This is a genomic window from Burkholderia sp. Bp9031 (genome assembly GCF_003857965.1).
GTDB classification, from domain to species: domain Bacteria; phylum Pseudomonadota; class Gammaproteobacteria; order Burkholderiales; family Burkholderiaceae; genus Burkholderia; species Burkholderia ambifaria_A.
On the sequence record NZ_QTPW01000012.1, the window covers coordinates 1 to 55,591 of the forward strand.

The 55,591-nt window shown below is 66.6% G+C and carries 55 protein-coding genes, 4 pseudogenes and 1 riboswitch (1 of these 60 cut by a window edge); of the genes and pseudogenes, 26 read left to right on the forward strand and 33 right to left on the reverse strand.

Translation table 11 applies throughout. From position 1 onward, the window contains the following. From glyA to DIE15_RS17400, 3 genes and pseudogenes are all read right to left on the reverse strand, one after another. Window positions 1-308, reverse strand: a pseudogene (gene glyA / locus DIE15_RS17390) (serine hydroxymethyltransferase); the annotation flags it as partial. Window positions 309-628: 320 nt separating this feature from the next. Further along, window positions 629-1,408: an SDR family NAD(P)-dependent oxidoreductase gene (locus DIE15_RS17395; protein ID WP_124833911.1), complete on the reverse strand. Its 780-nt coding sequence runs from the start codon at window positions 1,406-1,408 to the stop codon at window positions 629-631. 33 nt (window positions 1,409-1,441) lie between these two features. After that, window positions 1,442-2,689 carry a D-arabinono-1,4-lactone oxidase gene (locus DIE15_RS17400; RefSeq protein ID WP_124833912.1) on the reverse strand — a complete coding sequence of 416 codons (1,248 nt, stop codon included), beginning with the start codon at window positions 2,687-2,689 and terminating at the stop codon, window positions 1,442-1,444. A gap of 293 nt (window positions 2,690-2,982) precedes the next feature. Here DIE15_RS17400 and DIE15_RS17405 point away from each other — a divergent pair, with 293 nt between their 5' ends. Beyond that, a complete protein-coding gene (locus tag DIE15_RS17405) occupies window positions 2,983-3,945 on the forward strand; it encodes a helix-turn-helix domain-containing protein (RefSeq protein WP_260428278.1) in 963 nt (320 codons plus the stop codon). 186 nt (window positions 3,946-4,131) lie between these two features. Here DIE15_RS17405 and DIE15_RS17410 read toward each other — a convergent pair whose 3' ends face one another. From DIE15_RS17410 to DIE15_RS17455, 10 genes are all read right to left on the reverse strand, one after another. After that, window positions 4,132-4,560: a 2-oxoglutarate dehydrogenase gene (locus DIE15_RS17410; RefSeq protein ID WP_124833913.1), complete on the reverse strand. Its 429-nt coding sequence runs from the start codon at window positions 4,558-4,560 to the stop codon at window positions 4,132-4,134. A gap of 44 nt (window positions 4,561-4,604) precedes the next feature. Then, entirely contained in the window at window positions 4,605-6,455 is a 1,851-nt protein-coding gene (locus DIE15_RS17415; protein WP_124833914.1) for a S10 family serine carboxypeptidase-like protein, read from the reverse strand. Between the two features lie 817 nt (window positions 6,456-7,272). Continuing rightward, complete coding sequence (locus DIE15_RS17420) at window positions 7,273-9,078, reverse strand: ExeM/NucH family extracellular endonuclease (RefSeq protein ID WP_124833915.1); 1,806 nt, start codon at window positions 9,076-9,078, stop codon at window positions 7,273-7,275. 210 nt (window positions 9,079-9,288) lie between these two features. Next, window positions 9,289-10,230 (reverse strand): copper resistance D family protein, encoded by a 942-nt coding sequence (locus DIE15_RS17425; RefSeq protein WP_124833916.1) that lies wholly within the window; start codon window positions 10,228-10,230, stop codon window positions 9,289-9,291. Further along, window positions 10,227-10,607 (reverse strand): copper homeostasis periplasmic binding protein CopC, encoded by a 381-nt coding sequence (gene copC / locus DIE15_RS17430; RefSeq protein WP_175825914.1) that lies wholly within the window; start codon window positions 10,605-10,607, stop codon window positions 10,227-10,229. Before copC ends, DIE15_RS17425 begins: the two co-directional genes overlap by 4 nt. Before the next feature lie 20 nt (window positions 10,608-10,627). After that, window positions 10,628-10,975: a copper-binding protein gene (locus tag DIE15_RS17435; protein WP_124833918.1), complete on the reverse strand. Its 348-nt coding sequence runs from the start codon at window positions 10,973-10,975 to the stop codon at window positions 10,628-10,630. 90 nt (window positions 10,976-11,065) lie between these two features. Beyond that, the gene (locus DIE15_RS17440; RefSeq protein WP_124833919.1) at window positions 11,066-12,361 is read right to left on the reverse strand and encodes a multicopper oxidase family protein; all 1,296 of its coding nucleotides are present in this window, start codon (window positions 12,359-12,361) and stop codon (window positions 11,066-11,068) included. A gap of 1 nt (window position 12,362) precedes the next feature. Next, on the reverse strand, window positions 12,363-13,949 hold the full coding sequence (locus DIE15_RS17445; protein ID WP_124833920.1) for a TolC family protein: 1,587 nt from the start codon (window positions 13,947-13,949) through the stop codon (window positions 12,363-12,365). Further along, on the reverse strand, window positions 13,946-14,239 hold the full coding sequence (locus tag DIE15_RS17450) for a hypothetical protein (protein WP_124833921.1): 294 nt from the start codon (window positions 14,237-14,239) through the stop codon (window positions 13,946-13,948). The genes DIE15_RS17445 and DIE15_RS17450 overlap by 4 nt, the downstream gene beginning before the upstream one ends. A gap of 382 nt (window positions 14,240-14,621) precedes the next feature. After that, window positions 14,622-15,008 carry a hypothetical protein gene (locus tag DIE15_RS17455; protein WP_124833922.1) on the reverse strand — a complete coding sequence of 129 codons (387 nt, stop codon included), beginning with the start codon at window positions 15,006-15,008 and terminating at the stop codon, window positions 14,622-14,624. A 278-nt stretch (window positions 15,009-15,286) separates the two neighbouring features. Between DIE15_RS17455 and DIE15_RS17460 the strand changes: the two genes are divergently transcribed. The 3 genes from DIE15_RS17460 (at window position 15,287) to DIE15_RS17470 (ending at window position 18,772) form a co-directional block, all read left to right on the forward strand. Continuing rightward, entirely contained in the window at window positions 15,287-15,958 is a 672-nt protein-coding gene (locus DIE15_RS17460) for a heavy metal response regulator transcription factor (RefSeq protein WP_124833923.1), read from the forward strand. Then, complete coding sequence (locus DIE15_RS17465) at window positions 15,955-17,370, forward strand: heavy metal sensor histidine kinase (protein ID WP_124833924.1); 1,416 nt, start codon at window positions 15,955-15,957, stop codon at window positions 17,368-17,370. The genes DIE15_RS17460 and DIE15_RS17465 overlap by 4 nt, the downstream gene beginning before the upstream one ends. Before the next feature lie 133 nt (window positions 17,371-17,503). After that, window positions 17,504-17,679: riboswitch (yybP-ykoY riboswitch) on the forward strand. A gap of 82 nt (window positions 17,680-17,761) precedes the next feature. Continuing rightward, complete coding sequence (locus DIE15_RS17470) at window positions 17,762-18,772, forward strand: sodium:calcium antiporter (RefSeq protein WP_124833925.1); 1,011 nt, start codon at window positions 17,762-17,764, stop codon at window positions 18,770-18,772. Window positions 18,773-18,808: 36 nt separating this feature from the next. Here DIE15_RS17470 and DIE15_RS17475 read toward each other — a convergent pair whose 3' ends face one another. Continuing rightward, window positions 18,809-19,447, reverse strand: a complete 639-nt coding sequence (locus DIE15_RS17475) for a glutathione S-transferase C-terminal domain-containing protein (protein ID WP_124833926.1) — start codon at window positions 19,445-19,447, stop codon at window positions 18,809-18,811. 137 nt (window positions 19,448-19,584) lie between these two features. Here DIE15_RS17475 and DIE15_RS17480 point away from each other — a divergent pair, with 137 nt between their 5' ends. The 4 genes from DIE15_RS17480 to DIE15_RS17495 all read left to right on the forward strand — a co-directional run bounded on the left by DIE15_RS17480 (window position 19,585) and on the right by DIE15_RS17495 (window position 22,851). Beyond that, window positions 19,585-19,962: a helix-turn-helix domain-containing protein gene (locus tag DIE15_RS17480; RefSeq protein WP_057926376.1), complete on the forward strand. Its 378-nt coding sequence runs from the start codon at window positions 19,585-19,587 to the stop codon at window positions 19,960-19,962. Window positions 19,963-19,985: 23 nt separating this feature from the next. Further along, window positions 19,986-20,354 (forward strand): hypothetical protein, encoded by a 369-nt coding sequence (locus DIE15_RS17485; protein WP_057926375.1) that lies wholly within the window; start codon window positions 19,986-19,988, stop codon window positions 20,352-20,354. 44 nt (window positions 20,355-20,398) lie between these two features. Continuing rightward, complete coding sequence (locus tag DIE15_RS17490) at window positions 20,399-21,259, forward strand: XAC2610-related protein (protein ID WP_124833927.1); 861 nt, start codon at window positions 20,399-20,401, stop codon at window positions 21,257-21,259. Window positions 21,260-21,453: 194 nt separating this feature from the next. Further along, window positions 21,454-22,851: an MFS transporter gene (locus DIE15_RS17495; RefSeq protein ID WP_124833928.1), complete on the forward strand. Its 1,398-nt coding sequence runs from the start codon at window positions 21,454-21,456 to the stop codon at window positions 22,849-22,851. Between the two features lie 12 nt (window positions 22,852-22,863). Here the strand turns inward: DIE15_RS17495 and DIE15_RS17500 are convergent, their stop codons facing one another. The 3 genes from DIE15_RS17500 to DIE15_RS17510 form a co-directional block, all read right to left on the reverse strand. Further along, entirely contained in the window at window positions 22,864-23,784 is a 921-nt protein-coding gene (locus DIE15_RS17500) for a LysR family transcriptional regulator (protein ID WP_057926372.1), read from the reverse strand. 137 nt (window positions 23,785-23,921) lie between these two features. Further along, complete coding sequence (locus tag DIE15_RS17505; RefSeq protein ID WP_124833929.1) at window positions 23,922-25,376, reverse strand: FAD-binding oxidoreductase; 1,455 nt, start codon at window positions 25,374-25,376, stop codon at window positions 23,922-23,924. Window positions 25,377-25,614: 238 nt separating this feature from the next. Then, window positions 25,615-25,959, reverse strand: a complete 345-nt coding sequence (locus DIE15_RS17510) for a cupin domain-containing protein (RefSeq protein WP_057926370.1) — start codon at window positions 25,957-25,959, stop codon at window positions 25,615-25,617. A 198-nt stretch (window positions 25,960-26,157) separates the two neighbouring features. Here DIE15_RS17510 and DIE15_RS17515 point away from each other — a divergent pair, with 198 nt between their 5' ends. The 4 genes from DIE15_RS17515 to DIE15_RS17530 all read left to right on the forward strand — a co-directional run bounded on the left by DIE15_RS17515 (window position 26,158) and on the right by DIE15_RS17530 (window position 30,718). Further along, window positions 26,158-27,012, forward strand: a complete 855-nt coding sequence (locus DIE15_RS17515) for a helix-turn-helix transcriptional regulator (protein WP_124833930.1) — start codon at window positions 26,158-26,160, stop codon at window positions 27,010-27,012. 188 nt (window positions 27,013-27,200) lie between these two features. Further along, on the forward strand, window positions 27,201-28,151 hold the full coding sequence (gene speB, locus DIE15_RS17520) for an agmatinase (protein ID WP_124833931.1): 951 nt from the start codon (window positions 27,201-27,203) through the stop codon (window positions 28,149-28,151). A 38-nt stretch (window positions 28,152-28,189) separates the two neighbouring features. Then, complete coding sequence (locus tag DIE15_RS17525; protein ID WP_124833932.1) at window positions 28,190-29,671, forward strand: aldehyde dehydrogenase family protein; 1,482 nt, start codon at window positions 28,190-28,192, stop codon at window positions 29,669-29,671. Window positions 29,672-29,674: 3 nt separating this feature from the next. Then, window positions 29,675-30,718: a GNAT family N-acetyltransferase gene (locus DIE15_RS17530; RefSeq protein WP_260428280.1), complete on the forward strand. Its 1,044-nt coding sequence runs from the start codon at window positions 29,675-29,677 to the stop codon at window positions 30,716-30,718. A gap of 20 nt (window positions 30,719-30,738) precedes the next feature. Here the strand turns inward: DIE15_RS17530 and DIE15_RS17535 are convergent, their stop codons facing one another. Beyond that, entirely contained in the window at window positions 30,739-31,143 is a 405-nt protein-coding gene (locus tag DIE15_RS17535) for a nuclear transport factor 2 family protein (RefSeq protein ID WP_057926454.1), read from the reverse strand. Between the two features lie 148 nt (window positions 31,144-31,291). Continuing rightward, window positions 31,292-32,104, reverse strand: a complete 813-nt coding sequence (locus DIE15_RS17540; protein WP_124833933.1) for a class I SAM-dependent methyltransferase — start codon at window positions 32,102-32,104, stop codon at window positions 31,292-31,294. Between the two features lie 331 nt (window positions 32,105-32,435). Here DIE15_RS17540 and DIE15_RS17545 point away from each other — a divergent pair, with 331 nt between their 5' ends. Both DIE15_RS17545 and DIE15_RS17550 read left to right on the forward strand, forming a co-directional pair. Further along, on the forward strand, window positions 32,436-32,927 hold the full coding sequence (locus DIE15_RS17545) for a hypothetical protein (RefSeq protein ID WP_124833934.1): 492 nt from the start codon (window positions 32,436-32,438) through the stop codon (window positions 32,925-32,927). A gap of 22 nt (window positions 32,928-32,949) precedes the next feature. After that, window positions 32,950-33,321: pseudogene (locus tag DIE15_RS17550) on the forward strand (DUF2325 domain-containing protein); the annotation flags it as partial. A 34-nt stretch (window positions 33,322-33,355) separates the two neighbouring features. On the opposite strand, the gene DIE15_RS17555 reads toward DIE15_RS17550, so the two are convergent. The 4 genes from DIE15_RS17555 to DIE15_RS17570 form a co-directional block, all read right to left on the reverse strand. Beyond that, window positions 33,356-33,679 (reverse strand): winged helix-turn-helix domain-containing protein, encoded by a 324-nt coding sequence (locus DIE15_RS17555; protein WP_057926362.1) that lies wholly within the window; start codon window positions 33,677-33,679, stop codon window positions 33,356-33,358. Window positions 33,680-33,799: 120 nt separating this feature from the next. Next, entirely contained in the window at window positions 33,800-34,294 is a 495-nt protein-coding gene (locus DIE15_RS17560; RefSeq protein WP_057926361.1) for a molybdopterin-dependent oxidoreductase, read from the reverse strand. A gap of 115 nt (window positions 34,295-34,409) precedes the next feature. Further along, a complete protein-coding gene (locus DIE15_RS17565; protein ID WP_057926360.1) occupies window positions 34,410-35,177 on the reverse strand; it encodes a DeoR/GlpR family DNA-binding transcription regulator in 768 nt (255 codons plus the stop codon). Between the two features lie 43 nt (window positions 35,178-35,220). After that, window positions 35,221-35,901, reverse strand: a complete 681-nt coding sequence (locus tag DIE15_RS17570; RefSeq protein WP_057926359.1) for an MgtC/SapB family protein — start codon at window positions 35,899-35,901, stop codon at window positions 35,221-35,223. 267 nt (window positions 35,902-36,168) lie between these two features. On the opposite strand from DIE15_RS17570, the gene DIE15_RS17575 reads away from it, so the two are divergent. The 4 genes from DIE15_RS17575 to DIE15_RS17595 all read left to right on the forward strand — a co-directional run bounded on the left by DIE15_RS17575 (window position 36,169) and on the right by DIE15_RS17595 (window position 39,361). Further along, window positions 36,169-37,110, forward strand: coding sequence for a choline ABC transporter substrate-binding protein (locus DIE15_RS17575; RefSeq protein WP_409364303.1), 942 nt, complete (start codon window positions 36,169-36,171; stop codon window positions 37,108-37,110). Between the two features lie 31 nt (window positions 37,111-37,141). Further along, window positions 37,142-37,822 (forward strand): HAD family phosphatase, encoded by a 681-nt coding sequence (locus DIE15_RS17580; protein WP_124833935.1) that lies wholly within the window; start codon window positions 37,142-37,144, stop codon window positions 37,820-37,822. A 166-nt stretch (window positions 37,823-37,988) separates the two neighbouring features. Then, the gene (locus tag DIE15_RS37730; RefSeq protein ID WP_260428281.1) at window positions 37,989-38,132 is read left to right on the forward strand and encodes a hypothetical protein; all 144 of its coding nucleotides are present in this window, start codon (window positions 37,989-37,991) and stop codon (window positions 38,130-38,132) included. Between the two features lie 638 nt (window positions 38,133-38,770). Then, window positions 38,771-39,361: a GNAT family N-acetyltransferase gene (locus DIE15_RS17595; RefSeq protein WP_057926357.1), complete on the forward strand. Its 591-nt coding sequence runs from the start codon at window positions 38,771-38,773 to the stop codon at window positions 39,359-39,361. Window positions 39,362-39,403: 42 nt separating this feature from the next. On the opposite strand, the pseudogene tam reads toward DIE15_RS17595, so the two are convergent. The 3 genes and pseudogenes from tam to DIE15_RS17610 all read right to left on the reverse strand — a co-directional run bounded on the left by tam (window position 39,404) and on the right by DIE15_RS17610 (window position 41,961). After that, window positions 39,404-40,189 (reverse strand): annotated as a pseudogene (gene tam, locus DIE15_RS17600) (trans-aconitate 2-methyltransferase). Window positions 40,190-40,401: 212 nt separating this feature from the next. After that, entirely contained in the window at window positions 40,402-40,602 is a 201-nt protein-coding gene (locus tag DIE15_RS17605) for a hypothetical protein (protein WP_124833937.1), read from the reverse strand. Between the two features lie 30 nt (window positions 40,603-40,632). After that, a complete protein-coding gene (locus DIE15_RS17610; RefSeq protein ID WP_124833938.1) occupies window positions 40,633-41,961 on the reverse strand; it encodes a DUF3422 family protein in 1,329 nt (442 codons plus the stop codon). Window positions 41,962-42,122: 161 nt separating this feature from the next. On the opposite strand from DIE15_RS17610, the gene DIE15_RS17615 reads away from it, so the two are divergent. Next, complete coding sequence (locus DIE15_RS17615) at window positions 42,123-42,998, forward strand: LysR family transcriptional regulator (protein WP_044848057.1); 876 nt, start codon at window positions 42,123-42,125, stop codon at window positions 42,996-42,998. Between the two features lie 30 nt (window positions 42,999-43,028). Here DIE15_RS17615 and DIE15_RS17620 read toward each other — a convergent pair whose 3' ends face one another. Together DIE15_RS17620 and DIE15_RS17625 are read right to left on the reverse strand one after the other, a co-directional pair. Next, window positions 43,029-43,595, reverse strand: a complete 567-nt coding sequence (locus DIE15_RS17620) for a hypothetical protein (protein WP_124833939.1) — start codon at window positions 43,593-43,595, stop codon at window positions 43,029-43,031. Between the two features lie 114 nt (window positions 43,596-43,709). Beyond that, window positions 43,710-43,994 (reverse strand): hypothetical protein, encoded by a 285-nt coding sequence (locus DIE15_RS17625; protein WP_260428282.1) that lies wholly within the window; start codon window positions 43,992-43,994, stop codon window positions 43,710-43,712. A gap of 57 nt (window positions 43,995-44,051) precedes the next feature. Between DIE15_RS17625 and DIE15_RS17630 the strand changes: the two genes are divergently transcribed. From DIE15_RS17630 to DIE15_RS17645, 5 genes are all read left to right on the forward strand, one after another. After that, on the forward strand, window positions 44,052-44,399 hold the full coding sequence (locus DIE15_RS17630; protein ID WP_124833940.1) for a hypothetical protein: 348 nt from the start codon (window positions 44,052-44,054) through the stop codon (window positions 44,397-44,399). 74 nt (window positions 44,400-44,473) lie between these two features. Beyond that, window positions 44,474-45,232 (forward strand): hypothetical protein, encoded by a 759-nt coding sequence (locus DIE15_RS17635; RefSeq protein ID WP_244104879.1) that lies wholly within the window; start codon window positions 44,474-44,476, stop codon window positions 45,230-45,232. Next, window positions 45,229-45,582, forward strand: coding sequence for a hypothetical protein (locus tag DIE15_RS17640; protein ID WP_124833941.1), 354 nt, complete (start codon window positions 45,229-45,231; stop codon window positions 45,580-45,582). The genes DIE15_RS17635 and DIE15_RS17640 overlap by 4 nt, the downstream gene beginning before the upstream one ends. A gap of 15 nt (window positions 45,583-45,597) precedes the next feature. Beyond that, window positions 45,598-45,765, forward strand: a complete 168-nt coding sequence (locus DIE15_RS37030; protein ID WP_175825902.1) for a hypothetical protein — start codon at window positions 45,598-45,600, stop codon at window positions 45,763-45,765. Between the two features lie 271 nt (window positions 45,766-46,036). Beyond that, window positions 46,037-47,173 carry an acyltransferase gene (locus DIE15_RS17645; protein ID WP_124833942.1) on the forward strand — a complete coding sequence of 379 codons (1,137 nt, stop codon included), beginning with the start codon at window positions 46,037-46,039 and terminating at the stop codon, window positions 47,171-47,173. A gap of 68 nt (window positions 47,174-47,241) precedes the next feature. Here the strand turns inward: DIE15_RS17645 and DIE15_RS17650 are convergent, their stop codons facing one another. The 4 genes and pseudogenes from DIE15_RS17650 to DIE15_RS17665 all read right to left on the reverse strand — a co-directional run bounded on the left by DIE15_RS17650 (window position 47,242) and on the right by DIE15_RS17665 (window position 50,863). Then, entirely contained in the window at window positions 47,242-47,832 is a 591-nt protein-coding gene (locus tag DIE15_RS17650) for a class I SAM-dependent methyltransferase (RefSeq protein ID WP_057926349.1), read from the reverse strand. Between the two features lie 244 nt (window positions 47,833-48,076). Next, a pseudogene (locus DIE15_RS17655) lies at window positions 48,077-48,310 on the reverse strand (aldo/keto reductase); the annotation flags it as partial. 88 nt (window positions 48,311-48,398) lie between these two features. Further along, complete coding sequence (poxB, locus tag DIE15_RS17660) at window positions 48,399-50,120, reverse strand: ubiquinone-dependent pyruvate dehydrogenase (protein ID WP_057926451.1); 1,722 nt, start codon at window positions 50,118-50,120, stop codon at window positions 48,399-48,401. 215 nt (window positions 50,121-50,335) lie between these two features. Continuing rightward, the gene (locus DIE15_RS17665; RefSeq protein WP_049032659.1) at window positions 50,336-50,863 is read right to left on the reverse strand and encodes an Lrp/AsnC family transcriptional regulator; all 528 of its coding nucleotides are present in this window, start codon (window positions 50,861-50,863) and stop codon (window positions 50,336-50,338) included. A 164-nt stretch (window positions 50,864-51,027) separates the two neighbouring features. On the opposite strand from DIE15_RS17665, the gene mdeB reads away from it, so the two are divergent. Beyond that, window positions 51,028-53,766 carry an alpha-ketoglutarate dehydrogenase gene (mdeB, locus tag DIE15_RS17670; RefSeq protein ID WP_057926347.1) on the forward strand — a complete coding sequence of 913 codons (2,739 nt, stop codon included), beginning with the start codon at window positions 51,028-51,030 and terminating at the stop codon, window positions 53,764-53,766. A 489-nt stretch (window positions 53,767-54,255) separates the two neighbouring features. Here mdeB and DIE15_RS17675 read toward each other — a convergent pair whose 3' ends face one another. Continuing rightward, window positions 54,256-54,756, reverse strand: coding sequence for an Lrp/AsnC family transcriptional regulator (locus tag DIE15_RS17675; protein ID WP_057926346.1), 501 nt, complete (start codon window positions 54,754-54,756; stop codon window positions 54,256-54,258). 192 nt (window positions 54,757-54,948) lie between these two features. On the opposite strand from DIE15_RS17675, the gene DIE15_RS17680 reads away from it, so the two are divergent. Further along, window positions 54,949-55,591, forward strand: partial view of a 1-aminocyclopropane-1-carboxylate deaminase gene (locus DIE15_RS17680; protein WP_057926345.1) — the 5' portion only. Its footprint extends 374 nt past the window's final position; only the first 643 of its 1,017 coding nucleotides appear in the window; the start codon lies at window positions 54,949-54,951; its stop codon lies off the right edge, out of view.

Consider the following 55,591-nt stretch of genomic DNA (forward strand, 5'->3'; position numbering starts at 1 on the left):
TTCGCCTGCGAACCCGAGTTCGGCTGCACGTTCGCGGCTTCCGCGCCGAACAGCTGCTTCACGCGGTCGATCGCCAGTTGCTCGACCACGTCGACGTATTCACAGCCGCCGTAATAGCGCTTGCCCGGGTAACCTTCCGCGTACTTGTTCGTGAGCTGCGAGCCCTGTGCGGCCATCACGGCCGGGCTCGTGTAGTTTTCCGACGCAATCAGCTCGATGTGATCTTCCTGGCGGCGGTTCTCGTCCTGAATGGCAGTCCAGAGTTCCGGATCGACGTTGGCGACGGTGCTGGTAGTGCGATTGAACATGATGATTGATCGAAAGAGAGTGATGGATTGACCCTGGTATGCCGGACTTGCCCGGACCCGCGAAGCCGAGCGCCGGACGGCGCCCGATGACGTCGACAACCATGCCGCCCCGCGATGCCGGCTGAACGGTTACTCGTCATTGCCATTCCAGCAGACGCAAATTCGTTCAGATAGAAGGATTACGACAATCCGCTAGGACACATCGCGCAGCGGCCCGGGCAAAAAAAATCGAAGGTCCGCATCGCTGCGGAACCTTCGATGGAATCTGCCGCTCCTGGAAAGGCCGTGCCTGACCCGCGGCTTCTTGCGAATATGGGGGCCTAAACAGCGGAGAAACAGTTGTCGACGAACAGATGGGTGCCGCTCACGAAGCTCGATTCGTCAGACGCGAGGAACAGCGCGGCCGCGGCTACTTCCGACGGCTCGCACAGCCGGCCTTGCTGCACTGCAATAGCCGCTTCGGTCGCATCGACGCCCATCGCCTGCAGATCCTTCAGCTCGCGCATTCCGTGTGGCGTGCGGATGAAACCCGGCGCCAGCGCGTTGCAGCGGATGCCGCGGTCGCGGTATTCGACGGCGATCGCCCGCGCGAACATGTGGCACGCGCCCTTGGTCGCGTCGTACAGCACTTCGCCCGGCGTCGCGCAGACGGCCGAGATCGACGACGTACAGACGATGCTGCCGCGCCCCTTTTCGAGCATCTGCGGCAGCACGGCCTTCGTCATCAGGAACATGCTCTTCACGTTCACGCCCATCAGCCAGTCCCATTCCGACTCCTCGATGTCGAGGAATGGTTTGACGATCAGCGTGCCCGCATGATTGAACAGGATGTCGGCATTGCCGTAGTGCTTGCGCGCCGCGTCGACCGCCTGCTGCACGTCCGCCTGCTTCGACACGTCGGCGCCGAGGCCGATCGCCTGCAAGCCGGCATCGCGCAGCCGCGACGCGAGCGTTTCGGCGGCGGCGCCGTCGCGGTCGACGATCGCCACCTTCGCGCCCTGCGCGGCGAACAGTTCGGACGCGGCGGCGCCGCACCCGCCCGCGCCGCCGCTCACGATGGCGACCTTGCCCGCCAGGCGGCCGTCAATCTTGGCATTCATTCGTCGTTCTCCAGTCTGGTTCGTTCGGACCGCTCAGCTGAACAGCGTCCGAAGATGATCGTTGAGGAAATGGCCTTCGGGGTCCACGTTGCGGCGCAGTTCGCGGAACGCTTCGGCCTTCGGGAACCAGCGGTCCACGTCGTCGCGGTTCGTGAAATGCAGCTTGCCCCAGTGCGGACGCGAACCGTAGTCGCGCAGGATGTCGTCGACGTCCTTCAGGAACGGCCAGTAGTCGACGCCGTTCGGACCGCCCGAGCACGAGATGGTTACGCTATCCTGATGGTTGAACGGGCTGATCCACGCGGGATCGCCCTTCGTGAAGCGGTATTCGACCGGGAAGATGCAGTCCTGGTGCTTCGTGAGGATCAGGTCGCGCACGCGGCGCAGCGCTTCCTTGCCGTGCTCGGCAGGCACCGCGTATTCGAGCTCGTGGAAATTCGCGACATAGTCGATCGCATAGACCTCGGCGCTGTATGCGATCTTCTCGTGCTCGCCTTCGTGGAACGTGCGCGAGTCGGTGATGTCCATCACCTTGATTTCGCACACGTCGTAGTCCTTCTTCGCATTCGACACCCGGGTGGTGTCGGGCAGGCAGTACAGGTGACGGCTTTCGGACGTCGGGCACCAGAAGAAACCGAAATGCCGATGCTTCGCCGCGAGGTCGTCGTATTTTTCCATCAACGCTTCGAAGTCCTCACGCCACACGCGGTCGTGCAGCCAGAACGCGTCGGTCACCTGCAGCGTCAGTTCCGAGACCACGCCGAACATGCCGATATTCACCTGCGTCGCGTGCAGCAGGTCGAGATCATGCGTGTCGCTCACTTCCATGATCGAGCCGTCGGGGCGAACGATCCGCATCCCGACGACCTGCGACGACAGGTTGCCGAGCGTCGTCCCCGTGCCGTGCGTGCCCGTCGCCAACGCACCGGCAATGGCCTGCGAATCGATGTCGCCCTGGTTGACGAGCGAGAAGCCGATATCCTTCAGGTGGCGCGTCACCGCGTTGATCCGCGTGCCGGCCTTCACCGTGACGCGCTTCTGCCGTTCGTCGACCGCGACGATGCCCTGGTAATCCTTCAACGACAGCAGCAGGCCGCTCGTCGCGACGACCGGCGTGAACGAATGTCCCGATCCCGCGCATCGGACGTTCTTGCCCTGGCTCGTCGCGGCATGCACCAGCTCGGCAATCTCCGCCTCGCTGGTCGGCGACGCCATGTGCGCGGCCACGCACGACTGATTGCCTACCCAGTTCCGCCAGAATCCGCCACGTGGAAGCGCCATCAACGTCTCTCCAGAAGTGCGCCGGCCGTCCCGCGCCGGCAGCCGTGTTCGGTTCGGCCGGCAACGAAGCGGAAGGCTCGCGGCGCCGGCGCGATGCGTCGTGTTCGTCACAAAGGTATTTCGCCGGCCGGTTTTTCACTATCGGATTTCGGCAAGCGAGGGTTTCCACGGGGAATCGGGCCGCCGGGGCTTTTTGACCGGCTCGTCGAGCGGCTACAATGAATCGATCCGGCCCACCCCCTCCCGACCCGATGACGCCGTCTGCCGATCCGAGCGATTTGTCCGGCGCCCCGTTGTTCGCACGAACGGTGGCGTTCTGCGCGTTCACCGACGTGGAGGAACAGGCGCGGATCTTCGACGGCTGGGATCTCAACTACACGCAGATCTCGGGCGGCCTGTTTCACGGTTCGTCGTCCATCGTGTCGCTCGGCGGCATCCGGCTGCTGGTCGAGGATCTCGACAAGGTGATCCTGCAGCAGGGTGCGGTGCCGTCGGACCGCGTCGCGGTGGCCGTGCCGCTGGAACTCGAAGGCCATGCGCGGATGTGCGGCGAGAAGAGCAGCCGCGACAGCCTGCACGTGTTCTCGAGCCAGCCGGCGTTCGAGTTCTATTCACCTGACCGCCACGTGCTCGTGAACGTCGAGATCGAGCCCGACAAGCTGTCGACCGAAGCGATGCGCACGCTCGCCGCGTCGCTGCGGGCGCGCACCTTCGCGCCGCTGATCCCGATGACGGCCCAGGTCGCGGACCGCCTGCGCGACCTGCTGCGCCACACGATGGCCGCGGCCGCGAAAAGCACGCCGGTCGAGGACGTGACGACGCAGGACCGGATCGGACTGCTCGAGCGGACCGTGCTGTATGCGATTTCCGAAGCAATGACGGTGCCCGCACCGGACGCGGATGCATTCGCGTCGCGCTCGACGAAGTACTGGTCGCTCGTCAACGCGGTGCAGGAGCGGCTGCAGGATGCGTCGACGTGCCCGCTGTCGATCGCCGAACTGTGCGTGCAGCTCGGCATCAGCCGGCGTACCGCGCAATACGCGTTCAACGACACGCTCAACCTGAATCCGATCGCGTACCTGCGCGCCGTGCGGTTGAATCACGCGCGCCGCGAGCTGCGGCTCGGCGAGTCGGTTACGTCCGCTGCGACGAAGTGGGGCTTCTGGCATCTGAGCAGTTTCGCGCAGGACTATCGCGCGATGTTCGGCGAGCTACCGTCGGCGACGGCGAGGCGCTACGCGCACCGGGAAGCCTGAGCGTCGATCGTGCCACGTTGCGTGAGGCACGGCTGCGCGTGATCGGCGTGCGAGCCGAACTTCGCTGCTTCGCTGAAGAAAGCCGCGGCCGAACGTGCGCCGCGGCAGGTTGAAAAACGGGTCGCCGCAGGCGGACGGACGGCACCCGAACGGCACCGTCCGCCTACGCACGATCTCGCTGCACCGTCACTCCTGCTGTTCCTGCTGCGCCTGCACCTGCCGCTGCTGGATGAACTGCCGCACGTCGCTCATCGTCACGCGGCCGGTGTGTTTCGCATCGATCTCGTCGAAGTGCTTCGCGACGAACCCGAGCCCGCTGCTTTGCGCCTGCGCTTTCGTCACGGCCGCGCCGTTGCTCAGCACCGTATTGCCGCCGAGCCGGGCATCGACGCGCTTCTGCGCCTGCTGCTGCAGCGTCGCGCCGGTCGACGGCAGGACCGGCGCCGCGCGAGTCGAAGGAAAGAACGGACCGTCGACGCCGTGTCCGCCGTGCGGCAGCTTCACCGGCGCCACCGCCTGCGGCGGCAATGCGTAGGCGCTGCTCATCACGGCACCGAGGACGATCAACGGAGACATACGCCGCATCAGATTGATTGGAGACATGATCACTCGCATTCAATGGATGAATAGAGGGTTCCTCTTCAAGAGGAATCCGTTGGTTACGGTGCCGCTGCCAGCGTCGTCGCGGCCGTCGCGCCCGGCACGCTGCCGGTCGGCGTGCCGGCCGGATTCTCGTCCGGCCACGGCGGCGGCAGCGTGCGCAGCGTCAGCGCGGTCGGAATCCGCCGGCCCTGATAGAAGATCGTCAGGTCGCGCTTCATCTGCGGACGTGCCACGTCATCCAGATACGTCATGTGTCCGCCCTGGAAGAAGTTCACCTGCAGCTTCGGATTCAGGCCCTTCACCGTCTGCAGCCGCGCGAGCTGCTTCTCCGTGTTGAAGAACGGCGTTGCCAGATCGTGAAGGCCGTTTTCCGCGAGCACGCGAAGCTTCGGATTGAGCTGCAGCGCGCCGAGCAGATCGGGGATCGTGTCGGGCATCGGCTGGCCGTCATGCGAGAAGTCCCACACCTGGATGATGTTGTCGTTCAGCGGCAGGTAGGTCGCGTTCGGCGCGGTGTAGCCGAGGTAGTCGGGCATCTGCGTCGCAAGCGCGTTCGTGAACGGCTGCGAGATCAGGATGTCCGACGGGTCGCCGTCCGTCTGCAGCCGCGGATCGGCGTTCGGCAACGACACGCGTCCGTCGTAGCGGCCGATCGTCGTGCCGGGCAACAGGCTCGTGCCGAACGGGTTCGCGTTGAAGTAGCCGCGCAGCGCCTGCTGCGTGAGGCTCGACGGAATCGACCACAGCTTCAGTGTCGCGTCGCTCGGGAACACCGGCGTACCCAGCGCATCCGGAATGCCGAGCTGGCTCAGCACCCACGATTGCGAGTACTGCTGCAGCTGGCTGTAGATCAACGTCGTGAACAGTTCGGTCTGCAGTGCATACAGATACGGGTTGATCGGCGCCGGCGACACCTGGTTGAAATACGCTGCGACGGCCGCATAGCCGGGCAGGTAGCCGGCCACGGTATCGGTGTCGAGCAGCAGCCCTTCGGTCGACTGCGTGATCGCCACCGCTTCCACCGCATCCGCGAAGTAGTTCAGGATCGACGATTGCAGCACGATCCCGGTCAGGTGCACGCCGGCCGATTCGAGCGCCAGCGCGAGCATGTCGGTACGCGGCGTGCCGTACGATTCGCCGTACAGGTAGATCGGCGACGTGCCACGGCTGTTGACGTTCAGGTAGCGCTGGATGAAGTCGCGCATGATGTCGACGTCCGCATCGGTACCCCAGTACTTCTGGTTGGTGTTCGGCAACACGGCTTCCGACAGCCCGGTTCCCGGCGGGTCGATGAACACGAGGTCGGTCGTGTCGATCAGGCTTTCCGCGTTGTCGACGAGCGGATAGTTCGGCCAGTTGTTGCCGAACAGCGGATCGGGCGTCGCGACGCGCGTCGGCGCGAACGAGCCGAGCCGCAGCCAGATCGACGACGAGCCCGGGCCGCCGTTATAGACGAACGTCACGGGGCGCGGCTTGCCGTTCGTGCTCGGCGCGGTGTACGCGACATAGGACATCGACGCTTCCGCGTTGCCGTTCGCGTCTTGCGCGGTCAGGTGGCCGGTGGTCGTCGTGTAGTTGACCGTCGAGCCGCCGGATTTCCACGGGTAATGCATCACCGCGGCTTTCTCCGACACCTGCGCGGCCGCGAGGCCGTCGGTCGCGTTCATCGAATAAGCGACGGGGTCGACGTAAGGCTGGTTCGCCGCAGGCGTCTGATTGCCAGCCGCCTGTTGCGCGCCGGCCTGCTGGCTGGCGGTGGCCTGCGCGAGGCTCGATGCGCCGACCGACGACGAATCGTCGCCGCCGCAGCTCGCGAGCACCACGGTCAACACGGTCAATGCGCCTAGCCCGGCCAGCCGGCCGCGACGTTCGCGGCGGCTGCCGGTACTGCTCCTGTCTGGTTTCATCTCTGTCCTTTGTGTTGGGTCTGATACCGCTTCACACAGGCCGCCATCGCCGGCGAAAAACGCGCAGGCATACCCGCCACTCGCGTTGCACGATCGGCAGACGGCGGTTGGGGATTGAACTTCTTCGAGAGACTGAACTTGATACAGACACAGCAAACTGCTGGCGGAGAATGATGCGAGAACGCCGCCCCCTTGCAGTTTCGACGACTTATGTATTATCGAAATTTACGACACAACAAAAATAGGTGGTGCTGCGCCGCGTTGTCAAAGATCATTCCGATATTAAAAAATCTCGTATGATGCGAACGGAGATTAGTGTCTGGAATTTGAAAGAAAACCCGGTCGCCCGCGTTTCTGGTGCTGTACCAGTCGTTTCGTATTGAATGGCGTCGCCGTCGTGCCTTTGGCGCGGTTATTTACGGGATTGGGTATCGCGTGGCGAATACCTTCAGACCGACAGGATTTTTCTTTCATTTTTATTATCGATAATCGACTAGTGCGAATCGCTGAATAAAACCCGACATCATCCACAAAATACCGACTCCAGCGATTTACCGGATACTCGACGGCATTATTTACACGGCATCGTAATGGAATCGCATGCCGAGCGACACGCGCATTGATGGGTAATACGCGGGTATTCGCAATGAAGAAACGATCATTCGCGCCGTGCATGCGGGATCGCATCGCGGCAATCGCGAATCGGGCGCGTGATGCGAGGGGAAGGGAGAGACGCACGAGCGGCAGGGCCACCGCTCACGTGCCGACGTGCGGCTGACGCCGCACGCCGTACTTCAAATGCTCGACACCGCGGCAATCAGCGCCCGCCGCCCGGCAGCGCGATATCGACCAGCACCGGATCGTGATCCGACGAGCGATACGCATCCGGCGCGTAGAACGTCTTCTGCTGCTCGGCCGACTTGTACGCGAGCGTGTACTGCAGCGCGAGCGGCTCGTCCGCGTTGATGTGCCATTCGTGCACGGCCTTCACGTGCGATGCGAGCGGCAGCGACGCGAGCGCGTGATCGAGATAGCCGGCTTCGCCGTTGTACACGTAGCTGTACGCGTTGGCGCCGATCCAGCGCGACACGAGGTTGCGGTAGCCGCGCGATTCGAGCAGGCGGATCGGGTCTTCATGCGTGTAGCTGTTGAAGTCGCCGATCAGCAGCGTGCCCTGCCCTGCGACGCCCGTCGGCGTGCCGGCGAGCCAGTCGGCCAGCTTCGCCGCCGCGCGCGTGCGCGTCGGGTTCCAGCAGCCCTGGCCGTCGCCCTGGTCGAGGTCGTCGTTCGCCGCGTCCGGGCAGTTCTTCGACTTCAGGTGGTTGACCGCGATCGTCAGCGCCTGCTTGTTGCCGCCAATGCGGCGGAACGACTGCGCGAGCGGCTGGCGGTTCTTGTCGTCGATCGCGAGCGTCGATGCTCGGCCAACCGGCTCGACCGCGCGGCTGTCGTAGATCATCGCGACCGCGATCGCGTCGCCGCCGAGGCGCGACGTGCCCGGATCGACGACGCGCCAGTTGCTGCCGAGCTTCGCCGCGAGCTGGCGCACCGCGCTCAGTTCGCCGTAGCCGTTGTTCTGGATTTCCATCAGGCCGATCACGTCGGCGTCGAGCGCCTTCAGCGCACTGACGATCTTCGCTTCCTGACGCTGGAATTCTTGGTAGTTCTTCGCGCCGCGATTGTTCGGATCGTCGAAGCCGCCGCCCACGCCGTTGCCGTTGAAGTAGTTGAGGACGTTGAACGACGCGACGCGCAGGTTCGATTTCGGATCGCGTGCCGGTGCGTTGGTGCGCGGGTTCGAGCGCGTGTCGAACGCCGGCGCGGCCGCGCCGGGCAGCGGCTGCACGCGCCATGCGCCGTAGCGCACCTCGAGCACGCCTTCGACGTTGCGCACGGTATAGCCCGCGCGCAGCGTGTTCGCGGCCGACAGCTCCGGCGCCGGATACGGCACGGTCGCCGGGTTCTGCTTGTTCGAGCCGTCGTCGAGGATCAGCCGGTTGCGTGCGTTCGCATCGATCTGCGTCTGCGCCTGCGACGGCGGCACCACGCTCGTCGGCGTGCGCAGGCGGCCGTTGCTCAGCATCACGCTGCCGTAGCGGCCGAGCTCGTAGTTGTCGGTGATGGCGAGCGTCTGCGGCAGGCGCACCAGCATTCCTTCATATGCGGCGAACGTGCCGGGGTTGTCGACCGGCAGCGTGAGCGTCGCCGGCGTGACCGCCTGGCCGTTCGCGCACACCGCGATCGCGCCCGACAGCGTGAGCTGCGTCTGTCCGTATTTCTCCTCGACCTTGCCCGTCACGTGCACGAGATCGCCGGCCTTCGCGCGCACTTTGGGCGCATAGACGAACAGGCCTTCCGACACGCCCGGCTGGTTGCGGCGCTGCGCGTCGGCCTGCTGGACGAAGAAGCCGCCGAAGCCGTCCGTGCCGCCGAAGTCGGCCGTGACGACCGCTTCGATCGACACGTTCTGGCCGGCGAGCGGCGACGGCGCGCCCGGCCCCTGGATGTCGGCGATCGGCGTCGTGCTGCCGCCGCAGTTCGGGCTGACGGAGGCGGCGAAGACCGGTGCGGCAAGCGCAGGCAGCAGCAATAGTGGCGCAAACAGGCGGATTGTCGAGCGCATGGCGGGGAATCCCGGTTGTGAGGGTGGCGAAAGCTTAGCGGCGCTCGATGACAGTTTTTAGTAACCAAAAGACAGATAGATGTAATTTTCTGTGCCGCTCCGCCATGGCGATCGACCGCGCACTTGCGGCCGGCCCCGGAAAGTCATCCGACAAAAATCGCCCCTGTTGCGACGATGTCCCGGTACCGGCTTCGCCCGCGGGCCGCGACACTAAACCGTCCCCGGCAACGCGCTCGACACGAGCAGCGCCGCCGCCATCAGCACGCCGGCGAGCACGACCGCCTCGATCCGCAGCACCGTGCCGAACCGGCGCAACGCGTCGACCGGGATCGCCGCCGCCGGATCCTTCAGCGCGGCCAGCAGCTTCGGCATCCCGAAGAACCGGTTGTGTCCGCCGAGCGCCGCCGCGATCAGCACGAGTGCGAGCTTGAGCAGCAGAATCTGTCCGTACGTCGACATGAACAGGTTGCTCGGCGTATCGACGCCGCGCCACCCGTTGTATGCGCCGGTCGCGAACAGCACGGCGAGCGCGGCCGTCGACGCATCGGAAAGCGACTGCACGAACGACGCACCGGTCGTGCGCTCGCTCGCGGGCATTCCGGCGAATCGCGACATCACGCCGAACGCCGTCACGAGCACGAGGCCGACCCACGCGCTGATCGCCAGCAGATGCAGCCAGTCGACCCACACCGGCACGCTGAACAGCCCCGCGTCGACCGGATGCCCACCATTGCTGCGCGCCAGCGCGACGCACGCGAGCGCGGCCCACATCGCGAACGGAAAGCGCGTATCGGTCGCGCGCCGCAGGAACGACAGCAGCACGACGACGGTCATGAACACGGCGCCGGCCAGCCACGCATGACCGAACCCGGTGCCGGCCAGCATCGAGCGAACGGCCGGCCCCGCGTCGAGCAGCGGCACTTCGCTCATCAACGCGCAGTGCGCCCAGAACGCCGTGATGCTCGCGAGCAGTGACACGACGGACGCAGCGCGCAATGTCGCGACGAGCCGCCGCGCGATGTCGCGCTGCCACGCCGACACGCCCCGTGCGAGCCAGTGGCTGCCGAGCAGCGTGCCGACGATGACGGCGAACCCGGCGTTCTGGATCGCCACCGCCGCCAGCCGCAGCATGCCGACGAAGCCTTCGTTCACCCTTTCACCTTGAACGTATAGGTGCCTTTGGTGCGATGCGCGTCGGCCGTCATCGCCGCCCATTGCACCGTGTACGCGCCCGGCGCGAGCTTCGGCATCGCGACGGTCATCACGCGCGGCGCCGCGGGATCGACCTTCGCGCCGTCGTGCGCGACGGGCTTGCCGTTCGCGTCCGACACCTTCACCGAACTGAACGTCGGTTCGAGGTCTTCGTTGAACGCGAGCCGCAACGTGTCGGGCGCGGTGTCGACCGTGCTGCCGGTCGCGGGCGTCGCGCTTTCCAGCTTGCCGTGCGCCGAGGCGGTCACCGGCGCGGCGGCGATCAGCGCGCCGGCCGCGACGAAGCGGACGAACCGCGTGAGCATCGTGATCTTCATGTGCATGTTCCGCCCCGGCATCACGGCTTGCGCAGCTCGACGACGGTCAACGCGCCGCCCACGTCCTCGGCGACGAAATCGATCTTGTCGCCCGCCTGGACCTGCGACAGCATCGCCGGATCCTTGACCTTGAACACCATCGTCATCGCCTCCATCCCGAGGTTCTCCAGCGGGCCGTGCTTGATCGTCAGCTTGCCCGCGGCCGTGTCGACCTTGCGGATCTCGCCGTGCGACATCGCGCGTGTCGCGGCGGCGCCCTGCTTCGCGTCGCCGCCCATGTCCATGCCGGCCATGTCGCCGGCCGCGTATGAGGCGGCAGAAAACATCAGCGCGCAACCCGTTGCAATTGAAACCAGTTTCTTCTTCATCGTGCGTGCTCCATCCAGAGTGAGTGAAATGAAATCGGCGGCCGCATCGTCACGGCCGCCGCGTGCCGCGTGCCGCCTGCCGCCTGCCGCTCAGCCGTCCGGCAATTCCCCGGTGTATTCGTAGGCGACGGTGCCCTTCGGATGCCGGAACCAGCCCGGGTCGCGATAGTCGTTGCGGCCGAGCCCCTGCCGCACCTTGCAGACCGTGAACATGCCGCCCATCTCCAGCGGCCCGAACGGGCCGGTGCCCGTCATCATCGGCAGCGTGTTGTCGGGCAGCGGCATCTCCATGCCGCCCATCGCGCCGCCGGTGCTGCCCATCGCCATGTAGTCGGGCACGAGCTTGCCGATGCGCGTCGCGAGATCCTTCTGCGGCACGCCGATCAGGTTCGGCACCTGGTGGCCCATCGCATTCATCGTGTGATGCGACTTGTGGCAATGGAACGCCCAGTCGCCGGGGCGATCGGCGGTGAACTCGATCGCGCGCATCTGGCCGACCGCGACGTCGGCCGTCACCTCCGGCCAGCGCGCCGCCGGCGGAATCCAGCCGCCGTCGGTGCCGGCCACCTCGAAGCTGTAGCCGTGCAGGTGGATCGGATGGTTCGTCATCGTCAGGTTGCCGAAACGAATCCGCACGCGGTCGCCCGCACGCACCGGCAGCGGGTCGATACCCGGGAACACGCGCGAGTTGAACGTCCACATGTTGAAGTCCGTCATCTCGTTCACGCGCGGCGTGTAGCTGCCCGGATCGATGTCGTATGCGGCGAGCAGAAAGACGAAGTCGCGATCGACCGGCATCGTCGCACGATCCTTCGGGTGCACGATGAACATGCCCATCATCCCCATCGCCATCTGCACCATCTCGTCGGCGTGCGGGTGATACATGAAGGTGCCGTGCGCCTCCAGCTGGAACTCGTAGACGAAGGTCTTGCCGGGCGGGATATGCGGCTGCGTGAGGCCGCCGACGCCATCCATCCCGTTGGGCAGCCGCAGCCCGTGCCAGTGGATCGTCGTATGCTCGGGCAGCCGGTTCGTCACGAAGATGCGGACCTTGTCACCTTCGACGGCCTCGATCGTCGGGCCCGGCGACTGGCCGTTGTAGCCCCACAGGTTCGCGTTCATCCCCGGCGCCATCTCGCGCACGACGGGCTCGGCCGTCAGGTGGAACTCCTTCCAGCCGTTCTTCATCCGCCACGGCAGCGTCCAGCCGTTCAGCGTCGCGACGGGCGTGTACGGGCGGCCGTTGGGCGGCACGAGCGGCGGCTGCGTGCCGGCCTTCGCCATCGTCGGCGCTTCGGGCAGCGACGCCGCGCCGGCCTTGCTGACCATCGCCGCACCGAGCAGCGCAGCGCCCGAGCCGCTGAGAAATTGTCGACGGGACACCATGTCAATGACCTTCCGGATGCGTTGCGGGCGCCGGTTGCGCCGCGGGTGAGGAAGCCGGCTGCGGCGCAGCGTCGGTCGTGGATGTGGCGGTAGCGTCCGCGCGCTGCGTCTGCTGCGTTGGCTGCGTCTGCTGCGTCGGCTGCGTCTGCTGCGTCTGCTGCGTCTGCTGCGTCTGCTGCGTCTGCTGCGTCTGCTGCGTCTGCTGCGTCGGCTGCGTTGGCTGCGCGGTCGGCAGGCGGCCACCGACGGCCGCCTGCAGATCGGTTTCGGCGAGCCAGTAGTCCTTCAGCGCATCGATGTAGCCGTTGACCGCGCCGACCTGTTCGCGCGCGTCGGCGAGCAGCTCGAACACGCTCGCAAGCATCCCGTTGTAGCGCAGCAGCAGCTCGTCCGAGATCGTCTTGCGCAACGGCACGACTTCGTCGCGATAGTGTTTCGCGACGTCGTAGCTCGTCGTGTACGCCGCGTACGACTCGCGCACTGCCGAGCGTGCGTCGATCGCGGTCTGCGCGAGCCGGTTCGCCGACTGCATGTAGACGGCTTCGGCCCGCGCAACCTTCGCGCCGCCCCAGTCGAACAGCGGAATCTCGACGCTGATCTCGTAGCCGTGCTCGTGGCCCTTGTCGGTCTCGTAGTTGTTCACGTAGCCGAGATCGACCGCGTTGACGAAGCGCGTCGCCTTGCTGAGTCCGAGCGACGACGCGACGCCCTGCGTCTGCAGCTTCGCGGCCTGGATGTCGAGGCGGTTGCGCATCGCGTAGCGTTCGAGGTCGCGCAGATCGGGGCGCGCCTTCGGCAGGTCGGGCAGGCGCTCGGGCAGCGCGTACCGCGTGCGCTCGCCCCACAGCCCCATCGCGCGCGTGAGCTTCTCGCGCGCGGCCACGGCCTGTTGATCAGCCTTCGCCTGCTGGGCAACCGCATCCGCATGGAACGCCTGTTCGCGTGCGTAGTCGAGCCGGCTGAAGTTGCCGGCCTGCCGCATCCGCAGCGCGAGTTCGGCGGCGGCGCTCGCGGCGTCGCGTACTTGCCGCGCATAGTTCGCGGCCTGCTCGGCGGCGACGGCTTCGACATACGCGCGGCGCGCGTCGGCCGCGACCTTCAGCATCGCGTCGGCCGTCTCGAGCTTCGTCTGCTCGAAGCGGCGACGTTCGATGTTCGTCGCGAGCGGCAGTGTCAGCAGCGCGAATACATTGGCCGAGAACGTGCGGCCGAGGCTCAGCTCACCGTCGCCGGCCCGCGTGCGGCTGAACGAGAAGCGCGGGTTCGGCAGCCGGCCGGCCTGCACGAGGTCGGCCTCCGACAGCCCGAGTTCGGCATACGACGCTTGCAGTCCGCGGTTGTTCAGCAGCGCGATCTGCACCGCGTCGTCCATCGACAGCGGTTTCGCGAGCAATTCCTTCGTCCGTGTGTCGACGGCTGCGCGGTCGGCGTCGGTCCTGACGATAACGGCGTCCTTCCCGATGCGTTCGGATGCGGTGGACGACACGGCATCGAAGCCGCCGTCCTTCGAGAACGTCGTGCAGCCGGCGAGGAAGGCCAGCACGAGCGCGGTCGCGCCGACGCGCGGTGAAATCGCAAATCCCGTCATTGCGCGGCCCCTCCGTGCATCGAATGGGCTGCGCTGCCCACCGCGTTTCCGGGCTTTGCGTGCCCGGTCGCGTGCCCTTTCGCGGGCCGCTCCATCACGTCACGGTTCAGTTGCTTCCAGCCCGGGCCTGCATCGTCCCGATACGGCACGTAGCCGTCGAACGCGGACGTCGCAGTGACGTCCGGCACCGACGCGGCGGCATCGGCCGGATCGGGCAAGACGGTTTGCGCAGGCGCGAGCGGCGGCACGAGTGCCGCCGCGCCAAGCAGCGCCGCAATGATCAATCGCATGGGTGTTTCTCGTCGTGAGTCGTGAGTCGTGTGACGGGCGTCGAAGGGTCGTCGGCACGGTGTGCGGATCGCGGCCGCCGGCCGCGGGCAGGGACTAGGGCCTGTTCACGCTAATAACGGGCTTGCGCTGGCCCCCAGAAGGGCCGAGCGCAAGGAATGCGGGGAAGCGAATACTCGACGTATTCGCGAGGCGCATGACGCGGCGATCGGCCCTTCTGGGGGCCAGCCCCACGAATGATTTTTCCAAACGGGGGAACGTGCCTTTCCGCCCGCATTGCGGCGTCGTTCGTCGTTGCAATAGCTACGGCTATTGCGCCTCCTCTCTCCTTGCCTTGCGGGCGGAAAGGCACGTTCGCAAGCCCGTTATTAGCGTGAACAGGCCCTAGACGGGATTCCGGCGCGGCGGCCGGTCGATGCCGCCGGTGAGGAACGACACGACGATCGACGAAGGCCGGGACGAGGCGGCCGCGATACCGACGCCGGTCGGAACGGACACCGCCGGCACCTCCGACATGCCGGTGCCGAAGCAGCAGGCCCCGCACGCCGAACAAGAAGACGCATGCCGTGCGCGGTCATCCTGTGCATGCCCGCCGCCGTGCGCGCCGGACATCGCGTGCGACGCGGCCGCGTCATGAGCGCTCACCCCGTTCCCCGCATGCGGCGCCGCAACGACAACGCCCGCGCACTGCATCGACACGGTCGCGAACGACTGGATCGGCAGGCTCAGCGCCAGCAACACGACGAGGATGAATTTGCGCCAGTACGACATGGAGGTGGAATCAGGCAGGCTACGACCGGATGAACGGGAGCAACGCCGAGACGGCGCGCTCCGGACACAAGACGGCCGCAGCTTATCGCCGTCGGCGTGACGACGACATGGCCGAAACATGACCGGATTTTCATCGAACGCGGGCGCGGCATCGCAAGCATGCTCGATGACAATTCCGTCATCCACCGGTCATCTTTCCCGCACGGGCAGCGCCGTAAGCTCACGCGTTACACTGACCGGCTGGAACCACGGATGAATCACGGACAGCCTGCTCCACCATGCGGATACTGATAGTCGAAGACGAACCCAAGATGGCGTCGTACCTCCGCAAGGGGCTGACGGAGGCGAGCTACACGGTCGACGTGGCCGAGAACGGCACGGACGGGCTGTTCCTCGCGCTGCACGAGGATTTCGATCTCGTCGTGCTCGACGTGATGCTGCCGGAGCTGGACGGCTTCGAGGTGCTCCGGCGGCTGCGCGCGCAGAAGCAGACGCCCGTGCTGCTGCTCACGGCCCGCGAGGCGATCGAGGACAAGGTCACGGGGCTCGAACTGGGCGCCGACGACTACCTGCTCAAGCCGTTCGCGTACGCGGAGTTCCTCGCGCGCATCCGTTCGTTGCTGCGGCGCGCGCCGCGCAATGCGCGCGACATCCTGCACGTCGCCGATCTCGAGGTCGATCTGATCAAGCGCCGCGTACGGCGCGCCGACAACCGCATCGACCTGACCGCGCAGGAATTCGCGCTGCTGCAGCTGCTCGCGGAGCGCGAGGGCGAGGTGCTCACTCGCACTTTCATCACGTCGCAGATCTGGGACATGAATTTCGACAGTGACACGAACGTCGTCGATGCGGCGATCAAGCGCCTGCGCGCGAAGATCGACAACGCGTACGAGAAGAAGCTGATCCACACGATACGCGGGATGGGCTACGTGCTCGAGGATCGCGCGTGACCGGCGGCCCGGCACCGTATTCGCTGCTCCGGCGCCTGACGCTCGCGTTCGCCGCCGTCGCCGCGCTCGTATTCGCGCTGACCGGCGCATACCTGTATCGCTCGCTGTCCGCCGAGCTGACCCGGCGTGACGACATCGAGATCGCCGGCAAGCTCAACCAGTTCCTGCAGCTCGCGCACGCGAGCGGCTCGACGGCCGCATTGCGCGCCGATCCGGCCGTCTTCCACGAAGTGCTGCTGTCGCATCCGGGCGTCTACCTCGGCATCTACGACGGCGCGAACCGCCCGCTCGTCGAACACACCGACGAAGCCGGCAACACGCTCGCATCGGTGATCGCGCGGCCGCAGCCGGCCGCAAAAGCGGGCGCGGCCGCCAGCCCGTTCACCTGCTCGCCGCCCGGCATCGGCGCGTCGCGCTGCGTGCGCGCGCGCGCCACGCTGCCGTCGGGCGAAACCATCCAGGTTGCGCTGGCGCGTACGGCGACCGATCGCCAGTCGCTGCTGGAAAGCTACCGGGTCGACATCTGGCTCGCGGCCGCGCTCGGCGCGCTGCTGGTCGGCGCGCTCGGCTACGCGGTCGCATCGCGCGGCCTGCGCCCGGTCGAGAGCCTCGGCCGGCAGACGTCGCGCATCGAGGCGCACAACCTGAACGCGCGCCTCGATGCACGCGGCGGCCCGGTCGAACTGCGCGAGCTCGCCACGTCGGTCAACCGGATGCTCGACCGGCTCGAGCGCGCGTTCGTGCGGTTGTCGCAGTTCTCGTCCGACCTCGCACACGACATGCGCACGCCGCTCGCGAACGTGATCAGCGCGTCGCAGGTCACGCTGTCGCGTGCCCGCACCACCGAGGAATACGAAGCGCTGATCGATTCGAACATCGAGGAATGCGAGCGGCTGCAGCGGATGATCGAGAACATGCTGTTTCTTGCGCGCACGGACAATGCGCGACAGCACCTGAAGACCGTCGAACTCGACGCGGGCAACGAACTGCGCCGGCTCGCGTCGTATTTCCAGGCGCTGGCGGACGAAGCCGGCGTGCACCTCGACGTGCGGGGCGAAGCGCCGGTCGTCGCGGACGCGACGCTGTTTCGGCGCGCCGTAAGCAACCTCGCGTCGAACGCGCTCGAACACGCGGAATCCGGGTCGACGGTCGAGCTGGCCGTATCGACGCGGCCCGGGTACGCGGTCGTCGAAGTCACGAACCGCGGCGCGGCGATTCCGCCCGAGCAGATCGAGCGGATCTTCGAGCGCTTCTACCGGATCGATTCGTCGCGGCACGGCGCGGCGCGCAACGCCGGGCTCGGGCTCGCAATCGTCAAGTCGATCGTCGAACTGCACCGCGGCAAGGTCGAGGTCGCGAGCCGCGACGGGCGCACGACGTTCGCGCTGTATTTCCCGGCCCGGGCTTCATGACCCAAGCGTGACACGCGCGCACGCCGATTGCTTCCCCGTACGCCATGCGCATCCGCTGTCACGCGACTTACCGTCCCGAATGAAAGGGGGTGACCGCCCAATCTTGCCGAAAGCGGCCGGCTCGGCTAGACTGCCTTTCGTCTTTGGGGAGTAGCCTGCTTTCCTTCCCCGGAAAGCGAACGCGTCAACACACTCGGCCTGCGGCCGTGGCGCGTTCGGCCGAATCGGTCTGGCGAGACCATCGACGCATCGCGTCGGTCCTGGTCGGACGTCGGCAGATGCGTCATGGTTCGTCCACGTCCGACCACGGAGTCCCCATGTTCCTCCTTGCCTTCCCTTCACATTTCGTGAGTTCCACGACCGTCCGCATGCCTGCCTGCGGAGGTGCCGCATGACGTCGATGCTCGTCGAACTGGCGTTCATGCTGATCGTCATCCTGGTCGCCGCCGAACTCTTCACGAATGCGCTCGAACATCTCGGCGAACGGCTGAAGATTTCCGAGGGCGTCACCGGTTCGCTGTTCGCGGCCGTCGGCACCGCGCTGCCCGAAACGATGGTGCCGCTGCTCGCGCTCGCGGGCGGCACGTCGAACGCGGCCGTCAACGAGGAAATCGGCGTCGGCGCGATTCTCGGCGCGCCGCTGATGCTCGCGACGCTGACGACTTTCCTGATGACGCTCGCCGTGATCCGCTCGCGCGGCCTGACCGGCACGATCGCGCCTGAGCGGACCGGCTTCGTGCGCGACCTGAACTACTTCATCGCCGCGTTCGCGCTCGCCACCGTCGCGATGTTCATCCCGCATCACGTGTGGGCCGTCCGCGCGCTGCTCGCCGTCATGCTGGTCGGGATCTACGTGATGTACGTGGTAATGACGTTCCGCGCATCGATGCAGCTCGTCGATGCCGGGCACGGCACCGAAGCGCCGCACGCGATGTTCCTGTCGCGCGTCGGGCTGCCGACCAACCTCGCGACCATCGCGCTGCAACTCGCGCTCGGCGTCGCGCTGCTCGTCGGCGGTGCGAAGGGCTTCATTCATGGCGTCGAGGGCGTGTCGCACCTGCTCGGCATTTCCGCGTTGCTGCTGTCGCTGATCATCGTACCGATTGCGACGGAGCTACCGGAGAAGGTCAACAGCGTGCTGTGGATCCGCCGCAAGAAGGACACGCTCGCATTCGGCAACATCACCGGCGCGATGGTGTTCCAGGGCACGCTGCTGCCGGCGATCGGCATCATGCTGACGCCGTGGGAGCCGCGCCCCGAAGTGCTGACCGGTGTAGTCATCACGCTCGCGGCGGCGGTCTGGCTGCGCGTCAATGCTCGTGCGCGCGGGCTCGCGATCTGGGCGCTGCTGGCGAATGGGGCCGGTTACGTCGGTTACCTGTTCGTGACACTGACGCGCTGAGTGCGCCGACCGCGCCGGGCTCCCCGCGCGCGTCGATCAGGACGCGTTCGGCCGCGCGTCGGCCTGCAGCACCTGCTGCACGGCCGGCCGCGCCCGCACCCGCTCGTACCACGCACGCAGGTTCGCATGCCGGCTCAGGTCGATGTCCGCGTTGTACACCGAGCGCATCCATTCGGCCTTGCCCCAGCCCGTGAGCGCGAACAAGTACGCATCGGCGATCGTGAACGTGTCGCCCGTCAAATACGTATTGCCGTCGAGCTGCCGGTCGATCCATGCGAAGCGGCTGTCGAGCTTCTGCCGCACCGGGTCGACATATTTCCCCGCCTGCACCGCGTACAGCAGCGGAATGAAGCCCTTGTGAATCTCGGTGCCGAGGAAGTTCAGCCATTCCATCAGCCGGTAGCGGGCGAGCGTGCCGTATGCGGGCGCGAGCCCCGCTTCCGGGCGCCGGTCCGCGAGATACTGCGCGATCACCGGTCCTTCGCGCAGCGTCGTACCGTCGTCGAGTTCGAGCAGCGGCACGTAGCCAAGCTCGGTGACGTCGTAGTAATCGCGGCCGTCGTCGATTCGATGCTTGCGCGCATCGACCGCGACGATCTGCGCATCGATGCCCGCTTCGTGCAGCACGATGCGGATTGCCTGCGAACAGCTGCCGGGAGCGTGATAGAGCTTCATGCGTTTCCTTCTTTGAATGATCCGTATATCGATTCGCCGCGACGCGGGCGCTAATATCTCGCATCGGCGCCGCGCCGGGAAGACGGCAGTCGTTTGTGCCGTAGTCACAAAAAAGTTACCGACCCAGAGCCAGCAGCATGAAAACGAGTGCGACAGGATGTTCCGTGGAAGAAGCGATGCGCATGCTCGGCGGCCGCTGGCGGCTGCTGCTCGTGTCGTACCTGCTCGACGGGCCGAAACGCTTCAGCGACCTGCGCCGCGACATGCCGGGCATCTCGCAGCGGATGCTGACGCTCGATCTGCGCGCGCTCGAGGACGCCGGCTTCGTGCGGCGCACCGTGTATCCGGAAGTGCCGGTGCGCGTCGAGTACGATCTGACCGCGGACGGCGACCGGCTGCGGCCCGTCGTCGAGGTCATGCGTGAATTCGGGCTGTGGCTGAAGGCGCGCGATGCGCAATGCGATGCCCGCGCGACGCCCGACGCGATCGAAGCCGACGCCGGCCTGCCGCAATAACCCCACACCCGGAGAAAAGCATCATGGAACTACACGCCACCGTCGGCGCGGCCACGTCCGACATCGACGACGACGAAAGCTGCGCGAACATCTATTGCCACGACGCGCAGCAAGACTACTGCTTCTCGCTGCTGCGCTTCCCCGAGGAATCGTCGATCGAGGTGATGGTGCACGACCAGCTCACTGCGCACGTGAAGGATCTGACGGTGCGTCTGACGAGCGACACGATCGAAGTCGAGCTCGACGAGCGCACTGCCGCGCGTCTCGACGGCAATACCCATTACGTGATCCATCTCGCGCCCGGCGAGCACGATCCCGTCGCGCTACGTGCCGCGCTGGCGGAAATCTTCGACGGCAAGAGCGGGTATCGCGACGACAGCGCAAGCGCGTAAGCCGCTCTGCGCAACACGCCACCCCACGCGTTCGAACGCCGCTCATGACACGCCCTTCGCGATTCCAACCGCTTCTTCGCCGCTGCGCGCTGCTGATCGCGTGCTGCGCATCGGTTGCTGCCGCGCAGGCGGCCAAACCGCTGCTCACGTTCAAGGTCGACGACGCCATCACGGCGCGCGTCGAACACGCCGACGGCTCGCGCATCACGATCCGCTTCCTGCCGAGCGGGAAAACGCAAACGCTCGACGTCGGCGTATCCGACGAGGACGGCCACTACCAGCTCGCATCGGACGACTACAACTTCGACGGCCACCGCGATCTCGCCGCGCACGCGCTGCTCGGGATGGTCAACGAGAGCTACGGCATCTTTCCGTACGACGCCGCACGCCAGCAGTTCGAGCCGCTGAAATTGCCCGCGGCCGACATGCCGCACGGCAACTGCGACGACCTGATCAACGTCGACGCGAAGCCGAAGGATCGCACGCTCTACAGTTCGTGCCGAGGCGGGCCGATCTGGTATACCGACGCATACCGCTTCGACGGCAACGGCCGGATGTATCTCTATCAGTCCAGCGAAGCGATTCCCGACGATCTTCGTGACCTGCTCGACGGCGACTCGGGTCCCTCGTCGTTGCTGCTGACCTACGACGAACACGGTAAACGCGTATCGCGCCGCCTCGACGCGTACGGCGGCGGCAAGGTTACGTTCAAGGTACGCCCGGCGCGCCTGCCGCTGCACGACGCGATGAACGATGCGCCGACGCGTCGCTATGTCGTCGCGGGTGATACGCTCGAGCTGATCGATGCCAGCGCCGACTTCCAGTGGCTGAAGGTGCTGTATCGCAATCCACGCGGCGGGACCGCGCAAGGTTGGGTCAGCGCGAAGGAAGCAACCGGCGGCTGAACCACGATGCGGCGACCGGGCACACCGCACTTTCGCCGCACTTTCTCACATACTGAGCGCCCGGCATCCCATTAATAGGGATACCTGCCCAAATGTTGACGCGCTTCGCGCCACGGCCCTAACGTTCGCCCAATGCCATTGGATTCGGCCGCCCGCCCGCGGGTGCAGGCCGACACAGAACACAGGAGACGACCGTGGCCCATTCCGCGTCACGCACGCATGCCAACCCGTCGGCGCAGCCGCAAGCGCACGCCGACACCGTACCCGATTCCGCAGCCCGCACGTCCGCGTCCGCAACCGCCGCCTTCACCGCGCCGCCGAGCCGCAAGCGCCTGATCATCCTGGCGCTGCTGTTCGTCACGGTGGTGATCAACTATCTCGACCGCAGCAACCTGTCGATCGCGGCGCCCGCGTTGTTCAAGGAGTTGAACATCGACCCGGTCCGCGCGGGCCTCGTGTTTTCCGCATTCGGCTGGACCTACGCGCTGATGCAGATCCCGGGCGGCTGGCTCGTCGACAAGGTGTCGCCGCGCGTGCTGTATGCGGGCGCGCTCGCGCTGTGGTCGGCCGCGACGCTGCTGCTCGGCTTTGCCGGCTCGTTCGTCGGGCTGATCGTGCTGCGGCTCGCGGTGGGCGCGCTCGAAGCGCCGGCCTATCCGATCAACAACCGCGTGGTCACGACGTGGTTCCCGACCGGCGAGCGCGCCAGCGCGATCGGCGGCTACACGTCGGGGCAGTTCGTCGGCCTCGCGTTCCTCACGCCCGTGCTCGCATGGCTGCAGGTGCATCTCGGCTGGCACATGGTGTTCGTTGCGACCGGGCTCGCCGGCATCGCGTGGGCCGCGATCTGGTACGCGGTGTATCGCGAGCCGCGCGCGTTTCGCGGCGTCAACGCGGCGGAGATCGCGTTGATCCGCGACGGCGGCGGCCTCGTCGATCTCGAGGACCGCATCGCCGCGCGCACCGAACGCACGCCGTCGACGTGGCGCGATCTCGGCATCGTGCTCGGCCGGCGCAAGTTGTGGGGCATCTATCTCGGCCAGTTCGCGCTGAACTCGACGCTGTGGTTCTTCCTCACGTGGTTCCCGACCTACCTCGTCAAGTATCGCGGGATGGACTTCATCAAGTCCGGCTTTCTCGCGTCGCTGCCGTTTCTCGCCGCGTTCGTCGGCGTGCTGTGCTCGGGCGTGCTGTCGGACTGGCTGATGCGGTGCGGCGCATCGCAGGGCTTCGCGCGCAAGCTGCCGATCATCTCGGGGCTGCTGATCTCGACCTGCATCATCGGCGCGAACTATGTCACGTCGACGGGCTGGGTGATCGCATTCATGACGATCGCATTCTTCGGCAACGGCTTCGCGTCGATCACGTGGTCGCTCGTGTCGGGCCTCGCGCCCGCGCGGCTGCTCGGCCTCACGGGCGGCGTGTTCAACCTGATCGGCAACCTGTCCGCGATCGCGACGCCGATCGTGATCGGGTTGCTCGTCGACGGCGCGGACTTCTCGCGCGCGATCACCTACATCGCCGCGATGGCGCTCGCGGGCAGCCTGTCGTATGGGCTGCTGGTCGGCAAGGTCGAACGCATCGACGCATGAGCGGGTGCCGTGCTACGCGGCCAACGCGATCGCCTTGATGTTGAACGCACGCAGCAGGTCCTCGCAGAACGCAGCGACGATCGGCTTCTCGCTCGTGCTGCGCTTCATCGCGAGATGCAGCGGCACGTCGAAGCTGAACGTCGTGCGGCCGACGGCCTTGACGAGCCCGCGCTGCTCGAACGGCTCCGCGTAATGCGCGGGCAGGTAGCCGAGATGCCCACCCGACAGGATCAGGATCGTCGCGGCCTCGATACTGTCCGCGCTCGCGGTCACGCGCCGCTCCGGCAGCGGATACTGCTCCTCCGGCACCGGATAGGTGCGCCACACCCAGTCGTGCGCCTGCAGGTCATCGGCCGACACCGGCCGCGGCGCATGAAAGAGCGGATGCCCGCGCCCGCAGTACACCACCTGTTCCTCGGTGAACAGCGGCGTGTAGTCGAGCCCCGGCACGCGATGCCAGAAATACCCGATCGCGAGATCGAGCTGGTTGTTGACGAGACTTTCCTCGAGTTCCTGCGGCGACGCGACCTTCATCGAGAACGTGACGGCCTGGTCGCGCTTGCGGAACGCGCCGATCGCGTCGGCGAGGCGCGCGTTCTCGACGAGCGGCGCCTGCCCGATCAGGCCGATCGACAGTGTGCCGACCAGCTTGCGGTCGATGTCGCGCACGCGCGCGACGAACTCGGACGTCGCCGCGACGAGCGTGCGCGCGGTGGCCGCGAAGCGTTCGCCCTTCGACGTCAGGCGAAAGCCGCCGCGCCCGCGATCGCACAGCTTGAAGCCGACGCGCGCTTCCAGCGCGGAGAGCTGCGTGCTGATCGTCGACTGCCGCACACCGAGCGATGCCTCGGCGGCCGTGATGCCGCGTGCGTCGACGACGGCCAGAAAGACCCGGATGAGCCGGAGATCGAGATCGGTGGTATTCGAAAACATGCTTCAAGCCGCTGCGCCTGAGCGCGTTGTCGGGCCGGCGCGATGCCGGCCGTCTGCGCCGATGAACCTGGCCGGACGCGCGCCGTCATCGGCAACCGCACACGCCACACTCGTCGCTCCCGAAAATCGCGCGTCGCTCACATCGGGAAGCCCATCGCCTTGATCCCGTTGATCCACGTGCGCTTCCAGCCGCCTTCGGCATCCGCGCCGTCGAACGCATGGAACGTGATCTTCGCGGCGACCCAGCGCATGGGCTCGGGCGGGATGTAGCTCGGGCTCTGGTTCGCGATGTCGAGCTTGCGCTCCGGGCTGTCGCGATCGAACAGGATGTTCAGCCCCATGAACGCGCCGAACCGGCTCGCCGCGACGCCGAAGCCCGTGTAGCCGGCGACGAACACCGCCTTGTCGCCGAGATAGCGCTTCGCGAACACCGAGCCGCGCGAGCAGTAGTCGATCGGCCCGCCCCATGCGTGCGAGAAGCGCACGTCGCTCAGTTGCGGGAACGTCCGGTAGAACGCTTCCGCGAGCCGGTAGTAGGTTTCGCGCTGGCCGTCCTGGTGCGGTTCGGGATCGCCGTCGAAGTGATAGCTGACCAGCCCGCCGAAGATGATGTTGTTGTGCTTCGTCAGCCGGAAATAGTTGAGCTGCGTGCGCGTGTCGTACACGCCCTGGCGATTCTTCCAGCCGATCCGCGCAAGCTGTTCGTCGGTGAGCGGCTCGGTCGCGAGCACGTGGTCGCGCACCTGCATCACGCGGCGGTTGATGTCGGGGATGCCGACCTTCGCGGTGCCGCTGCCGAACACGACGCGCGGCGCGCGCACGCTGCCTTTCGGCGTCTTCACGACCACCGTGCTGCCTTCGTCGGTCACGGTCGTGAGCGGCGTGTGCTCGTAGAGCTTCACGCCGAGCTGCAGCGCCGCGCGCTTGAGCCCCCATGCGAGCTTCGCCGGATGCACGATGCCGCTGCGGTTGCGCGACCACAGCGCGCCCGCGAACAGCGGCGAGTTCAGTTGCTCGAGCGTTTCCTCGCTGTTCAGCAGCACAACATCGTGGCCGTACTCGCGATGCAGGTCGTAGTCGCCCTTCAGGTGCGCGAGGTGCTCGGGATCGACCGCCACCGTCATCTCGCCGTTCCATTCGATGTCGGCGTCGATGTCGTAGCGCTTCAGCGTCTCCTCGAAGCCGTCGAGGTTGTGATGGCCGAATTCCTCGAGTTGCGCGATGTCGTTCGGGAATACGCGCACCGCGTTCGGCAGCCCGTGCATCACCGACGTCGAGATGATTCCGCCCGCGCGGCCCGATGCGCCGTGCGCGACCTTGCCGGCTTCGATCAGCACCACGTTCAGGTGCGGCATCTGCTCCTTCGCCTGCACGGCCGTCCACAGCCCGGTGAAGCCGCCGCCGACGATCAGCAGGTCGGCCGTCACGTCGCCGACGAGCGCCGGCTCGGTAGCCGGTGCGGCCGGGTTGTCCAGCCAGTACGGGAACAGCTTCGTATCCGCGAGCGCCTCGGCGGCGCTCAGTGCAACCGGTGCGCGACGCGGCGCGTGTGCCGGTGCGGCTTGCGTTGCTTCGTTGACTTCCATTTCCATGATCCCATGCCATCCCACGTGATCGCGGCCCGCGCATGTGTTGCCTGCACGGCGGGCCGAACTCGCCGATTCAATCGATTTCATCGGTTCCGCCGACGGCGACGATCGGCGCATGCACCGCAAGCCGCGATGCGTCCGGTCGGCAGAAACGCGATGGACGTCGCTTGCGGTCGATCGAAAACGCAACCGCCGCCGTGCCGTCAACCTGACGACGACGCCACGGCTGCGGTGGCTCACATCACGACTTCTCGAGCAGCACGTAGAACTTTTTCGCGTCCTCGATCGTCTCCCAGCGGCCCGCGAAACCGGCCGGCAGCAGATAGCCCTGGCCCGGCGCGAATTCCTTGCGGTTGCCTTCCACGTCGGTCAGCGCGATCCGGCCCTCGACGAGCCACACCGCTTCGTCCGCCGCGGTTTCGGGGAACTCCACCGAGCCGACCTTGCCTTCCCACCAGCCGACGAGGTAATTGCCGCTCTTGCCTTCCGCCGCGCGCCAGTCGCTTTCGTCCATCCCGAAGTCGAGCTTCGTGAATTCGCCCATGCCTGCGCCCAGCGGCAGGATGTCCTTGATCAGTTTGGTCATTTGAATCTTTCGTCTCTCGATTGAAAAAAGCAGAGACAAAGTTACTCATTTACACTGCCCCGGTATGCCCCCCTTCGGGGGGGACAACGCACGTTTTCCGGGGCGCGCAAGGTCGCAGGACTCCGTACCGTATTTCCCCTTAATGACGTTTGCCGTTGCAACCGCTACAATCCGGCCCGCTTTTCACCGGGGAACCGCATGCTGCTCAACGTGAACCCCTTCCATCGCGACACCGACCACTTCAACGTGTCGTTCAAGGCGCTGGGCGAGCTGATCGAGACGGTCGGCACGCCGCACTTCGTGCCGCGCCTCACGCAACTGCTCAACGAAGTGGTGCCGCTCGACGTTGCGCACGTCGAACGCTCGCGCGTCGACGGCACCATGCCCACCGGCTATCGCTGCGAATGGATCGGCAGCAGCGGCATCGGCACCGAGACCGCCGAAATCTCCGACGTGATGACGCTCTACTACGAGCGCTTTCTCGACAGCGACCCGCTGTTCGCGGGGCTGCGCGGCAAGACGGGCACGATGCTCGTCGTGCGCGACATCGCGGCGATCCCGCCCGGCGAATTCCGCCAGCGGATATTCGACGACGTGCATATCGGCCACGAATGCGTGCTCGCGCGCGGCACCCGCTATGCGCAGCATTCGATCGCGCTGGAACGCGGCCGCGACCGACCGCCGTTCACGCTCGCCGAGATGAACCGCTTTCGCAGCATCAGCGACGTGCTGTTCCCCCTGCTCGAACTGCATGCGTCGACCACCGCCGCGCGGCGCATCGCGCATCCGACGCCCGAAGTGCATCCGCTCGCGCAGTTCGATGCGCGGATCGCGGCCGACGGCGTGAAGCTGTCGAAGCGCGAATACGAAACCTGCAAGCACCTGATCTCCGGCAAGACCGTGCCGGAGACCGCCGATATCCTGGGCGTGCGCGTCGCGTCGGCCGAGTCGTACGTCAAGCGCGCGTTCGCGAAGCTCGGCGTGCGCACGAAGCGCGAGCTCGCCGCATGGGGCTCGGCCGCGCCGGCGTTTCCTGCCGCCACGGCGCCATGACGACGACGACGACGCGCCGCCCGCCGTCGCCGGCTGAACGCCTGCGCTGATGGTTGCGCCGCGTCGATGCGGCGGCGCCACTCGCATCGAGATCCGTCGATGTAAACGTTGCGACTTCAAAATCTTCGCGCTCGCGTTCTCCTCTACCATCGGCCGATCGTTTTTCACCGAAAAGAGGAGACGGCCCCATGCACCGCGAACTGAACCAGCCGATGGGCGGCAACGAGATGCCGCGCTTTGGCGGCATCGCCACGATGATGCGCCTGCCGCAGGCCGACACGACCGACGGCCTCGACGTGTGCTTCGTCGGCGTGCCGCTCGACCTCGGTACGTCCAACCGCTCGGGCTCGCGCTTCGGCCCGCGCCAGATCCGCACCGAATCCGTGCTGCTGCGCCCGTACAACATGGCCACGCGCGCCGCGCCGTTCGATTCGCTGCAGGTCGCCGACATCGGCGACGTCGCGACCAACCCGTACGACCTGAAGGATTCGGTGCGCCGCATCGAAGAGGCCTACGACGAGATCGTCGCGAACGGCTGCCGGCCGATCACGCTCGGCGGCGACCACACGATCGCGTGGCCGATCCTGCGCGCGCTGCACCGGAAGTACGGCAAGGTCGCCGTGGTGCACGTCGACGCGCACGCGGACGTGAACGACACGATGTTCGGCGAGAAGATCGCGCACGGCACGCCGTTTCGACGCGCGGTGGAGGACGGCCTGCTGCAATGCGACAAGGTCACGCAGATCGGCCTGCGCGGCACCGGCTACGCGGCCGAGGATTTCGACTGGTGCCGCCAGCAGGGTTTCACCGTCGTGCAGGCGGAAGCATGCTGGAACAGGTCGCTCGCGCCGCTGATGGCGCAGGTGCGCGAGCGCATCGGCGACACGCCGGTCTATCTCAGCTTCGACATCGACGGCCTCGACCCGTCGTTCGCGCCCGGCACCGGCACGCCGGAAATCGGCGGCCTGTCGGTGCAGCAGGGTCTCGAGATCATTCGCGGGATGAAGGGGCTGAACATCGTCGGTGCGGATCTCGTCGAAGTGTCGCCGCCGTACGATCCGACCGGCACCACCGCGCTCGTCGGCGCGAACCTCGCGTTCGAGATGCTCTGCGTGATGCCGGGCGTCGCCTACCGCTGATTCGATAATCCGCCAATCCGTTCGACAGGAAAACCGTCATGTCCACCGCTGAGCTTTCCCCTTCCGCCGCGACGCTCGTGCTGCCCGCCGCGCGCATTGCCGGTCAGCCCGTGCGCACGCATTCCGACGAAGCTGGCGCGCCGATCTTCAATGCCTCGACCGGCGAGACGATCGGCTGGCAGGAATTCGCGAGCGCCGCACACGTCGACGCCGCGGTCCGCGCCGCGCGCGACGCGCTCGCGAACTGGCGCGGCACGCCGCCCGCCGAGCGCGGCAGCCTGCTCGCGAAGATCGCCGAGTGCGTCGAAGCCAACCGCGAGCGCCTCGCGGCGCTGCAGATGCGGGTGAGCGGCAAGCCGCCGTTCGAGGCCGACGCCGACGTCGGCGACGTCGCCGCGACGTTCGCGTACTACGCGCAGCTGTGCGACGACCCGGCGCTGTTCGCGCCCGAGCCGGTCGCGCTGCCGAGCGACGCCGTCGCGGCCGAGCGCTTCTACGACGCGGTCGGCGTCGCCGCGCTGATCGTGCCGTGGAACTTCCCGATGGTCACGACCGCGTGGAAGCTCGCGCCGGCGCTCGCAGCCGGCTGCACGGTCGTGCTCAAGCCGTCCGAACTGACGTCGCCGGCCGAACACGCGCTGCTCGACCTGATCGCCGAAGCCGGCGTGCCGGACGGCGTCGTCAACGTCGTGAACGGCGGTGCCGAAGTCGGCGCGGCGCTGACCGCGCATCCGCTGATCGACAAGATCTCGTTTACCGGCAGCACGGCTGCCGGGCGCAAGGTCATGCAGGCCGCGGCCGAGGACATGAAGCGCGTGACGCTCGAACTCGGCGGCAAGTCGTCGCTGATCGTGCGCGACGATGCCGATCTCGACGTTGCGGTGTCGCTCGCCGTCGCCGGCGCGTTCACGAACGCCGGCCAGATGTGCTCGGCCACCGCACGCATCCTCGTGCACGACAGCCTCTACCGCAGCTTCATGGCCGCATTCGAGACGGCCGTGCGCGCGCTCGTCGTCGCGCCGCCCGCCACCGGGCAGGTCGGGATGGGGCCGATGATCTCGGCCGAGCAGCGCGCACGCGTCGACGCGATGCTGGAGCAAGGCATCGCGGCCGGTGCGCGCGTCGCGTTCAGCGGGCGCGTCGCCGAGGCCGGCGGCAACGGCTTCTTCATGGCGCCCGTCGTGATCGCGGAACCGGCCGCCGACAACCTGCTGTGGACCGACGAAGTGTTCGGCCCGGTCGCGTGCGTGAAGTCGTTCCGCACCGACGACGAGGCGATCGCGCTCGCGAACGACACGTGCTACGGGCTCGTCGCGACCGTCGTGACGCGCGATGCACAAATCGCGAAGCAGTTCCAGGCGCGCGTGCGCGCCGGGCTCGTGTGGATCAACGCGCCGCAGCTCATCTATCCGCAGGTGTGCTGGGGTGGCTTCGGGCTCAGCGGGATCGGCCGCGAACTCGGCGTGACGGGCCTGCGCAGCTACCAGGAACTGCGCCACGCGATGCGCGCGATCGATTGACCCGTGCGGCCGGCCAGGCCGCTGGCGACGCCGTGCCCGGTCGGGCGGCGTCGCGCACGACCGACGCGGGCCGGTGCGGCCATCGCGCGCTTGGGTCTGCCTCGACCGTCTGCTATACATCAAGACGTTGCCCCGCGAGAGGTGCCCATGCCGCTCGTCATCCAACCTGCAAGCGCCGACAAACTGGCGTGCGCCGAAGCGCTGGTCGTACACAGCATCAACGACCTGACCGTCCGCCACGGTTTCGGACCGGTCGCGACGTCGCGACCGCCGGATTTCCAGGCATTCTGCCTTCGAGACGATCCGCGCGGCGTGTGGCTGGCCGAGGACGGCGGCGAGATCGTCGGCTTTGCCCTGAGCTGGGTATGCGATCGGCTCTGGTTCCTTGCCGAACTGTTCGTCGCCCCCGGCCGTCAGGGACAGGGCATCGGCGACGCATTGCTGGAGCGCACCCTCCAGCATGCAAGCGCGGTCGGCGCGACCGAAAAGAGCCTGATCACCTTCGCGTTCAACGTCGTTTCCCAGGGGCTGTATGTGCGTCACGGCCTGCTTCCGCGGGTGCCGATCCATTTGTGCAGCGCCGCGCGCGACGCGCTGGCGCGCCACGCGCCCGGTCCCGCGCTGTGCACGACACCGATCCGGATGACCGGCGACGATCTCGACATGCTGCGGCGAATCGATCTCGCCACGCTGGGTGTTTCGCGAGAGAAACATCATCGGTACCTGGCGGCCGATCCGACGATGCAACGCGTGTTCCTCGAAGACGGAGGCGAGCGTGTCGGTTACGCGTATGTTGCCGCCACAGGCCACATCGGTCCGCTGGCGGTCATGCACGCACATGCGATGCCCGATGCATTCCGTGCGGCACTGGCGCTGGCCGTCGCGGGCGACGCGACGCAGGTCTCCGCGTTCGTTCCCGGAACGAGCGATGCGCTGGCAATCGCGGCCAGCCGGTGCATGCGATTCACGCTTCCAATGGTGTCGATGTCCACGCACGACTGCAGCGACTGGACGCGCTATCTCCCGCGGAATCCGGGCTTCATGTGAGACCGCCGCGCGCGGCGCCGTCAGTATCGATGTGCGGCCGCCTCGGCCGCGGTATCGTGGTACTCGGCAAACGTCGCGATCTTCCCGCCTTCGATCGTGAACAGGTGCACCCAGTCGTCCTCGTACGTGCGCCCGGTCGAAAGGACTTGCCAGCGCTGCGTGCCGAGCACGACGACCCGGTTGCCGCTGGCGATGAACTCGAGCGGCTCGAACCGTTCCGCGGTCTGCGTCGACGCCAGTGCCGCGAAGAATTCCGCGACCTCCCGCGGCCCTTGTCTCCTGCCGACGAACGGAACGACGTCGGGCGGCCCCGGGATGAACCAGTCGATGTTTTCGGACAGCGTCTGCAGGACGCCGCCGATATCACCCCTGCCGAACGCCGCGTACGCTTGCTGCACCAGTTGCACGTTGCCTTGCTCGCTCATCGCGCCCTCCCGCCATCGCCGGTTCGCCGCGTTGCGGCGCGGAAATCCGGCCGCAGACAATTCAGCATAGTCGAACCGCGGGACGGCACGCACCGGGTTCGCGAACAATCGGGTCGAGTGGATTGGGTATGAGCAATGCGCGGTACCGCTATCCTGCCGCCACGATCACATGCGCCTGAATCTTGCCGACCACCGGCCCGTCGCCATGGCGGGCGGCAATGGCCTCGGTCGCGTGGTCCACCGCCAGTTGAAGCACGCCGGCATCGCGCGCGACGATTTCGTCGTACAACGGCGTTCCCACGCAATAAGCGGTGGCGGCATCGCGTGCCGAGGCCGCGCAACTGGTCTTCTCGCGCGTCGCGATGTCCACGTCGGCAAAGCCCGCGCGGCGCAGTTCCTCGCGGATCAGCGCGATATCGTGATAGCCGTGCGGCGTGCGGGCGAGAAATCGCGGCGGGTCGTGCGGAAACAGCACCGCGACGGCGTGGGTGATTTCATCGGCAAAGACGTTTTCCTCGATGCGGTCCCAGACACTGAAGACGAAGCGCCCGCCTGGCCCCAGCACACGCCTCGCCTCGGCATAGCCGGCGACCCGGTCGGGAAAGAACATCGCGCCGAACTGACAGCAGACGACGTCGAACGACGCATCGTCGAACGGCAGGTCGAGTGCGTCGGCCTGCCGCCATTCGATACGGCTGTCGGGCTCCTGTCTGGTGACGGCATAGTCGAGCATCGGCTGGTTGAGGTCGGTCACCGCGTAGCGCACACCAGGGCCGAGTCGCGCCGCGAGCGCCCGCGTCAGCGCGCCGCTGCCGGCGGCCGTTTCGAGCACCGAGCGGGGCGAGAAGGCGGCGACGCGCTCCGCCAGGTCGGCCGCATAGGCCGCGAAGATCAGCGGAACCATCAGCGTGTCGTAGAACGCCGGAATCGAGCCCGCGAACACCTTGTCGCGATCGGTCATCACGCCCCCTTGCAAGCGTCGAGTGACGCGTTTGCGCATCCGTTGCGGGTCACGCCAGCGCATGCCGGCACGCTTTCGACATGCTCGTCCTTGGGCGGCCGGCATGGCGGCCGCGCCTGCCGGAACAGGACAGGCTTCACACATGATAGGCGCTGGAACCGGCGAACGGCGGAGGCGGCAGATGCATGTCCAAGGTCGCGTTTTCCGGGTCGAAAACGCGCAACGGCAACGGGCCGATCAGCGACATCGATCGAAATCCGCGAAACGCGTTCGCTGCGTCATCGCTATATCCCATAGAATATATCGCCATCTGCACCACCGGAGAAACGCCATGCCCCTCACGCCGACGGACCGCGCCCCGCTGTGCACCGCACGCGCCCCGACGCCGACACTGACGCGCAAGATCAGCACGCTGCGACCGTTGCCGAGCGACGGTCGCGCGCAGCAGGTCACGGATGTCGTCGATGCGTTCCGGCGCCTGCGCGGCAGCGTCATGCGCTTCATCCGGGTGTTCTCTGCCGCGACGGACGACACGCTGCCTGCGTTGAGCCTGCGCGACCTGCTGGCGATGCTCGAGCGAGACGCACGAGCCGCCCGCTTCACGCGGCTGTCCGACCTCGAACGCGCGATCGGGCTGGCACACGACCTCGAACGCACGCGCGACGACGTGTTCTCCGACGCGTTCAGCAACGACCCCGCCGCGATGTGCGACACGGTGGCCGCGCTGGAGCGCGTCGACGTGCTGCTGGTCGGACTGTGCGTCGAACACGTGATCGAACGTCACATGCCCGCATCGCGCCCGGAAGCCGCCGTCCTCTGCTGAGCCGCGAAGCGCGTATTTCCCCGGCATTTCGTGCGTCTACGTCTGCGGCCGGCTCGGGTCGAACCGCGCGATCCGGCGGATCGTCGAGACGGCAAGCGGCGGGCGGCGGGCGGCGGGCGGCGAACTGACGTTGCACGACGGCAAGGGCCTGCCGGCCGTCGCCCTGCCGAGCGCGAACATGGTGGTGTTCCCGGTCGACTGCGTCGACCACGATTCGGTGAACCTGCTCAAGCGCAAGTGCGAACGCCAGCAGATCGCGTACTACCCGCTGCGGACCGCGAGCGTCGCCAGTTTCGTCGAACTGATCGGGCGGCTCGATGCGCATGCGCGCGAGATCATGCCGCCGGATGCGCAGACGGGCGAAGCATCGCGCTTCTGCCTGCGGCATGGTTAGGCCGCACGCCGGCAATGCCCCGACAGCACGAGCCTCAGCGGCGCACCATTTTGGTCAGCGCGGCGATCTCGCCCGCACAAGCCGCATAAGCGCGTGCCTCGATGTCGCGATAGAGCCGGATGATTTCTTCGCCGACCGGCGTGAGCACGCTGCCGCCACCGCTCTGGCCACCGTGCTCGGAAACCGTCGCGGGGGACTTCAGCGACCGGTTCAGCTCGTCCATCAGCAGCCACGCGCGCCGGTATGACATCTCGAGGCTGCGCGCCGCCGCCGAAATCGACCCGTGCTCGCGCACGGCCTCGAGCAGCGCGACCTTGCCCGGCCCGAGCGCGATCGTGTCAGCCTGCTGGATGCGCATTCTGAACCGCACCTCTGGCTTGGGGTGTGCCGAAGTCTTCATGTTTTTCCGCCGGTTAAACGATGCGGGCAAGCATACACGACGGCTGGCGCGGCAAAACCAGCATGCTGCGGCTGCGGCTCAGACCTCGAGCACGCGTGCGACGATCCCCGCCAGTCGCTTCACGTGACGCGGCGCGGGCAGCACGTCCGCGCCGGAAAACAGCAGCGGTGCGCCATCGTCGATCGACAGCGGTGCATCGCCGCATTCGTACGCGACGATCACGCGCTCGCCGACGGGCGTGTTGAACAGTTCGTGCCATGAGAACGTGACCGCGTAGCCGTCGTGCGCATACGCGATGAACACCATCCGCTTGAAGTCGCCCGGCATGTCGTTGCGCAGCCCGGCTGCCTCGATGAGATCCTTCAGCCGCGCGCCGCGATACGGTCGAACCGCGCGGATGAAGCGGTTCGTCGTGAAGCAGCGCAGGTCGAACGGCTCGGCGCTCACGCACGCGTGGCGGCGCAGGTCGTCGAGCGTCAGCGTCGTCGGCCGCTCGAAGGCGCCCGCGAGCGCGATCGAACCCGCTGTCTCCTCCTGATGCGCCGAGCGCGCTGTCGTGCCTGTCATCTCCATCGTCCGCCTCCGGTGTATCGGTCCATATATTACGTTGGGAAACGTCCGCAACACGGAATGCAGACGCCATGCGCGGGATCACGGCACCCGATCGCGCGCGGCTCGACGCCTTGCGTCAGGACAGCACGATGTTCCTGATGACCTTCCTGATGCTCTTGTAGCTGTCCACCGATTCCGCCTTCTGGTCCGTCACGAGCGTGCCGATCCGCGCGGGTTCGCAAAAGCCGATCCGGCTGTTCGTGCCCAGCTTGCTGAAGTCGGCCAGGATCGCGACGTCCGCCGCGTTGGCCACCATCGCTCGCGCGACTTCCGTTTCCATCCGGTCGTAGTTCGTCGCGCCGCGCACGTGGTCGACGCCGACCGGCGACAGCAACGCCAGATCGGCGCGATAGCGGAAGATCTCGGCGATCGTCCCGTCGCCGACCGTCGCGGCCGCGCGACTGCCGATCATCCCGCCGAGCAGGATCGTTTCGTTCCTCGCCTGCCCGGGGTCGCTCGAGCGCAGCTTCAGCGCGACGTCGATCGAGTTCGTGATGACCGTGAGGCCCGACAGCTTCGCCAGTTCCTCGGCCAGCAGCGTGGTGGTCGTGCCCGCGTCGATGAACAGCGTTTGCGAGCCCGTGACGAGCCGCGCCGCGGCGCGCGCGATCGCCTGCTTCGCCTTCACGTGCGTCTGCGCGCGTTCGGCGATCGGCGCTTCGTCGCCCACCTGCACCGCGCCGCCGTGCACGCGCTTCAGTTCCCCCATCGCCTCGAGATCGACGAGATCGCGGCGCACGGTTTCCCGCGATACGTTCAGGTCGGCCATGATCCGGTCGGTGGAGACGCGCTGCATCTTCGATAACAGAAGCCGAATCCTCTGATATCGCTCTTCTTGCCACATGAAATGTCCTCGGAAATGAACGCCAATGGTATTCGAACCGCGGCTACGCGGCGCTTTCCTCCATCTTTTTGATGCCGACGAGGGTCTGCAGGGATTGACGGACCGCCTGGCATTCGCGGCTCGTCATCTTCGAGAACACCACATGAATCCGGTCGTCGTCCGGCGTCGCGTCGTCCTGCTCGATGATGAACTGGACGATGCGCGCCTGGTCGATCCCGGGCATCGCCTGCAGCGACGTCAGCTTCACCGCGCCGCGGCTCGCGAGGATGCGCACGCCCCAGCGCTGCCGCGCGGCGAAGAAGCGTTTCTCGATCGGCTTGAGGCCGGCGAGGATCGTCAGCACGATCGCCGTCGCGGCGATCGCGGCGACGTACATGCCGCCGCCCACCGCCAGTCCGACCGCCGCGACGACCCACAGGCTCGCCGCCGTCGTCAGCCCGCGGATGATCTCGCCGCGCAGCATGATCGACCCGGCACCGAGAAAGCCGATGCCCGACACGACCTGCGCGGCGACCCGCGACGGATCGAGCGACACGTTCTTCGCGTTCTGGATATCCGCGAAGCCGAACGCGGACACGACCATCACGAGCGCCGCGCCGACCGCCACCAGCATGTGCGTGCGCAGCCCCGCCGCCCACGACAGCCGCTCGCGTTCGATGCCGATGATGCTGCCGAGCAATGCGGCCAGCAACAGGCGGGAAATGATTTCCATCTGACTGATCATGCGAGGTCTCCTTCCTTTAACCGACTTGATGACACGCGGCCCGCCCGGACCGCCACCCGACTTCGTCTGCTTTCGAATGCCTGACGAACCGCACACGTCGCAAGTTGTATTTTTGTGCGAACTTGCGAATTTGTGCGTTCTAATATACGTTACGAAAAACCACACAGCTAGACCCAAGTTCGCTCGTTTCATCCGATCAATACGATCGATCGTCGGACCATTCACGCAACCCGATCCGGAACACTTGCTTAGGAGACCAAGATGATGATGAAGAAAGCATGGATGCTGACCGCAACGCTGCTCGCGTCGATCGCGACGGCGCCCGTTCACGCATCCGAAGGCGACGTCTGCAAGAAGGTGACGCTCGGCGATGTCGGCTGGAGCGACATCGCGGCCACGACCGGCGTCGCGATGATGCTGCTCGACGGGCTCGGCTACGAAGCCAGCAAGACGATCGCGTCGCCGCCGATCGTGCTGGCCGGCGTGAAGAAAGCGCAGATCGATGCGTTCCTCGGCTACTGGGATCCGAGCATGACGCCGACGGTGAAGCCGTTCGTGGATGCCGGCGCCGTGCATCTGCTGCCGCAGCCGAACCTGGTCGGCGCGCGCTATACGCTGGCCGTGCCGCAATACGCGTCGGACAAGGGCCTGAAGAGCTTCGCCGACATCGCGAAGTTTCGCGATCAGCTCGACGGCAAGATCTACGGGATCGGCGCCGGCAACAACGGCAACGCGCTGATCCAGCGGATGATCGACAAGAACGAATTCGGGCTCGGCGGCTTCAAGCTCGTCGAGTCGAGCGAGGCCGGGATGCTCGTCCAGGTGACGCGAGCCGTGCAGGAGCATCGGATGATCGTATTCCTGGCGTGGGAGCCGCACCCGATGAACATCAACTACAAGATCTCGTACCTCGAAGGCGGCGACAGCGTGTTCGGCCCGAACTACGGGTCCGCGAAGGTCTATACGCTCGTCACGCCCGGCTATCTCGAACGCTGCCCGAACGTCGGCCGCCTGCTGACCAACCTGAAGTTCACGACCGACGAAGAGAACCAGCTGATGGTTCCGATCATGAATCACGCGGATCCGGTCGCGGTCGCGAAGGAGTGGGCGAAGAAGAACCCGGGCGTGCTGTCGAAGTGGCTCGACGGCGTCACGACCATCGACGGGAAGAATGCGAAGGACGCGATCGAGAAACACATCGGCGCGTAAGCACGCAGGCAAGCAATACAAGGACTTTTACATGCACAAGAATCTCGCGCTGTTCGACCTCGATCACACGCTGCTGCCGCTCGACAGCGACCAGGCCTGGGGCCGCTTCATCACCCGGGTTGGTTCGCTGGAAGACGACACGCATGCGGCACTGATCGACGAGCACTATGGCCACTACGCGGCCGGCACGCTCGACATGGACGCGTATCTCGCGGTGACGCTGGCACCCCTCACCCGCTACCCGCGGGAACAGCTCGAACGCTGGCACGCGCAGTTCATGGACGAGGTGATCCGGCCGGCCATCACGCCGCAAGCGCGTGCGCTGGTCGATCGCCATCGCGAGAACGGCGATCTCTGCTGCATCGTCACCGCGACCAACGTGTTCGTGACGGGGCCGATCGCCGCCGAGTTTGGAGTCGAGCATCTGCTCGGTATCGAACTCGATACCGACGACGGCACGCCGGCCGGACAGTTCACCGGACGCAGCATCGGCGTGCCGAGTTTTCGCGAAGGGAAGGTCGTGCGCACGACCGCATGGCTCGATTCGCTCGGCTACGCGCCATCGGATTTCGAACGGACCTACTTCTACAGCGATTCGATCAACGACGTGCCGTTGCTGGACTACGTCACGCATCCGGTCGCGACCAATCCCGATGCACGGCTGTCACAGGTTGCCGGCACGCGCGGATGGCCTGTCATGACGTTGTTCTGATTCGGACGATATGCTCCGCCGTCCATTTCATGCCACGAGGTACCCTGAAATCAGGAACGGGCACGACGCATCACCATCGCTCAGGAATCCGACTCGAATCGGATCGTGACCACCTCGCTCCGCCGGCCGGCACGGAAAGCCGCTTTCCGCGCTGGCGTGCGCCTTCATGATCGCACTGTTCTGCACGCTGGCCGGTTGCGGCGACGGGGACGCCGGCGCGGCCGGCAACCTCGCCGCGAACCGCGCATCGGCATCGGCATCGGGCCCGGCCGCAGCACCAGTCCTGCACTGCGCGATCGCTTGCCACTGACGGGCACATGCCCATGCCCGGCGCGACTGCCGATGCAACGCGCGGCGCCTGAAGCGCGGCGCCGTCCGGCCCGTGCGGCCGGCTACTCATAGGAACTGGGTCGGTATCTATGCACGCGGCGCGCAACCGACCAAGGGCAACGACAAGTCGTGGGCATCCCTGCCGAAGAGCACGGGCTTGCTGCTGTTCTCGCCGACGACCAATACCGCGCTGGCGTCGGGCCGGTACGATGCGTGGCTCCTGTTCGACGACGGCTTCCCCGTGCGTCGAGTTCGAGATGGTGCTCCCGTGCCGGTGAATGTGGGCCAGTGCAATCGATTGCCGTTTCGATATGCACCATCGAATATATCGCGTTCTGCACCGTTGCATTGTGTGGCTGCACGGCGCTTCGCTGTGCAACAACGCTCCGGCGATTGATCGGCTTGGCCGGGATCTGCGATCCCGTGCCGCCGGCCCAAGCTCGGCCGGGTCCGCGCCGATATCCCGCATAATCGGGCGTTGAACGGCGCCGCAGGGGAAGGCATTGTGCGAGCGCAGCAATTCAAGACAGGAATGGGCGCGACCCGACCGCCTCGGAGCGGCGGGCCCTCGCCCCGGGGAAATACCAGGTAATCCCGCTGAAGACAGGACACCGACACATGGACCGAGCCGAGCACATCAGCATCGAACAGGCGGTCGATCTGCCCGCCGACGAATTGAACGGATGCGACTTTTCGTTCGAGATCGCGTGGGAGCTGAATGCGCCGTACCAGGATCTGCTCGATTTGCGCGCGCTTCCCGTGCAGCGCAAGGACTACGGCTTCGACCCGGCCGGCTGGGCGCGCGAGGCGTCCGGCGGCACCGCGCTGTTCCGCGCGACCGCGGGCGGGCGCCTCGCGGGATTCGTCGCGATCACCGAAAGCTGGAACGGGATGGCCGAAATCGCGGAACTCGCGGTCGATCGCACTTGCCGGCGGCAAGGGATCGGCCAGTTCCTGCTGGCCGCCGCGGAAGCGTGGGCGCGCAGCCGCGGGTTCGGCTTCATGCGGCTGGAAACGCAGGCGAACAACGTCGCGGCCTGCTGCACGTATGCCCGCGCGGGCTTCGTCGTGGGCGGCCACGACCGCTTCCTGTACGCCGACGGCGCGAACGACGGCGAAGTCGCCCTCTTCTGGTACAAGGATCTGCGCGACGGGCAGACCGCGAAGAGCCGGACGGTCGATCCCGAATCGATGCGGCCGCTGCCCTGACCCGCGACAGCCTGCCGACTCGCAGCCGGCCTTGCTTATGCGTTACTTCCGCGTCGCGACGATGAATAGTCGCGGAAACGGCAGCAGCACGGTACCGTCGTCAAACACCGGATAACCGTCCGGACCGGCGAGCGCATCGCGATAGCGCGCGACGAACGCGTCGCGCTCGCTGTCGCCCAGCGCCGCGAGGAACGGCCGCAGCGCGCTGCCCTTGAACCATTCGACAACCGCATCGGCGCCGCCGCTCAACGGGTGGTAGTAAGTCGTGCGCCATACATCGACCCGCGAACACGACGGCGACAGCAGCGCGTAGTAGTACCGCGCGTCGAACCGCTCGGTGCGCGCCGCGTTCTTCAGTTTGTCCGCCCACGGCCCGGCCACGGCGACTTCGCACATCAGCCGGTGAGCGGGTTCGTCGAGGTTGTCGGGCATCTACACCGCGAGATGGCCGCCCGGCGCGAGGCGGCCGACGAGTGACGGAAACAGCGTGTCGTGCGCAGGCACCCATTGCAGCACCGCGTTCGACAGGATCAGGTCGTAGCCGCCCGGATCGTCCCACGTGGTGACATCCGCGAGATCGAAACGCAGCGCGGGCAGGCGCTTGCGCGCGGCCGCGATCATGTCCGGCGACGCGTCGATGCCGCGGATCGTCGCGTCCGGCGCGCGCGCGATCAGCGCCTCGGTGGAGTTGCCGGGCCCGCAGCCGATGTCGATCGCGGTACGGATCGGCGTATCGGGCACCGCGGCCAGCAAGTCGCGGACGGGGCGCGTGCGTTCGTCTTCGAATCGCACGTACTGCCTGGCGTATTGATCGAGTGGGGTCGTCACGGTATGCCTCCTGGTCGGCGTGGGCGGCGTCGGGATACCGACAGCCGTCGATGCCGCGCATTCTGCGATCTCTGCTCGCAAGGATGCAGATCTCGCGGTCGGTCAGGTGCTCGGTGCCGAGCTTGCGGCACGACATGTCCCGCGCGGGCGTCCGATCCGCGAATCGACCGGAACGCCTGCGCTACATCGAAACGATGCGATACGAACGCGCGTCAGTTGTACCCGAGAATCGCCACCGCCGCGACATCCGGCCGATCGATCGTGCTGCCGACGAGCGACGCCATCGGCTCCTGCAGCACGGCCTGATACGACGTCACGTGCGCTTCTTCCGGTGCGCCGGTGTCGTCCCGGACCGGCTGGTCGAATGCGTCGAGGCCCGTGAAAAACCCGGATTGCGTTTGCGTAAAAGTCATCTCCACTCCTTTTGATATGTTGTCGATGTTCTAATTGGCCTGTTTCAACGCGGCCGCATGCACGGTTGGCACGGACGTGCCGTCATGCGCGGCCTCCGAGCGCGCGAGCTGCGCGCGCGTGCGTCGCGTGATATGAATCACCGCGAACACGACCGGCGCGATCAGCAGGCCTTCCGCCAGTTCGGGATCGACCGGCAGGTTCATCACGTGCAGCGCCTTGAATGCCGCCGTTGCGAGCGACAGCACGTAGTACGAAATGGCTGCCACCGACAGCCCTTCGACGGCGTGCTGCAGATGAAGCTGGTTGCGCGCGGTGCGCTCCATGCCGGCCAGCAAGCGCGTCACGTCCTTTTCCTGCGCAAGATTCACGCGCGTGCGCAGCAGGTCGACCGCGCGCGCGATCCGCGCCGCGATCTGCTCGTGACGCGCCCACACGCTGCGGCAGGTTTCCATTGCAGGCGCGAAGCGCCGCTCCATGAATTCCGCGATCGTCGGCATCCCTTCGATGCGCTCCTCGCGCAATTCCTGGATGCGTGCCAGCACGAGCTTTTCGTACGCGCGCGACGCACTGAAGCGGCCGCCGGAGCCCGACAGCGCTTCGACCCGCACCGCGAGATGCGTGAGCTTCACGAGCAGGGCCGCGTCGTCGCCGACGGCGCCGCTCGCATCCATCCGCTGCATCAGCGCATGCAGCGCCGCGTGGATCTCGTCGAGCTCGCGGCTCATCCGCCGCGCGACCGGCAACGCGAGCAGCGCCATCATCCGGTACGTCTCGATTTCGTAGAGGCGCTGCAGCAGACGGCCGCCCTGCTCCTCGCGGAAATCCTCGTCGATGACAAGAAAGCGCATGAAGCCGTCGTCGCGCACGTGCCAGTCGCAAAACACCTTGCCGCCGCCGAGCACATTGCTGCCGACGAGCGCCGGCCCGTCGATCCAGCGGCGCAGGTCGCCGCACACGAGCCGCGCGGCGTCGCCCGACAGCAACTCCATGCGCACCGCGACGAAGCGGATGCCCGCGAGCCGCGCGAACCAGGCGGCCGGGATCCCCTCGATCGCGAGATCGTCGAAATAGCCGGTGTCGCGGCGCGGCGCGACGAACGTGAAGGTCGAGAATTCGGTGTGGCGTTCCCACTTCAGATGCCAGCCGCACGGCGACTGCACCGCGTAGTGGGTCGCGCCGTCTTGCGGCTCGGCAATGCCGGTGTCGCGGCACAGCGCATGCAGCAGTGTTTCGTGGATGTCGGGCTGGCCGTCCGCATAGATCGCGTAGTGCGTGAGCGACACGGCTTCGGCGAGCCGCAGGAACGGCCGGGCATGCAATTCCGCGGCCAGTGCGGCGCGCAACGGATGATCCATCATCGGTACACCACTCTTCCCTGTTCAACGCTGCATGCCGGGCACGCCGGCGTAATTGCCGCACCGCATCGAACGATACGGCTGGCTTGATTCCACTATGGCAGACACACAGCGACAATAAAAACGCATAATGCTGATCGTTACGTTCAGTTTTCCTGATACCGATGAAGATGCTCGATCACGACGTGCTGGCCACCGTCGTCGCCGTCGCGGAAACCGGCAACATGACCCGCGCCGCCGAAGCGGTGAACCGCTCGCAGTCGGCCGTGAGCATGCAGATCAAGAGCCTCGAGGATGCGATCGGTCGGCCGCTGTTCGTGCGCAAGCCGCGCAGCATCGTGCTGACGCGCGAAGGCGAGGTGTTGCTGGGATTTGCCAGACGAATGCTGGCGCTGCGCGACGAGGCGTGGGCGGCCGTGGTGCGGCCGGAAGTGACCGGCAAGGTAGTCATCGGCGTGCCGGACGACTATGCGTCGTCGCTGCTGCCGTCAGTGCTGAAGAAGTTCTCCGCGACCTATCCGAAGGTCGAGATCCAGGTGATCGGGCTGCCGAGCAGCGCGCTCGCACCGCTGTTGAAGGACGGCACCGTCGACCTCGTGTGCGGCACGCGCATCAAGGGGCTGTCCGGCGACTTCATCCGCCACGAGCCGATGGCGTGGGCCGCGATGACGAACGGGCCGCGCGTGTGGGAAGAACGGCCGCTGCCGATCGCGGTGTTCATGCCGGGCAGCGTCGCACGCGAGAACGCGATCCGCAGCCTCGAACGCGCGAAGCTGCCGTTCCGGACTTCCTATGAAAGCCCGAGCCTGCTCGGGCTGCTCAGCATGGTCGAGGCCGGCCTCGCGGTCGCGCCGCTCGCGCGCTGCGCGATTCCGGCGCAACTGTCGATGCTCGGCCGCTCGCACGGGCTGCCTGATTTGCCGCCGCTGGAGCTGATCCTCGCGCGCAGCACGAAATCGAAGCGCCCGCCGTGCGACTTTCTCGCGGAACAACTGATGGAAGACCTGCAGCGGCAAACCGGCCAGACCGGCGACGCCTGAACCACGGTCAGGCGCGCGCCGGCTGCATCGTCACGAACCGTCCGGACGCGGATGGCCGGCCGCGAGCAACGCCGCGTTGACGATGGCCGCCACCGTGTCGACGAGCGCTTCCAGCGTGTCGCCGTGCACATGCCGCCCGTTGTGCGGAACGCATTCGTTGCGCCGGCCGCCCCATTGCGAGCCGGCCGTCACCGACAGCGTGGCGCCGAACCGCTTGCCGTTCCGCCGGCCGAAGATGCCGACCCGCTGTTCGCCCAGATATGCCTGCTCGGGAAGAAACAGCCGGATTTCGACTGCAACCTGATCGGGATCGCCGGCGCGCGCGTTCGCATCGACCGACGGCGCGAACGCCTTCGCGACCCGCAGCATCACGTGCGAATCCCAGGCGGCCAGCGGGCCGCCTGCCGCGTCGACGCGTTCGATGTCGACCGACCATTGATGGCGATCCGGCACCCGGATCGCCTGGCGCAGCAGCACATCCGCCACGCGAACCGTCACCAGCAACTGCCGGGCGAGCTGCCGGCCCGACGGCAGCGTCACCACGCCCGCGCGGCCGCTTGCCGGACGTGCGGTGTGCACTTCTTCCGTGAAGTACATGGATCCTCCGTGTCAAGGGCCAGCGCCGCGTACGACGCGGCGCACAAACGTCCGCCGCGACCGGCCGGCGGACAGCACGGCGACCGGCGCAACGGCGGCAAATCAAAGGAGCAATCAGCGTTCCCCGGCCGGGCGAACCGGTGCGCCGACGTGCAAACGGCGGGCGACGGGGCCGATCACGGCATCGGTCTGCTGCGCGATCAGCATGTGCAGCGTGAAGTCGAGATCCTCCGGCACGATGTCGAATTGCACGCGGATCACGTCGCGCACGGCGTGCGCGCTGACCACATACACGCCGAGCGGGGAGTGCAGCAGGGCTGCGAGCCGGGCGTGCGCGAGCGCGCCGGTGTCGGCCGTCAGCGTGACGGACAGTTGCAGGCGCGCTCGCGGCGGTGGCAACGGAATGGTGGTGCCGCAGGGCCGGCGCGCAGCTGGGCATCAAAATGCGGGGACGGGATGGATGAAGCTCATGGCGAGGACGGCGGGCGTCCCGGCTGTTGGACACATTCCGAGCTTAGAAGGCGCCGCATCAATACCGTGCAAAAAAACGGCATTGCAATGCAAAAACGGCATGCCGGCATGCATGCGCGCTGTTGGCCGTTCGGCGGCGAGTCCGTCCGACGGCTTTCTGGCTTTCTGGCTTTCTGGCTTTCTGGCTTTCTGGCTTCCTCGCTCCCCCGACTTCCGCCGGCCGCGCCCGCGCGTCGGCAGTTCCGCGACGCGAACGCCTCGAGCGACGCCCGCCGCCGCTCGTCGGCCATCGCTTCGATCAATGAGATCGGATCGTCGGGTAGCAGACCGTAACGCAGGCGAAAGACTGGCGCTCAGCCCTGCGATCTGGCCGATCGGTCGACTCGGCGAGCCTGCTCCGTGCCGATATGCTGGGAGCTTTCCATGCCTTGCCAGTAACCATGCCCGTCCAGCGTGTCGATCTCAGTCATGTTCTGCCGTACGAGACAACGTACTTCGACGATCGGCTCGCGATCGATCGAAACGATCTGGACATCTCCTCGTTGCTTGGCGTCGACGGTCACGTTTCCGACGAATTGCTGGTTTCGCTGTGCGGCGCGCCCGCTGGGTCGGACATTCAAGCTTATCTCGACAGCGCGAACAGACTGACATTCGCCGTCACTCATCCGATACTGATCCGATCGACGAATCGCGTGTCCGTCCTTCAAACCCCGGACACGTCCGCACTCGAACTCGGGACCATCGATCTCGTCGATAACGCTGTCGCGGGACTCGGCGCGACGATGCTGTGGCGGATCGTCAGGGCGTGTGATAGGTTGGGGATCGACTGGATCACCACGTTCGCAATAGGTGGCCGCAAAGCGCCGCCAGAACCCGGCGGGCCTCGGCTCTACGGGTACTACGCATGGCCAAGGTTCGGCTTCGATGCGCCCATTCCCGACCCGCAACGCGACGAGGCCGCACTGTTCCAGTATTTCCAGGGTTATCCGGTCGGGTTGGCCGACGGATCGCTTCGGTCACTGCGTGCCCTTTACGCGACGCGATCCGGACGCGACTTCTGGCGTGCCGCCGGGACGCATCGCGCAATGACATTCAACGTAGCACCTCATGGCGAGTCAGTGCTGGCGCTGCAACAATACTTGATCGAAAAAGGGATATACGGATGACCCCAAAGCACCGTGCGATCAGCGGATTCCGGATCGCAAAGCCTGCGGACAGGCGCCCTAGCACAATGAACGGGCGTCCCCCCATTCGCTTCTCGCAATTCAGACAGCTCATTGACGAGCTCATCGCGCGTGAACGCCATCACGATCATTCGCATGCCGTACTCACGTCGGCTGTCGAACACGATACACAGCCGGCCGGCACGCAGGCTGTGCCATCTCAAGTAAAAGTGTTCGACGTCGGGCGAATCGATCGATCCAAGAGCACGCTGCGCGTCATCTCGATGGCCGACGCCGAAGCACGCTGTCGCCGGGAGACGCTCTTGCACTTCGGTCTCGATCCAGACCTGTAACGTCGCATGAAGGGCATGCCCCTCCGCGTCTGTTGGCTGGGTCACCGGTCAGCACGCAAGATCACGCCGGCGTCCACGGTCGACGCGCAGCACGTGCTGTCGCTCGAGAAGTACGACGCGTCGACCGGCGACGCGGGCAAAGTGATTCCAGCACAAGTCGCGTGTGCGCCCCGTCAACGCTGACAGGACAATGGCCCACGCCGCGCCGATACACTGTGTGCCATCCCGACGCTCGGCGTCCGCGATGCCGGACGTTGCTTTCATTGTGCGTATGATTCGCCGCCTCCGGGCAGTTCGCCCGCATCGCGCGCGGCCGCCCCGGTCCCGATCCGATGGAGTCCCGCTTGCCTCCCTGTCGCATCATGATGCCCGACACCCATCCCGACGCCGGCCTGCGTGCCAGCAACGCGTTCCTTGCCGCGCTGCCAGCGCGTGCGGAACCGGGCCGCCCGCAATGAGCACCGGGCCGCGCAATGCGCGGATCGACGTGCTGCGCGGCGTGTCGATCCTGCTCGTCCTGCTGCATCACTTCAACATCCCGTATTCGCTGCGCGACACGTCTTTCGCGCGTGTGTTCGGCTGGGATGCCGTGCATGCCGTGGTCCGCAACGGCAACTACGGCGTGACGATGTTCTTCGTGATCTCCGGCTACCTGATCACGTCGAATGCGCGCCGCCGCTGGGGCAGTCTCGGCGCGATAAACGTGCGCGCGTTCTACGTATCGCGCATCGCCCGCATTGTCCCGTGCCTGCTCCTGCTGCTCGTACTCGTCAACGGGCTGGCGGCAGCCGGTGTGCCGATCTTCGCAAACCACGCGCCGCAGGGTGTCGCCGTGTCGTTCTGGCTCGTCAATCTCGCGTCGCTGACGTTCTGGATGAACGTGCTGATCGGCGCGTACGGATGGGTCAACTATGCGCTCGGCGTGCTGTGGTCGCTGTCGGTCGAGGAGGTGTTCTACCTGTCGTTTCCGCTGATGTGCATCGCGCTGCGCCGCGACGCGCGACTGTTCGCGTTCTGGCTGGCGATCGCCGCGACCGGTCCCGTATATCGCTTCACGCATGCGGGCGACGAAGGCGGTTTTCTGTATGCGTATTTCGCGTGCTTCGACGGAATCGCGATCGGCTGCTGCACGGCGTTGCTGGCCGGGCGCGCGAGCTGGCAGAGGCTCGCCGCGGCGCCAGTGCAATGGCTGGCCGCGATCGCGATGACCGTGCTCTATCTCGCATGGCCAATTGCGCAAGGCCATGTAATCGGCGTGTCCGCGATGGCGCTCGGCACCGCCGTGCTGCTGATCGGCGCGCATGCCCGCGGCGAGCGCACGCAGGGCCGTGCGCTCGCGCCGCTGCGCTGGAGCGGCCGCCTCAGCTACGAGCTGTACCTGTTCCACCTGATCGCGCTCGGCACACTGCGCACGGTGTGGCCACCGTCCGCCACGCATGGCGACGACAAGCTCATGCTGCTCGTCGCGTATCTGGTCTTGTCGGCCGGATTGAGCGCGGTCATCGCGCGCGGCTACGCAACGCCGCTCGACCGCTTCATCCGGCGCATCGCGTCGCAACCTGCGGCACCCGTGCCGGATACCGCGACATGAGCCGCATCCGGCAGCGTCCGGAAGGTCGATGAAAGGAAGCGCGGTATTACGTTGGTATTACGCTGACATCACGCCACCTGTCCGATGGCGGCCTTGCGCATCGTCACGATGCGCGCGGGCGGAATATTTGCCCACACGATCCGGCTGGCATCGGCAACAAATGCCGGATCGCCCAGCGGATGACGGTCGGGCGATCGCAGGTCGTAGGTGAACTGGATCATTACCCCGTCGACCGACAGCACGAGTTGGCACTGATCGACGATCGCCGTCACGTCCTGGCGCGGCAGCGTGCGCAGCGGCAGGCACGACACGATCGCGTCGACCCGCGTGTCGGGCGGTAGCAACCGTTCGAGCTGGCGTGCATCGCCCGACACGATCGAGATACCGGGAAAGCGCCGTCGCAGGTGCTGCACGAACGCCGGCGACCGCTCGACCACGACGAGGCGCCGCGGCGCGACGCCGCGCTCCAGCAACGCGGCGGTAATCGCGCCGGTTCCGCCGCCGAGCTCGACGACGAGCCCGTCGCCGTCCGGCACCGCATCGGCCATCGCGCGCGCCAGATGCCGCGAACTCGGGCACAACGCGCCCACCGCGGCCGGACGGCCGACCCACTCGCGCACGAACAGTGCCGAGACACGCAACGCGTTCGGCCAGGTCATCGGCCCACCTTGCGCGGTTGCGCGTTCAGCTTCGACGTGCCGATGACTGCGGGGAACAGGGCTACGGCGACACGGGGCTCTTTCACGTGCATCCTCCTGAACAAATGGGTCCGTCGCGGCAAAGCGACGATCAATCGATTCTAGGAAATGCAAACTTAAGGCGACGTGAAGATTGTCCCTGATTGCGTCGCCGACGCATGCGTGCCGCCGCCGAACGCCCGCTCAGCGGTCGACGCGCTGATGAAGCTGCGCGGGGCAACGCTCGCCGACGATCGTGAATCGTCTGCTCACCGGCCACCGGCGGCCCGAAATGTGCGACCTTGCCTTCGCCGATCAGGCCCCTCACGGTGCCCGCGACGTCCTCGATCGGCACGTTCGGATCGACACGATGCTGGTAGAACAGATCGATGCGATCGACCTTCAGGCACTTGAGCGCTGCCTCGGCCACCACGCGAATGTGCGACGGTCGGCCTTCGACACCGGCCGGGCCGAATCACGTGCCGACTGCATGCACGCCGACCGACGCGGCCGCGAGCCCATTACCCGCGCTGCGCCGCGCCGCAATCTCACCGCAGGTTGGTCCGTGCCAGCTCGACGATCTCGTCGCCGCGCCCGCTCAGGATCGCGCGCAGCATGAACAGGCTGAACCCCTTCGCATGCGCGATCTCGATCTTCGGCGGCATCGCGAGTTCGTACTTCGACGTGACGACGTCCACGACCGCCGGCCCGTCGTGCGCGAACGCGGTGCGCAGCGCGTGCTCGACGTTCTCCGAATGCTCGACGCGCACGCTGAAGATCCCCGCGCCCTTCGCGATCGCCGCGAAGTCGGTCGGGCTCAGGTCGACGTTCGTGTCGAGATAGCCGGCCGCTTTCAGCTCCATCGACACGAAGCCGAGCAGGCTGTTGTTGTACACGACGATCTTGATCGGCAGGTTGAGCTGGCGCGCGCTCAGCAGATCGCCGAGCAGCATCGACAGCCCGCCGTCGCCCGACAGCGACACGACCTGCCGCCCCGGATGCGCGCCCTGCGCGCCGAGCGCCTGCGGCATCGCGTTCGCCATCGAACCGTGATTGAACGAGCCATGCAACTGGCGCTTGCCGTTCATCGTCAGGTAGCGCGCGGCCCACAGCGTCGGCGTGCCGACGTCGGCCGTGAAAATCGCGTCGTCGGCCGCGACTTCGTCGACGATCTTCGTCAGGTATTGCGGGTGAATCGCGCGGCCCGGCGGTTCGGCCACCGCGAGATCGTCGAGCCCCTTGCGCGCGGTCGCGTAGTGCTTCAGCGCGTTCTCGAGGAAGCGCCGCTGCGTCTTGCGCGTGAGGCGCGGCAGCAGCGCCGCGATCGTTTCCTTCACGGTGCCGACGAGCCCGAGCGCGAGCGGTGCGCGATGGCCGAGCTGCGAGCCCTTCCAGTCGATCTGTGCAACCTTCGCGTCGGTCGGATAGAACGGCCGGTACGGGAAGTCCGTGCCGAGCATCAGCAGCGTGTCGCACGATTCCATCGCGTGATAGCCGGAGCTGAAGCCGATCAGCCCCGTCATCCCGACGTCGAACGGGTTGTCCCATTCGACGAACTGCTTGCCGCGCAGCGCATGCACGACCGGCGCGCCGAGCATGTCGGCCAGCGCGACCACTTCGTCGTGCGCGCCCTGCGTGCCGCTGCCGCACAGCAGCGTGACCGCGTCCGACGCATTGAGCAGCGCCGCGAGCCGGTCGAGATCGGCGTCCGCCGGCAGGATGGACGGCGGCGCCGATTCGCTCCACGCAGGCAGCTCCTCCGGCCCATCGCCGAGCGCGATGTCGCCCGGCAGCACGATCACGGCCACGCCGCGCTCCTCGATCGCGGTGCGCATCGCGCGCGCAAGCACGCGCGGGAACTGCGACGCGTTGGTCACGAGCTCCGCGAAATGGCTGCATTCGCGAAACAACTCCTGCGGATGGGTTTCCTGGAAGTAGCCGAGGCCGATCTCGGTCGACGGAATGTGCGCGGCGATCGCAAGCACCGGCTGGTGGTTGCGGTGGCAGTCGTACAGTCCGTTGATCAGGTGCAGGTTGCCGGGGCCGCAGCTGCCCGCGCACACGGCGAGCCGCCCGGTCGATGCGGCATCCGCGCCGGCCGCGAACGCGGCGCTTTCCTCGTGCCGCGTATGCATCCAGCGGATCGAGCCGATCTGGCTCAGGCTGAACGACAGCCCATTCAGGCTGTCGCCCGTCACGCCCCAGATGCGCTCGACGCCCGCTGCCGCCAGCGTCTTCGCCAGATATTCCGCCATCGTCTGTCTTGCCATCATGCCCTCGCTCGTCGATTGGTCGTCACACGATTGATCCGGCTCCGGCGGCCGCCGCCTTCGCCGTTGACGGGACGAGCATACGCGATCGCGCCGCGCGGCGTCGTGAAGGTGCAACGCGCTTGTGTGCGCATTTCGTTCGGTCTCTTTCGGCGGTGTCGGGAGACGGTCGCCGTTCCGTCGGCAAGCCGACTGCGTCCCCCGCTAACGCGCGTTCAGCTCCAGTCCGAAGCGGCTTCGTCCGGATCGACGAGCGTGAGCCCCGCCGCCGGCAGCGGCAGCGCGGTCTTGTAGCGCACCTGCTTCAGCGCAAAGCTCGACCGGATGTTCGACACGCCGGGAATCGTCGTCAGCCGCTCGATGATGAAGCGCTCGAGCGTCCGCATGTCGGGCATCACGACGCGCAGCAGGTAATCGGCGTCGCCCGACATCAGGTAGCACTCCATCACCTCGGGCCGCTGCGAGATCGCTTCCTCGAAACGCTGCAGCGCATCCTCGACCTGTTTTTCCAGGCTGACCTGGATGAACACGTTGATTCGCAACCCGAGCGGCTCCGGGTCGAGCAGCGTGACCTGCTGACGGAACAGCCCGAGCTTCTCCAGTGCGCGCACGCGGTTGAAGCATGGCGTAGCCGACAGGTTCACCGCACGCGCGAGTTCCGCGTTCGTGATCCGCGCGTTCTGCTGAAGCTGGTTCAGGATGCCGATGTCGATGCGGTCGAGCCGCCGCGGGTTTGCGCTCATGGTCGAAATATTCCGAAAGAGTGGCCATAACCGGAATATTTACACTATTCAATCCAGAAATCCCAATGAAATCAGACGCATATTTTGCGGATCGGCGGGTAGCATGATTCGACCGATTGCCACTGATTGCGCGCCGCTCCGAACCGGTGCGCGGGAGACCTGCGATGACGGACCTGTCGAACGGAATCGACGCCACGCGGCACGCGAATCTCGCGCATGCCGACGCCGACCCCGAAGAAACCACCGAATGGCTGGAAGCGCTCGACGCGGTCGTCGCGCACGTCGGCAAGGATCGCGCGCAGTTCCTGCTCGACCGGCTCGCCGCGCACGCGCACGCGAACGGCCTGGCAGCGGCGCGCGGGTCCGTCACGCCGTACGTGAACACGATCGCCGCGCACGACCAGCCGCCCTACCCGGGCGATGCCGAGCTTGAAGAGCGGCTGTCGGCCGCGCTGCGCTGGAACGCGCTCGCGATGGTCGTGCGCGCGAACCGCGCCTACGGCGAGCTCGGCGGCCATATCGCGAGCTACGCATCGGCGTCCGACCTGTTCGAGGTCGGCTTCAACCACTTCTTCCGCGCGGCAACGGCCGAAGCCCGCAGCGAAAACGCTGAACGCGGCACGGGCGGCGACCTCGTCTACTTCCAGCCGCATTCGTCGCCCGGCGTTTATGCACGCGCGTATCTCGAAGGCTTCCTCGACGACGAACACCTGAAGCACTACCGCCGCGAAATCGCGGGGCCCGGCCTGTGTTCGTATCCGCACCCGTGGTTGATGCCCGACTTCTGGCAATTCCCGACCGGCTCGATGGGCATCGGCCCGATCAACGCGATCTACCAGGCGCGCTTCATGCGCTACCTGCAGCATCGCGGCCTTGCGAACACGGCAGGCCGCACGGTGTGGGGCTTCTTCGGCGACGGCGAGATGGACGAGCCCGAATCGCTCGGCGCGCTGTCGCTCGCCGCGCGCGACGGGCTCGACAACCTCGTGTTCGTGATCAACTGCAATCTGCAGCGGCTCGACGGCCCGGTGCGCGGCAACGGCCGCGTGATCGACGAGCTCGAGGCGCTGTTCGCAGGTGCCGGCTGGAACGTGATCAAGGTGTTGTGGGGTTCCGACTGGGATCCGCTGTTCGCGCGCGATCATGCGGGCGCGCTCGCCCGCGCATTCGCCGATACCGTCGACGGCCAGTTCCAGACCTTCTCCGCGAACGACGGCGCATACAACCGCGCGCGCTTCTTCAGCCGCGATCCGGCACTCGACGCACTCGCCGCGCAGCTCACCGACGCGGAAATCGACCGCCTGCGCCGCGGCGGCCACGACGCGCGCAAGCTGCACGCCGCGTATGCGCGCGCGCTCGCCCACCGCGGCCAGCCGACCGTGATCCTCGCGAAGACGATGAAGGGCTACGGCATGGGCGCAGCCGGCCAGGGGCGCATGACGACCCATCAGCAGAAAAAGCTCGACGTCGACGACCTGAAGGCGTTCCGCGACCGCTTCCGGCTGCCGCTGTCGGATCTCGACGTCGAGCAGCTCACGTTCTACAAACCAGCCGAAGACAGCCCCGAGATGCGCTACCTGCACGCTCGCCGGGCTGCCCTGGGCGGCTATCTGCCCAGAAGGCGGATGGTGGCGTCGGAGGGGCTCACCGTCCCGCCGACACCAGCCTGGGGTGCGTTCGCGCTGAACGCGGCGGGCCGCGAGATGTCGACGACGATGGCGCTCGTGCGCATGCTGGCCGCGCTGCTGAAGGACCCGGCGCTCGGCCCGCGCGTCGTGCCGATCGTCGCGGACGAAGCACGCACGTTCGGCATGGCGAACCTGTTCCGGCAGGTCGGCATCTATTCGCCGCTCGGGCAGCGCTACGAACCCGAGGATCTCGGCTCGATGCTGTACTACCGCGAGGACACGCGCGGGCAGATTCTCGAGGAAGGGATTTCGGAAGCCGGTGCGGTGTCGTCGTGGATCGCCGCCGCGACCGCGTACAGCGTGCACGACCTGCCGATGCTGCCGTTCTACATCTATTACTCGATGTTCGGCTTCCAGCGCATCGGCGACCTGATCTGGGCCGCTGCCGACCAGCGCTCGCGCGGCTTCCTCGTCGGCGCGACGTCGGGCCGCACGACGCTCGGCGGCGAGGGGCTGCAGCACCAGGACGGCAGCAGTCATCTCGCGGCGTCCACGATCCCGAACTGCCGCGCGTACGATCCGGCGTTCGCGTACGAAGTCGCGACGATCGTCGATGCGGGGATGCGCGAGATGGTCGAGCAGCAGCACGACGTGTTCTATTACGTGACCGTCACGAACGAGAACTACGGGCAGCCGTCGATGCCCGACGACGATCCGGCCGCGCGACGCGAAGGCATCCTGAAGGGTATGCACCGGCTGCCGTCCGACGCGAACGCCACCGCGCGCGTGCAGTTGCTCGGCGCGGGCGCGATCCTCGGCGAAGCGCTCGCCGCGCAGCGGATGCTGAAGGACGACTGGGGCATCGATGCGGCCGTGTGGAGCGTCACGAGTTTCAGTGAGCTGCAGCGCGACGGGATGGAAGCCGAACGGCTGTCGCGGCTCGGCGACGCGGCGATCGAACCTTATGTCACGCAGCAGCTTGCCGCGACGCGCGGCCCCGTGATCGCGGCGACCGACTACGTGCGCGCGGTGCCCGAGCTGATCCGCGCATACGTGCCGCGCCGCTACGTGACGCTCGGCACCGACGGGTTCGGCCGCAGCGATACGCGCGAGGCGCTGCGCGCGTTCTTCGAAGTCGATCGGGCGAGCATCGTGCTCGCTGCATTGAAGGCGCTTGCGGACGAAGGCGAGATCGATGCGCAGATCGTGCGCGATGCGCGCGAGCGGCTCGGCAAGACCGAACAGCAGCCTGGCGCGGCGCCCTGGCAGCGCTGAGCGGTACATCGTTCGACTTTGCTCGGCCCGGCCGGGCGGCCGCACGGCTGCCGCCCGACAGGCGGGCATCCCTTTCCGCATCGCCGGCGGACGAACCGCGCACGCGCGGCGTGCTTCGACGCATGCCGCTCATCCGCTGAAGTCGCCTTATCTCGATCGGCGCATCCGTCGGCCACATCTTCGCCGGTCGCACACGTCTACAACGGCGGTGCATGTCCGCCTACCGACACCGGCGCATCCGTCGACCACATCTTCGCCAGTCGCAGGCGTCTACAACGGCAGCGCATGTCCGCTTACCGACACCGGCGCATCCGCCTGCCACATCTTCGCCGGTCGCACACGTCTACAACGGCAGCGCATGTCCGCCTACCGACACCGGCGCATCCGTCGACCACATCTTCGCCGGTCGCACACGTCTACAACGGCAGCGCATGTCCGCTTACCGACACCGGCGCATCCGCCGGCCACATCTTCGCCAGTCGCAGGCGTCTACAACGGCAGCGCATGCGTCGACAGAATCTCCTTGAGCACCATGAACGAACGTACCTGCCGCACCCCGGGCAGGTACAGCAGTTGCTCGGCGTGCAGCCGGTTGAAGCTGTCGTTGTCGCGCGTGCGCACCAGCATGAAGTAGTCGAATTCACCGGTCACGACATGGCACTCGACGCATCCCGACACTTTCTGAGCGGCCTTCTCGAACGCGGCGAACGCTTCGGGCGTCGAGCGATCCAGCACGAAGCCGATCACGACCAGCATCCCCGCACCGAGCGGCTTCGGATCGAGCAACGCGACGATGCCGCGGATCAGCCCCATTTCCTTCAGCCGCTCGACGCGCCGCAGGCACGCCGGCGCGCTCAGCTTCACCTTCGCCGCGAGGCTCACGTTGGAGATCGACGCGTCCTGCTGCAGTTGCCGCAGGATCGCGCGATCGATGCGATCGAGCGCCGGTGCGGCGTCGGCCAGCGATGCGCTACCTCGATCTAATTTCATTGCGCGATCTTCCTTATCGACGAATCAAAATTGTTTGTCTCTCCCACATACCATCGATAACGTAGGCCATCTCTATTTACTTCGCAAGCTCATTTCGCGCGCTTCTGCCTATCATTTTTCTCGTCGGGACATGCCTTGCCGGCTGTGTCCGAACGATCCGATTTCCCGCCCACCGCTTTCCGGAGCACGCCAATGAACCTGCAACGTTTCCCTCGTTATCCGCTCACGTTCGGCCCGACGCCGATCCAGCCGCTCAAGCGCCTGAGCGAGCACCTCGGCGGCAAGGTCGAGCTGTACGCGAAGCGCGAGGACTGCAACAGCGGCCTCGCGTTCGGCGGCAACAAGACGCGCAAACTCGAATACCTCGTCCCCGACGCACTCGCGCAAGGCGCCGACACACTCGTGTCGATCGGCGGCGTGCAGTCGAACCAGACGCGCCAGGTCGCGGCCGTCGCCGCGCATCTCGGGATGAAATGCGTGCTCGTGCAGGAACACTGGGTCAACTATGAAGACCCGGTGTACGACCGCGTCGGCAACATCCAGCTGTCGCGGATGATGGGCGCGGACGTGCGGCTCGTGTCGGACGGCTTCGACATCGGCATTCGCCGCAGTTGGGAGGACGCGATGGAGAGCGTGCGGCAGGCGGGCGGCAAGCCTTACCCGATTCCGGCCGGCTGTTCCGAGCATCCGCTCGGCGGGCTCGGGTTCGTCGGCTTCGCGGAAGAAGTGCGTGCGCAGGAAGCACAACTCGGATTCAAGTTCGATTACGTCGTGGTCTGCTCGGTGACGGGCAGCACGCAGGCGGGAATGGTCGTCGGCTTCGCGGCCGACGGGC

Bases quoted from the DNA above. Each gene is read 5' to 3' on its own strand.
- DIE15_RS17395 (WP_124833911.1), bottom strand. From the start codon at position 1,408: ATGAATGCCAAGATTGACGGCCGCCTGGCGGGCAAGGTCGCCATCGTG.
- DIE15_RS17400 (WP_124833912.1), bottom strand. From the start codon at position 2,689: ATGGCGCTTCCACGTGGCGGATTCTGGCGGAACTGGGTAGGCAATCAG.
- DIE15_RS17410 (WP_124833913.1), bottom strand. From the start codon at position 4,560: ATGCGAGTGATCATGTCTCCAATCAATCTGATGCGGCGTATGTCTCCG.
- DIE15_RS17415 (WP_124833914.1), bottom strand. From the start codon at position 6,455: ATGAAACCAGACAGGAGCAGTACCGGCAGCCGCCGCGAACGTCGCGGC.
- DIE15_RS17420 (WP_124833915.1), bottom strand. From the start codon at position 9,078: ATGCGCTCGACAATCCGCCTGTTTGCGCCACTATTGCTGCTGCCTGCG.
- copC (WP_175825914.1), bottom strand. From the start codon at position 10,607: ATGAAGATCACGATGCTCACGCGGTTCGTCCGCTTCGTCGCGGCCGGC.
- DIE15_RS17435 (WP_124833918.1), bottom strand. From the start codon at position 10,975: ATGAAGAAGAAACTGGTTTCAATTGCAACGGGTTGCGCGCTGATGTTT.
- DIE15_RS17440 (WP_124833919.1), bottom strand. From the start codon at position 12,361: ATGGTGTCCCGTCGACAATTTCTCAGCGGCTCGGGCGCTGCGCTGCTC.
- DIE15_RS17445 (WP_124833920.1), bottom strand. From the start codon at position 13,949: ATGACGGGATTTGCGATTTCACCGCGCGTCGGCGCGACCGCGCTCGTG.
- DIE15_RS17450 (WP_124833921.1), bottom strand. From the start codon at position 14,239: ATGCGATTGATCATTGCGGCGCTGCTTGGCGCGGCGGCACTCGTGCCG.
- DIE15_RS17455 (WP_124833922.1), bottom strand. From the start codon at position 15,008: ATGTCGTACTGGCGCAAATTCATCCTCGTCGTGTTGCTGGCGCTGAGC.
- DIE15_RS17460 (WP_124833923.1), top strand. From the start codon at position 15,287: ATGCGGATACTGATAGTCGAAGACGAACCCAAGATGGCGTCGTACCTC.
- DIE15_RS17470 (WP_124833925.1), top strand. From the start codon at position 17,762: ATGACGTCGATGCTCGTCGAACTGGCGTTCATGCTGATCGTCATCCTG.
- DIE15_RS17475 (WP_124833926.1), bottom strand. From the start codon at position 19,447: ATGAAGCTCTATCACGCTCCCGGCAGCTGTTCGCAGGCAATCCGCATC.
- DIE15_RS17480 (WP_057926376.1), top strand. From the start codon at position 19,585: ATGAAAACGAGTGCGACAGGATGTTCCGTGGAAGAAGCGATGCGCATG.
- DIE15_RS17485 (WP_057926375.1), top strand. From the start codon at position 19,986: ATGGAACTACACGCCACCGTCGGCGCGGCCACGTCCGACATCGACGAC.
- DIE15_RS17490 (WP_124833927.1), top strand. From the start codon at position 20,399: ATGACACGCCCTTCGCGATTCCAACCGCTTCTTCGCCGCTGCGCGCTG.
- DIE15_RS17500 (WP_057926372.1), bottom strand. From the start codon at position 23,784: ATGTTTTCGAATACCACCGATCTCGATCTCCGGCTCATCCGGGTCTTT.
- DIE15_RS17505 (WP_124833929.1), bottom strand. From the start codon at position 25,376: ATGGAAATGGAAGTCAACGAAGCAACGCAAGCCGCACCGGCACACGCG.
- DIE15_RS17510 (WP_057926370.1), bottom strand. From the start codon at position 25,959: ATGACCAAACTGATCAAGGACATCCTGCCGCTGGGCGCAGGCATGGGC.
- DIE15_RS17515 (WP_124833930.1), top strand. From the start codon at position 26,158: ATGCTGCTCAACGTGAACCCCTTCCATCGCGACACCGACCACTTCAAC.
- speB (WP_124833931.1), top strand. From the start codon at position 27,201: ATGCACCGCGAACTGAACCAGCCGATGGGCGGCAACGAGATGCCGCGC.
- DIE15_RS17525 (WP_124833932.1), top strand. From the start codon at position 28,190: ATGTCCACCGCTGAGCTTTCCCCTTCCGCCGCGACGCTCGTGCTGCCC.
- DIE15_RS17535 (WP_057926454.1), bottom strand. From the start codon at position 31,143: ATGAGCGAGCAAGGCAACGTGCAACTGGTGCAGCAAGCGTACGCGGCG.
- DIE15_RS17540 (WP_124833933.1), bottom strand. From the start codon at position 32,104: ATGACCGATCGCGACAAGGTGTTCGCGGGCTCGATTCCGGCGTTCTAC.
- DIE15_RS17545 (WP_124833934.1), top strand. From the start codon at position 32,436: ATGCCCCTCACGCCGACGGACCGCGCCCCGCTGTGCACCGCACGCGCC.
- DIE15_RS17555 (WP_057926362.1), bottom strand. From the start codon at position 33,679: ATGCGCATCCAGCAGGCTGACACGATCGCGCTCGGGCCGGGCAAGGTC.
- DIE15_RS17560 (WP_057926361.1), bottom strand. From the start codon at position 34,294: ATGGAGATGACAGGCACGACAGCGCGCTCGGCGCATCAGGAGGAGACA.
- DIE15_RS17565 (WP_057926360.1), bottom strand. From the start codon at position 35,177: ATGTGGCAAGAAGAGCGATATCAGAGGATTCGGCTTCTGTTATCGAAG.
- DIE15_RS17570 (WP_057926359.1), bottom strand. From the start codon at position 35,901: ATGATCAGTCAGATGGAAATCATTTCCCGCCTGTTGCTGGCCGCATTG.
- DIE15_RS17575 (WP_409364303.1), top strand. From the start codon at position 36,169: ATGAAGAAAGCATGGATGCTGACCGCAACGCTGCTCGCGTCGATCGCG.
- DIE15_RS17580 (WP_124833935.1), top strand. From the start codon at position 37,142: ATGCACAAGAATCTCGCGCTGTTCGACCTCGATCACACGCTGCTGCCG.
- DIE15_RS37730 (WP_260428281.1), top strand. From the start codon at position 37,989: ATGATCGCACTGTTCTGCACGCTGGCCGGTTGCGGCGACGGGGACGCC.
- DIE15_RS17595 (WP_057926357.1), top strand. From the start codon at position 38,771: ATGGACCGAGCCGAGCACATCAGCATCGAACAGGCGGTCGATCTGCCC.
- DIE15_RS17605 (WP_124833937.1), bottom strand. From the start codon at position 40,602: ATGACTTTTACGCAAACGCAATCCGGGTTTTTCACGGGCCTCGACGCA.
- DIE15_RS17610 (WP_124833938.1), bottom strand. From the start codon at position 41,961: ATGATGGATCATCCGTTGCGCGCCGCACTGGCCGCGGAATTGCATGCC.
- DIE15_RS17615 (WP_044848057.1), top strand. From the start codon at position 42,123: ATGAAGATGCTCGATCACGACGTGCTGGCCACCGTCGTCGCCGTCGCG.
- DIE15_RS17620 (WP_124833939.1), bottom strand. From the start codon at position 43,595: ATGTACTTCACGGAAGAAGTGCACACCGCACGTCCGGCAAGCGGCCGC.
- DIE15_RS17630 (WP_124833940.1), top strand. From the start codon at position 44,052: ATGGATGAAGCTCATGGCGAGGACGGCGGGCGTCCCGGCTGTTGGACA.
- DIE15_RS17635 (WP_244104879.1), top strand. From the start codon at position 44,474: ATGCTGGGAGCTTTCCATGCCTTGCCAGTAACCATGCCCGTCCAGCGT.
- DIE15_RS17640 (WP_124833941.1), top strand. From the start codon at position 45,229: ATGACCCCAAAGCACCGTGCGATCAGCGGATTCCGGATCGCAAAGCCT.
- DIE15_RS37030 (WP_175825902.1), top strand. From the start codon at position 45,598: ATGCCCCTCCGCGTCTGTTGGCTGGGTCACCGGTCAGCACGCAAGATC.
- DIE15_RS17645 (WP_124833942.1), top strand. From the start codon at position 46,037: ATGAGCACCGGGCCGCGCAATGCGCGGATCGACGTGCTGCGCGGCGTG.
- DIE15_RS17650 (WP_057926349.1), bottom strand. From the start codon at position 47,832: ATGACCTGGCCGAACGCGTTGCGTGTCTCGGCACTGTTCGTGCGCGAG.
- poxB (WP_057926451.1), bottom strand. From the start codon at position 50,120: ATGGCAAGACAGACGATGGCGGAATATCTGGCGAAGACGCTGGCGGCA.
- DIE15_RS17665 (WP_049032659.1), bottom strand. From the start codon at position 50,863: ATGAGCGCAAACCCGCGGCGGCTCGACCGCATCGACATCGGCATCCTG.
- mdeB (WP_057926347.1), top strand. From the start codon at position 51,028: ATGACGGACCTGTCGAACGGAATCGACGCCACGCGGCACGCGAATCTC.
- DIE15_RS17675 (WP_057926346.1), bottom strand. From the start codon at position 54,756: ATGAAATTAGATCGAGGTAGCGCATCGCTGGCCGACGCCGCACCGGCG.